The sequence below is a fragment of the Actinomadura sediminis genome, assembly GCF_042675525.1.
Taxonomy (GTDB): Bacteria; Actinomycetota; Actinomycetes; order Streptosporangiales; family Streptosporangiaceae; genus Spirillospora; species Spirillospora sediminis.
Window position 1 is genome coordinate 1 of record NZ_JBHTJA010000038.1, and the last position, 55446, is coordinate 55446.

At 74.4% G+C, this 55446-nt stretch carries 56 protein-coding genes (1 of these 56 only partly in view); 34 read left to right on the plus strand and 22 right to left on the minus strand.

Annotated elements, in window-relative coordinates; all coding sequences use genetic code 11:
- The 8 genes from ACFQ11_RS19360 to ACFQ11_RS19395 all read left to right on the plus strand — a co-directional run.
- On the plus strand, window positions 1–1327 hold a 1327-nt coding region (locus ACFQ11_RS19360; RefSeq protein ID WP_378300477.1), incomplete at its 5' end, for an amidohydrolase.
- A 204-nt stretch (window positions 1328–1531) separates the two neighbouring features.
- A complete protein-coding gene (locus ACFQ11_RS19365; protein WP_378300479.1) occupies window positions 1532–2584 on the plus strand; it encodes a BMP family lipoprotein in 1053 nt (350 codons plus the stop codon).
- Window positions 2585–2692: 108 nt separating this feature from the next.
- Window positions 2693–4219 (plus strand): ABC transporter ATP-binding protein, encoded by a 1527-nt coding sequence (locus tag ACFQ11_RS19370; RefSeq protein ID WP_378300481.1) that lies wholly within the window; start codon window positions 2693–2695, stop codon window positions 4217–4219.
- On the plus strand, window positions 4216–5490 hold the full coding sequence (locus ACFQ11_RS19375; protein ID WP_378300484.1) for an ABC transporter permease: 1275 nt from the start codon (window positions 4216–4218) through the stop codon (window positions 5488–5490). The genes ACFQ11_RS19370 and ACFQ11_RS19375 overlap by 4 nt, the downstream gene beginning before the upstream one ends.
- A complete protein-coding gene (locus ACFQ11_RS19380; RefSeq protein ID WP_378300486.1) occupies window positions 5487–6839 on the plus strand; it encodes an ABC transporter permease in 1353 nt (450 codons plus the stop codon). The genes ACFQ11_RS19375 and ACFQ11_RS19380 overlap by 4 nt, the downstream gene beginning before the upstream one ends.
- A gap of 5 nt (window positions 6840–6844) precedes the next feature.
- Window positions 6845–7246, plus strand: coding sequence for a cytidine deaminase (locus ACFQ11_RS19385; RefSeq protein WP_378300488.1), 402 nt, complete (start codon window positions 6845–6847; stop codon window positions 7244–7246).
- Between the two features lie 22 nt (window positions 7247–7268).
- Window positions 7269–8543 (plus strand): thymidine phosphorylase, encoded by a 1275-nt coding sequence (locus tag ACFQ11_RS19390; protein ID WP_378300490.1) that lies wholly within the window; start codon window positions 7269–7271, stop codon window positions 8541–8543.
- A 36-nt stretch (window positions 8544–8579) separates the two neighbouring features.
- A complete protein-coding gene (locus ACFQ11_RS19395; protein ID WP_378300492.1) occupies window positions 8580–9458 on the plus strand; it encodes a DMT family transporter in 879 nt (292 codons plus the stop codon).
- Here ACFQ11_RS19395 and ACFQ11_RS19400 read toward each other — a convergent pair.
- Entirely contained in the window at window positions 9431–10666 is a 1236-nt protein-coding gene (locus tag ACFQ11_RS19400; protein WP_378300494.1) for a glycosyltransferase, read from the minus strand. The two genes, ACFQ11_RS19395 and ACFQ11_RS19400, sit on opposite strands and share 28 nt — an antisense overlap.
- A complete protein-coding gene (locus tag ACFQ11_RS19405; RefSeq protein WP_378300496.1) occupies window positions 10663–11529 on the minus strand; it encodes a DMT family transporter in 867 nt (288 codons plus the stop codon). The genes ACFQ11_RS19400 and ACFQ11_RS19405 overlap by 4 nt, the downstream gene beginning before the upstream one ends.
- Window positions 11530–11619: 90 nt before the next feature.
- On the opposite strand from ACFQ11_RS19405, the gene ACFQ11_RS19410 reads away from it, so the two are divergent.
- On the plus strand, window positions 11620–12228 hold the full coding sequence (locus ACFQ11_RS19410) for a class I SAM-dependent methyltransferase (protein ID WP_378300498.1): 609 nt from the start codon (window positions 11620–11622) through the stop codon (window positions 12226–12228).
- Between the two features lie 172 nt (window positions 12229–12400).
- Here the strand turns inward: ACFQ11_RS19410 and ACFQ11_RS19415 are convergent, their stop codons facing one another.
- Window positions 12401–12523, minus strand: coding sequence for a hypothetical protein (locus tag ACFQ11_RS19415; protein WP_378300500.1), 123 nt, complete (start codon window positions 12521–12523; stop codon window positions 12401–12403).
- A gap of 237 nt (window positions 12524–12760) precedes the next feature.
- Between ACFQ11_RS19415 and ACFQ11_RS19420 the strand changes: the two genes are divergently transcribed.
- Complete coding sequence (locus ACFQ11_RS19420; RefSeq protein WP_378300502.1) at window positions 12761–13225, plus strand: carboxymuconolactone decarboxylase family protein; 465 nt, start codon at window positions 12761–12763, stop codon at window positions 13223–13225.
- Between the two features lie 152 nt (window positions 13226–13377).
- On the opposite strand, the gene ACFQ11_RS19425 is transcribed toward ACFQ11_RS19420, so the two are convergent.
- On the minus strand, window positions 13378–13812 hold the full coding sequence (locus tag ACFQ11_RS19425) for a nuclear transport factor 2 family protein (RefSeq protein ID WP_378300504.1): 435 nt from the start codon (window positions 13810–13812) through the stop codon (window positions 13378–13380).
- 159 nt (window positions 13813–13971) lie between these two features.
- Between ACFQ11_RS19425 and ACFQ11_RS19430 the strand changes: the two genes are divergently transcribed.
- From ACFQ11_RS19430 to ACFQ11_RS19455, 6 genes are all read left to right on the plus strand, one after another.
- On the plus strand, window positions 13972–14682 hold the full coding sequence (locus ACFQ11_RS19430) for a TetR/AcrR family transcriptional regulator (RefSeq protein WP_378300506.1): 711 nt from the start codon (window positions 13972–13974) through the stop codon (window positions 14680–14682).
- Between the two features lie 150 nt (window positions 14683–14832).
- On the plus strand, window positions 14833–15798 hold the full coding sequence (locus ACFQ11_RS19435; protein ID WP_378300508.1) for an ABC transporter ATP-binding protein: 966 nt from the start codon (window positions 14833–14835) through the stop codon (window positions 15796–15798).
- On the plus strand, window positions 15798–17450 hold the full coding sequence (locus ACFQ11_RS19440; protein WP_378300510.1) for an ABC transporter permease: 1653 nt from the start codon (window positions 15798–15800) through the stop codon (window positions 17448–17450). Before ACFQ11_RS19435 ends, ACFQ11_RS19440 begins: the two co-directional genes overlap by 1 nt.
- A gap of 107 nt (window positions 17451–17557) precedes the next feature.
- On the plus strand, window positions 17558–18355 hold the full coding sequence (locus ACFQ11_RS19445) for an SAM-dependent methyltransferase (RefSeq protein ID WP_378300512.1): 798 nt from the start codon (window positions 17558–17560) through the stop codon (window positions 18353–18355).
- A 53-nt stretch (window positions 18356–18408) separates the two neighbouring features.
- Window positions 18409–18945 (plus strand): carboxymuconolactone decarboxylase family protein, encoded by a 537-nt coding sequence (locus ACFQ11_RS19450; RefSeq protein WP_378300514.1) that lies wholly within the window; start codon window positions 18409–18411, stop codon window positions 18943–18945.
- A 61-nt stretch (window positions 18946–19006) separates the two neighbouring features.
- Window positions 19007–19684, plus strand: coding sequence for a response regulator transcription factor (locus ACFQ11_RS19455; protein WP_378300516.1), 678 nt, complete (start codon window positions 19007–19009; stop codon window positions 19682–19684).
- Window positions 19685–19689: 5 nt separating this feature from the next.
- On the opposite strand, the gene ACFQ11_RS19460 is transcribed toward ACFQ11_RS19455, so the two are convergent.
- A complete protein-coding gene (locus ACFQ11_RS19460) occupies window positions 19690–20193 on the minus strand; it encodes a hypothetical protein (protein WP_378300518.1) in 504 nt (167 codons plus the stop codon).
- A gap of 51 nt (window positions 20194–20244) precedes the next feature.
- Here ACFQ11_RS19460 and ACFQ11_RS19465 point away from each other — a divergent pair, with 51 nt between their 5' ends.
- Window positions 20245–21582: a HAMP domain-containing sensor histidine kinase gene (locus tag ACFQ11_RS19465; RefSeq protein WP_378300520.1), complete on the plus strand. Its 1338-nt coding sequence runs from the start codon at window positions 20245–20247 to the stop codon at window positions 21580–21582.
- A gap of 197 nt (window positions 21583–21779) precedes the next feature.
- The gene (locus tag ACFQ11_RS19470; protein WP_378300522.1) at window positions 21780–22430 is read left to right on the plus strand and encodes a hypothetical protein; all 651 of its coding nucleotides are present in this window, start codon (window positions 21780–21782) and stop codon (window positions 22428–22430) included.
- Between the two features lie 58 nt (window positions 22431–22488).
- Here the strand turns inward: ACFQ11_RS19470 and ACFQ11_RS19475 are convergent, their stop codons facing one another.
- The 3 genes from ACFQ11_RS19475 to ACFQ11_RS19485 all read right to left on the minus strand — a co-directional run bounded on the left by ACFQ11_RS19475 (window position 22489) and on the right by ACFQ11_RS19485 (window position 24545).
- On the minus strand, window positions 22489–23076 hold the full coding sequence (locus ACFQ11_RS19475) for a DUF305 domain-containing protein (RefSeq protein ID WP_378300524.1): 588 nt from the start codon (window positions 23074–23076) through the stop codon (window positions 22489–22491).
- Window positions 23073–23858 carry a lytic polysaccharide monooxygenase gene (locus tag ACFQ11_RS19480; protein ID WP_378300526.1) on the minus strand — a complete coding sequence of 262 codons (786 nt, stop codon included), beginning with the start codon at window positions 23856–23858 and terminating at the stop codon, window positions 23073–23075. Before ACFQ11_RS19480 ends, ACFQ11_RS19475 begins: the two co-directional genes overlap by 4 nt.
- A 171-nt stretch (window positions 23859–24029) precedes the next feature.
- A complete protein-coding gene (locus ACFQ11_RS19485) occupies window positions 24030–24545 on the minus strand; it encodes a nitroreductase family protein (protein ID WP_378300528.1) in 516 nt (171 codons plus the stop codon).
- 249 nt (window positions 24546–24794) lie between these two features.
- Between ACFQ11_RS19485 and ACFQ11_RS19490 the strand changes: the two genes are divergently transcribed.
- Window positions 24795–27530, plus strand: coding sequence for a helix-turn-helix transcriptional regulator (locus ACFQ11_RS19490; protein ID WP_378300530.1), 2736 nt, complete (start codon window positions 24795–24797; stop codon window positions 27528–27530).
- 12 nt (window positions 27531–27542) lie between these two features.
- Window positions 27543–27884, plus strand: a complete 342-nt coding sequence (locus tag ACFQ11_RS19495; protein WP_378300532.1) for a cupin domain-containing protein — start codon at window positions 27543–27545, stop codon at window positions 27882–27884.
- Here the strand turns inward: ACFQ11_RS19495 and ACFQ11_RS19500 are convergent.
- Together ACFQ11_RS19500 and ACFQ11_RS19505 are read right to left on the minus strand one after the other, a co-directional pair.
- Window positions 27866–28246 carry a DUF1330 domain-containing protein gene (locus tag ACFQ11_RS19500; RefSeq protein ID WP_378300534.1) on the minus strand — a complete coding sequence of 127 codons (381 nt, stop codon included), beginning with the start codon at window positions 28244–28246 and terminating at the stop codon, window positions 27866–27868. The genes ACFQ11_RS19495 and ACFQ11_RS19500 overlap by 19 nt on opposite strands.
- Before the next feature lie 61 nt (window positions 28247–28307).
- Window positions 28308–28676, minus strand: coding sequence for a nuclear transport factor 2 family protein (locus ACFQ11_RS19505; protein WP_378300536.1), 369 nt, complete (start codon window positions 28674–28676; stop codon window positions 28308–28310).
- Window positions 28677–29093: 417 nt separating this feature from the next.
- Here ACFQ11_RS19505 and ACFQ11_RS19510 point away from each other — a divergent pair, with 417 nt between their 5' ends.
- The 5 genes from ACFQ11_RS19510 (at window position 29094) to ACFQ11_RS19530 (ending at window position 32963) form a co-directional block, all read left to right on the plus strand.
- A complete protein-coding gene (locus ACFQ11_RS19510) occupies window positions 29094–29828 on the plus strand; it encodes a DUF6882 domain-containing protein (RefSeq protein ID WP_378300538.1) in 735 nt (244 codons plus the stop codon).
- Window positions 29829–29904: 76 nt separating this feature from the next.
- Window positions 29905–30672: a DUF4352 domain-containing protein gene (locus ACFQ11_RS19515; RefSeq protein ID WP_378300540.1), complete on the plus strand. Its 768-nt coding sequence runs from the start codon at window positions 29905–29907 to the stop codon at window positions 30670–30672.
- Between the two features lie 76 nt (window positions 30673–30748).
- A complete protein-coding gene (locus tag ACFQ11_RS19520) occupies window positions 30749–31111 on the plus strand; it encodes a cupin domain-containing protein (protein WP_378300542.1) in 363 nt (120 codons plus the stop codon).
- A 162-nt stretch (window positions 31112–31273) separates the two neighbouring features.
- Window positions 31274–32185, plus strand: a complete 912-nt coding sequence (locus ACFQ11_RS19525; protein ID WP_378300544.1) for an ABC transporter ATP-binding protein — start codon at window positions 31274–31276, stop codon at window positions 32183–32185.
- Between the two features lies 1 nt (window position 32186).
- On the plus strand, window positions 32187–32963 hold the full coding sequence (locus ACFQ11_RS19530) for an ABC transporter permease (RefSeq protein WP_378300547.1): 777 nt from the start codon (window positions 32187–32189) through the stop codon (window positions 32961–32963).
- Window positions 32964–32982: 19 nt separating this feature from the next.
- On the opposite strand, the gene ACFQ11_RS19535 is transcribed toward ACFQ11_RS19530, so the two are convergent.
- On the minus strand, window positions 32983–33558 hold the full coding sequence (locus tag ACFQ11_RS19535; RefSeq protein ID WP_378300549.1) for a TetR/AcrR family transcriptional regulator: 576 nt from the start codon (window positions 33556–33558) through the stop codon (window positions 32983–32985).
- A gap of 139 nt (window positions 33559–33697) precedes the next feature.
- Between ACFQ11_RS19535 and ACFQ11_RS19540 the strand changes: the two genes are divergently transcribed.
- Window positions 33698–34717: an aldo/keto reductase gene (locus tag ACFQ11_RS19540; protein ID WP_378300551.1), complete on the plus strand. Its 1020-nt coding sequence runs from the start codon at window positions 33698–33700 to the stop codon at window positions 34715–34717.
- A 24-nt stretch (window positions 34718–34741) separates the two neighbouring features.
- On the opposite strand, the gene ACFQ11_RS19545 is transcribed toward ACFQ11_RS19540, so the two are convergent.
- Both ACFQ11_RS19545 and ACFQ11_RS19550 read right to left on the minus strand, forming a co-directional pair.
- Window positions 34742–35719 carry an NAD(P)-dependent alcohol dehydrogenase gene (locus ACFQ11_RS19545; protein WP_378300553.1) on the minus strand — a complete coding sequence of 326 codons (978 nt, stop codon included), beginning with the start codon at window positions 35717–35719 and terminating at the stop codon, window positions 34742–34744.
- Between the two features lie 117 nt (window positions 35720–35836).
- The gene (locus ACFQ11_RS19550) at window positions 35837–36544 is read right to left on the minus strand and encodes a TetR/AcrR family transcriptional regulator C-terminal domain-containing protein (RefSeq protein WP_378300555.1); all 708 of its coding nucleotides are present in this window, start codon (window positions 36542–36544) and stop codon (window positions 35837–35839) included.
- Window positions 36545–36614: 70 nt separating this feature from the next.
- On the opposite strand from ACFQ11_RS19550, the gene ACFQ11_RS19555 reads away from it, so the two are divergent.
- The 4 genes from ACFQ11_RS19555 to ACFQ11_RS19570 all read left to right on the plus strand — a co-directional run bounded on the left by ACFQ11_RS19555 (window position 36615) and on the right by ACFQ11_RS19570 (window position 40247).
- Window positions 36615–37274 carry a class I SAM-dependent methyltransferase gene (locus tag ACFQ11_RS19555; RefSeq protein ID WP_378300557.1) on the plus strand — a complete coding sequence of 220 codons (660 nt, stop codon included), beginning with the start codon at window positions 36615–36617 and terminating at the stop codon, window positions 37272–37274.
- Between the two features lie 70 nt (window positions 37275–37344).
- Entirely contained in the window at window positions 37345–38442 is a 1098-nt protein-coding gene (locus tag ACFQ11_RS19560; protein ID WP_378300559.1) for a hypothetical protein, read from the plus strand.
- Window positions 38443–38512: 70 nt separating this feature from the next.
- On the plus strand, window positions 38513–39604 hold the full coding sequence (locus ACFQ11_RS19565; protein ID WP_378300561.1) for an adenosine deaminase: 1092 nt from the start codon (window positions 38513–38515) through the stop codon (window positions 39602–39604).
- Window positions 39605–39611: 7 nt separating this feature from the next.
- On the plus strand, window positions 39612–40247 hold the full coding sequence (locus tag ACFQ11_RS19570; RefSeq protein ID WP_378300563.1) for a PH domain-containing protein: 636 nt from the start codon (window positions 39612–39614) through the stop codon (window positions 40245–40247).
- Here ACFQ11_RS19570 and ACFQ11_RS19575 read toward each other — a convergent pair.
- Genes ACFQ11_RS19575 through ACFQ11_RS19585 form a run of 3 tightly spaced genes read right to left on the minus strand, consistent with a single transcriptional unit; the run spans window position 40240 to window position 43159 of the window.
- Window positions 40240–41865 (minus strand): phospho-sugar mutase, encoded by a 1626-nt coding sequence (locus ACFQ11_RS19575; protein ID WP_378300565.1) that lies wholly within the window; start codon window positions 41863–41865, stop codon window positions 40240–40242. The two genes, ACFQ11_RS19570 and ACFQ11_RS19575, sit on opposite strands and share 8 nt — an antisense overlap.
- A complete protein-coding gene (locus tag ACFQ11_RS19580; RefSeq protein ID WP_378300567.1) occupies window positions 41862–42662 on the minus strand; it encodes a purine-nucleoside phosphorylase in 801 nt (266 codons plus the stop codon). Before ACFQ11_RS19580 ends, ACFQ11_RS19575 begins: the two co-directional genes overlap by 4 nt.
- Window positions 42663–42706: 44 nt before the next feature.
- Window positions 42707–43159, minus strand: coding sequence for a gamma-glutamylcyclotransferase (locus ACFQ11_RS19585; protein WP_378300569.1), 453 nt, complete (start codon window positions 43157–43159; stop codon window positions 42707–42709).
- Between the two features lie 101 nt (window positions 43160–43260).
- Between ACFQ11_RS19585 and ACFQ11_RS19590 the strand changes: the two genes are divergently transcribed.
- Window positions 43261–44646 carry an NAD(P)H-quinone dehydrogenase gene (locus ACFQ11_RS19590; protein WP_378300571.1) on the plus strand — a complete coding sequence of 462 codons (1386 nt, stop codon included), beginning with the start codon at window positions 43261–43263 and terminating at the stop codon, window positions 44644–44646.
- 54 nt (window positions 44647–44700) lie between these two features.
- Here the strand turns inward: ACFQ11_RS19590 and ACFQ11_RS19595 are convergent, their stop codons facing one another.
- The 4 genes from ACFQ11_RS19595 to ACFQ11_RS19610 all read right to left on the minus strand — a co-directional run bounded on the left by ACFQ11_RS19595 (window position 44701) and on the right by ACFQ11_RS19610 (window position 48920).
- Window positions 44701–45024 carry a DUF5313 family protein gene (locus ACFQ11_RS19595; RefSeq protein WP_378300573.1) on the minus strand — a complete coding sequence of 108 codons (324 nt, stop codon included), beginning with the start codon at window positions 45022–45024 and terminating at the stop codon, window positions 44701–44703.
- Between the two features lie 11 nt (window positions 45025–45035).
- A complete protein-coding gene (locus tag ACFQ11_RS19600; protein WP_378300575.1) occupies window positions 45036–46442 on the minus strand; it encodes a hypothetical protein in 1407 nt (468 codons plus the stop codon).
- Window positions 46443–46642: 200 nt separating this feature from the next.
- Window positions 46643–48406 carry an acetyl/propionyl/methylcrotonyl-CoA carboxylase subunit alpha gene (locus ACFQ11_RS19605; RefSeq protein ID WP_378300577.1) on the minus strand — a complete coding sequence of 588 codons (1764 nt, stop codon included), beginning with the start codon at window positions 48404–48406 and terminating at the stop codon, window positions 46643–46645.
- A 271-nt stretch (window positions 48407–48677) separates the two neighbouring features.
- On the minus strand, window positions 48678–48920 hold the full coding sequence (locus tag ACFQ11_RS19610; RefSeq protein WP_378300579.1) for a type B 50S ribosomal protein L31: 243 nt from the start codon (window positions 48918–48920) through the stop codon (window positions 48678–48680).
- A gap of 167 nt (window positions 48921–49087) precedes the next feature.
- Between ACFQ11_RS19610 and ACFQ11_RS19615 the strand changes: the two genes are divergently transcribed.
- Both ACFQ11_RS19615 and ACFQ11_RS19620 read left to right on the plus strand, forming a co-directional pair.
- Entirely contained in the window at window positions 49088–49633 is a 546-nt protein-coding gene (locus ACFQ11_RS19615; RefSeq protein ID WP_378300581.1) for a hypothetical protein, read from the plus strand.
- A gap of 250 nt (window positions 49634–49883) precedes the next feature.
- Complete coding sequence (locus ACFQ11_RS19620; protein WP_026402572.1) at window positions 49884–50156, plus strand: WXG100 family type VII secretion target; 273 nt, start codon at window positions 49884–49886, stop codon at window positions 50154–50156.
- Between the two features lie 73 nt (window positions 50157–50229).
- Here ACFQ11_RS19620 and ACFQ11_RS19625 read toward each other — a convergent pair whose 3' ends face one another.
- Window positions 50230–51258: a saccharopine dehydrogenase family protein gene (locus ACFQ11_RS19625; protein WP_378300583.1), complete on the minus strand. Its 1029-nt coding sequence runs from the start codon at window positions 51256–51258 to the stop codon at window positions 50230–50232.
- 101 nt (window positions 51259–51359) lie between these two features.
- On the opposite strand from ACFQ11_RS19625, the gene ACFQ11_RS19630 reads away from it, so the two are divergent.
- Complete coding sequence (locus tag ACFQ11_RS19630) at window positions 51360–52343, plus strand: helix-turn-helix domain-containing protein (protein WP_378300585.1); 984 nt, start codon at window positions 51360–51362, stop codon at window positions 52341–52343.
- On the opposite strand, the gene ACFQ11_RS19635 is transcribed toward ACFQ11_RS19630, so the two are convergent.
- On the minus strand, window positions 52340–55446 hold the 3' portion of the coding sequence (locus ACFQ11_RS19635; RefSeq protein ID WP_378300587.1) for an FtsK/SpoIIIE domain-containing protein. It continues 1405 nt past the right edge of the window; 3107 of the gene's 4512 nt are visible here — the last part of the coding sequence; its start codon lies off the right edge, out of view; the stop codon is at window positions 52340–52342. The genes ACFQ11_RS19630 and ACFQ11_RS19635 overlap by 4 nt on opposite strands.

Sequence of the window (55446 nt, forward strand, 5' to 3'; positions counted from 1 at the left end):
CGGCGACCCCGCGGCGGCCTCGGCCGCGCCCTCCGCCTCCGGTCCCGCCCCCTCGGGCGCCGCCGGTGCGGGCGCCCCGGTCGTCCTCGGCGGCGCCGCCCTCCAGCCGCAGCTCGACGGGTTCCTCGCCCGGCACGAGGGCGAGCTCGTCGCGTTCCGCCGCGACCTGCACATGCACCCCGAGCTCGGCTACAGCGAGCACCGCACCACCCGCAAGATCGTCGACCGGCTGCGCGCGGCCGGGCTGAAGCCGCAGGTCCTCCCGCGCGGCACCGGCCTGTTCTGCGACATCGGCCCGGCCGACGGCGGGACGGTCGCGCTGCGCGCCGACATCGACGCGCTGCCGCTGCAGGACGAGAAGGAGGACGCCCCGTACCGGTCGACGGTCCCGGGCGTCGCGCACGCCTGCGGCCACGACGTCCACACCACGATGCTGCTCGGCGCCGGGCTGTTCCTCGCGCAGCAGGCCGAGGCGGGGCTCCTGCCGGGCCGCGTCCGGCTGCTGTTCCAGCCCGCCGAGGAGGTGCCGGGCGGCGCGCTGGACGTGATGGCGGCGGGCGGCCTCGTCGGCGTCGACCGCGCGTTCGCGCTGCACTGCGACCCGCGCATCGAGGTCGGCCAGCTCGGGCTGCGCACCGGGCCGATCACCGCGGCCTGCGACAAGGTGTACGTGAAGGTCACCGGGCCCGGCGGGCACACCGCGCGCCCGCACCTGACCGCCGACCTCGTCTACGCCCTCGCGAAGATCGTCACCGAGCTGCCGTCGGCGCTGTCGCGCCGCGTCGACCCGCGCTCCAGCCTGTCGCTGGTGTGGGGACGGGTGTCGGCCGGGTCGGTCGCGAACGCGATCCCCGACGACGGCATCGCGGAAGGGACCGTCCGCTGCCTGGACGACCAGGCATGGCACGCGGCGCCCGACATGATGAAGGCGCTGCTGCAGTCGGTCGCGTCCGCCTACGACGTCGAGGCGTCGCTGGAGTACGTCCGCGGCGTCCCCCCGACGGTGAACGAGGCGACCAGCGTGCAGATGTTCCGCGACGCCGCCGCGCAGGTGATGGACGAGGAGGGCGTCGTGCCCACCCCGCAGAGCCTCGGCGGCGAGGACTTCGGCTGGTACCTGGAGGCGGTGCCCGGCGCGCTCGCCCGGCTCGGCGTCCGCGCCCCCGGCTCGCCCGCCGAGTACGACCTGCACCGCGGCGACTTCGACGTGGACGAGCGCTGCGTCGCCGTCGGCGTCCGCGTGCTGAGCGCCACCGCGCTGACCGCGCTGTGGGAGGGCGGACGGCCCGGCGGCGGCGAGCCGATCGAGGGCGCCGCGCTGACCTGAGGGCGCCGGCCCGAGGGGCCGGCCGCGCCTTCCGATCGGGCACCGTGCCGCCGATGACCTGTGGCGACTTGTCTACGCATTGGTAACGGAGCTGTTGCGAAACCGCGCACTCTGGCGGTTTTGCACGATTTCCAAGGTAGCGTCCCATCGTTTTCGGCGGCCGGTCCGGTCGCCTCCGTGGTGGGGAACGGAAGGAGCGCTACCTTGCGCCGTGGATTCAGAAGGACGCTCGTCGCCGTGACGAGCGCGGCGCTGATGCTCAGCGCGTCCGCGTGCGGCGGCAAGACGGCGGAGGGCGGCGGCGGCGAGGGCGGCGACGACGCCCTCAAGGTCGGGCTGGCCTTCGACATCGGCGGGCGTGGCGACCAGTCGTTCAACGACTCGGCCGCCGCGGGACTCGACCGGGCCGCCAAGGAACTGAAGATCGAGACCGAGGAGATCTCCGCCAAGCCGGACGAGCCGGACTCCGACAAGGAGTCCCGCCTGCGGCTGCTCGCGAACCAGGGCTTCAACCCGATCATCGGTGTCGGGTTCGCCTACACCGCGTCGGTGAACAAGGTCGCGAAGGAGTTCCCCGACACCAAGTTCCTCGTCGTGGACGCCGACGGCTGCAAGGTCGAGGGCGCGAACGTCGGCGCGGCCTGCTTCGCCGAGGAGCAGGGCTCGTTCCTCGTCGGCGCCGCCGCCGCGCTCACCTCCGAGACCGGCAAGATCGGCTTCATCGGCGGTGTGAACGTCCCGCTGATCCAGCGCTTCGAGGCCGGGTACGAGGCCGGCGCCAAGGAAGTGAAGCCCGACACCGAGGTGCTGTCGAAGTACCTGACGCAGCCGCCGAACTTCAACGGCTTCAAGGACGTCAGCCTCGGCAACGAGGCCGCCAAGGGCATGCTCGACGACGACGCCGACGTCATCTACCACGCCGCGGGCGGCGCCGGGATCGGCGTCATCAAGACCGTCGGCGGAGCCGGGAAGTGGGCCGTCGGCGTGGACGCCGACCAGTACAACCAGCCCGCGCTGGCCGGGGTCAAGGACCGGATCCTCACCTCCATGGTGAAGAAGGTCGACGTCGCCGTCTACGACTTCGTGAAGAGCGTCTCGGACGGCTCCTTCAAGGCCGGCCCGAAGGAGTACGACCTCGCCAACGACGGCGTCGGCTACGCCACGTCCGGCGGTCACGTCGACGACATCAAGGCCAAGCTCGAGGAACTGAAGAAGGGCATCATCTCGGGCGAGATCAAGGTTCCGGCCGGAGCCTGACCCGACCCCCGGACACCGGACGCCGCCCCGTGCGGCGGCGTCCGGTGCGCCCGTCGCCCCGTCCGAGGGCGTCCTTCACCCAGCACGTTCGAGGCAGGAGAAGCGCCCGTGCCCGACCAGGTGCCGGCCGTGCGGCTGGCGTCGATCACCAAGCGGTTCCCCGGCGTGGTGGCCAACCGCGACGTCGACCTCACGATCGAGCGCGGCGAGGTGCACGCGCTGTGCGGCGAGAACGGCGCCGGCAAGTCGACCCTCATGAAGATCCTCTACGGCATGCAGCGGCCGGACGAGGGCACCATCGAGATCGACGGCGAGGCGGTGTCGCTGCGCGGCCCCGGCGACGCCATCGCCCGCGGCATCGGCATGGTCCACCAGCACTTCAAGCTGGCCGACAACCTCACCGTGCTGGAGAACGTCATCCTCGGCGCCGAACCGAAACGGTTCGGCCGGATCGACTTCGCCGCGGCCCGCGCGAAGATCACCGAGATGTCGCGGGCCTACGGCCTGCGCGTCGACCCGGACGTGCTGGTCGAGAAGCTCGGCGTCGGCGAGCGGCAGCGCGTCGAGATCCTCAAGGTGCTGTACCGGGGCGCCCGCGTGCTGATCCTGGACGAGCCGACCGCCGTGCTCGTCCCGCAGGAGGTCGACGAGCTGTTCGGCAACCTGCGGGAGCTGCGGGCCGAGGGCCTGACCGTGCTGTTCATCTCGCACAAGCTGGACGAGGTCCTGTCGGTGGCCGACACGATCTCGGTGATCCGGCGCGGCACCACGGTCGCCACCCGCCTGGACCCGCAGGAGGTCACGTCCCGCCGGCTCGCCGAGCTGATGGTGGGCTCGGAGCTGCCCACCCCGGAGCTCCGCGACTCCACCGCGACCGATCGGGTCCAGCTCGACGTCGGCGGGCTGACCGTGCTCACCCCCGAGGAACGCCCCCTCGTGGACGACGTCTCGCTGCGCATCCGCCGCGGCGAGATCGTCGGTCTCGCCGGGGTCGAGGGCAACGGCCAGACCGAGCTGATCGAGGCGATCATGGGCGTCCGCGCCGTGGACGCCGGCACGATCCGCTTCGGCGACGACGACATCACCCACTGGTCGACGCGCCGCCGCCGCGAGGCGGGCATCGCCTACATCCCCGAGGACCGGCACCGGCACGGGCTGATCCTCGAGGGCACCCTGTGGGAGAACCGGGTCCTCGGCCACCAGACCCGCCCCCCGAACGTCCGCGGACCGTGGATCGACCGGCGCGGCGCTCGCCGCGACACCACCCGCATCGTCCGCGACTACGACGTCCGCACCCCCGGCATCGAGGTGCCCGCGGCCGCGCTGTCCGGCGGCAACCAGCAGAAGCTCATCGTCGGCCGGGAGATGTCCGGCGACCCCCGCCTGCTGATCGCCGCCCACCCGACCCGCGGCATCGACGTCGGCGCCCAGGCCGCCATCTGGGACCACCTGCGGCGGGCCCGCGCCGCGGGCCTCGCCGTCCTGCTGATCAGCGCCGATCTAGAGGAACTCATCGGAATGTCCGACACCCTGCACGTGATCCTGCGGGGACGGCTGGTCGCGGAGGTCGACCCGCGCACCGTCACCCCGGAGGACCTCGGCTCCGCCATGACCGGCGCCGGAGCCTCCGCATGAGCGACCCGAAGGACCCCGAACACCCCGCCGCCCCCGGCCCGCCGGAACCGTCCGACCCGGACACCGCGGGGAAGCCGGACACGGCCGCCGAGCCGGACGGGCCGGAGCACGTTCCGGCCTGGAAGGCGATCCTGCAGGGGAAGGGCCCCCGGGGGATCGTCCTGAAGGTCGGCGCGCCGGTCGTGGCGCTGCTGATCTCGCTCGTCATCACGATGATCCTGCTGCGGGTCACCGGCGCGGACCCGTTCTCGGCCGTCCAGAGCATGATCGAGTACGGGACGACCGACAACTCGATCGTCGACATCCTGAACCGGGCGACGCGGTACTACCTGTCGGCGGTGGCGGTCGCGATCGGGTTCCGGATGGGCCTGCTGAACATCGGCGTGGACGGCCAGTACCGGCTCGCCGCGTTCCTCGCCGCCGTGCTCGGCGGCGCGCTCGCCCTCCCGGCGCCGCTCGGCCAGTTCTTCGTGATCGTCGCGGCGATGGTCGTCGGCGGCGTGTGGGCGGCGATCGCGGGCGTCCTGAAGGTGACGCGCGGCGTCAGCGAGGTGCTGTCGACGATCATGCTGAACGCGATCGCGACCGGCCTGATCGCGTACCTGCTGAACGAGGACCGGCTCGCCCAGGTCAGCCCGGGCAGCAACAACATCGCGACGCCGCCGATCCCCGAGGACGGGCGCGTCGGCCCGCTGAACGGGTTCCTGGCGGCGATCGGCGTCGACCTGCCGGGCCAGGTGTACGGGCTGCTGCCGCTCGCGATCGTCGTGGGCGTCGTGTTCTGGGTCGTCATCAACTTCACCCGGTTCGGGTTCGACCTGAAGGTGTCGGGGCTGTCGCCGTCGGCGGCGCAGGCGAGCGGCGTCAGCGCCCGCCGGATGATCGTCATCACGATGATCATGTCGGGCGCGGTCGCGGGCCTGATCGGGATGCCGGAGCTGCTCGGCGGGTCCCACGAGTACTCGCTGAACTTCCCGGCCGGGCTCGGCTTCACCGGCATCACGGTCGCGCTGCTCGGCCGCAACCATCCGTTCGGCATCGCGCTCGCGGCCCTGCTGTTCGCGTTCCTCGACCAGAGCTCGGACGTGCTGCAGGCGGTGGACGTGCCGAAGGAGATCGTCGGGGTGATGCAGGGCGTCGTCGTCCTGACCGTGGTGATCGTGTACGAGCTGATGCGGCGCTGGGAGATCCGGCTGCAGCAGCGGGCCGTGGCCGTCGAGCTGGCCACGGGCCACGACCTGGCCGGCGAGACCTCGGGGAGCGCGAAGTGACCGTCACGCAGGCCGATCGCGCCGCCGCCGCGAAGAACGGCGGCCGCCGTCTCCGCTGGCCGCACTACCTGCTGATCGCCGCCGGGCTGCTGATGCTGCTGTCGCTCGTCCGCACCCTGGACGGCGCGAACGACCTGACGTCCAGCGGGACGGTCGGGGCCGCGCTACGGCTGGCCGTGCCGATCTTCCTCGCGGGGCTCGGCGGGCTGTGGTCGGAGCGCTCCGGTGTGATCAACATCGGGCTCGAGGGCATGATGATCCTCGGGACGTGGGCGGGCGCGTGGGCCGGGTACCAGTGGGGCCCGTGGGTCGGCGTCGCGGTCGGCATCCTCGGCGGCGCCCTCGGCGGCCTGCTGCACGCGATCGCGACCGTGACGTTCGGCGTCGACCACATCGTGTCGGGCGTCGCGATCAACATCCTGGGGCTGGGGCTGACGCAGTTCCTGGCGGGCATGCTGTTCGCGACGGAGGAGGCGAAGGCGCTCGGCGGCGGGGAGCGGCAGTCGCCGCCGGTGGACTCGATCTCGACGCTGACGGTGCCGATCCTGTCCGGCGGCGAGGTGTTCGGGTGGAAGAGCCCGGACGTCCTCGGCTCCATCGAGAAGCACCACTGGTTCTTCGTGTCCGACCTCGCGGGCATCCTGCGCGGGGTGACCAGCGACGTGTCCGCGCTGACGGCGGTCGCGCTGCTGCTGATCCCGCTGTCGTTCTTCGTGCTGTGGCGGACGTCGTTCGGCCTGCGCGTCCGGTCCTGCGGCGAGGACCCGTACGCGGCGGAGTCGCTCGGCGTGTCGGTGTACCGGATGAAGTACGCGGCCGTCATCATTTCGGGCGGCCTGTCCGGGATGGCGGGGGCGTTCCTCGTCACCGTCGCCGCGAACTCCTACCAGGACGGCCAGACGAACGGGCGCGGCTTCATCGGCCTCGCCGCGATGATCTTCGGTAACTGGCGGCCGGGCGGGCTCACCGCGGGGTCCCTGCTGTTCGGGTACACCGACGCGATGAACCTGCGCGGCGGCGGCTCCTCGGTGCACGCGCTGCTGCTGTTCACCGCGATCCTGCTGATCGGCGCCGCGGTCTGGCAGGCGGTGCGGGCCGGGCGGCTGCGCCCGGACGCCGCGACGGACGCGGCGCGCCGCGCCGTCCGCCGCGCCTACATCGCGTCCGGTACGGCGCTCGTGTCGGCGCTGGCGCTGCTCACGTGGTTCCTGCTGAGCGAGACCGTCCCGGGCGAGCTGGTGTCGTTCACCCCGCACCTGATCACGCTGCTGGTGCTGGCGCTGTTCAGCCAGCGGCTCCGGATGCCGGCGGCGAACGGGGTCAGGTTCCGCAAGGGCGAGGCAAGATAGCCCCCATGGAGATCGACTGGCCCGCCCTGCGCGGTGCCGCGCGGGAAGCGATGGCGCGCGCCTACTGCCCGTACTCCGGGTTCCCCGTGGGCGCCGCCGCCCTGGTGGACGACGGACGCGTGATCACCGGCTGCAACGTGGAGAACGCGTCGTACGGGGTCGGCCTGTGCGCGGAGTGCTCGCTCGTCTCGGCCCTGTTCGGGCCGGGCGCGGCGGAGACGCCGCGGCTGGTCGCGGTCGCGGTCGTCGACCGCAACGGCGACCCGCTGATGCCGTGCGGGCGCTGCCGGCAGCTCCTGTGGGAGCACGGCGGCCCGCCGCTGCTGCTGGAGACGGCGCGCGGCGTCCTGCCCATGTCGGACGTCCTGCCGGACGCGTTCGGCCCCGACGACCTCACCACCCGCTGATCGTTCGAGCAGAGAGGACCACGTGGACGCCATCGATGTCATCCGCGTCAAGCGGGACGGCGGCGAGCTGGCCCCGGACCAGATCGACTGGACGGTCGACGCCTACACCCGCGGCGCGATCGCCGAGGAGCAGATGTCGGCCCTCGCGATGGCGATCCTGCTCAACGGCATGACGCGGGCCGAGGTGGCGCGCTGGACGGAGGCGATGATCGCCTCCGGGGAGCGGATGGACTGGTCGGCGCTGGACCGGCCCACCACCGACAAGCACTCCACCGGCGGCGTCGGCGACAAGATCACGCTGCCGCTGGCGCCGCTGGTCGCGGCGTGCGGCGCGGCCGTCCCGCAGCTTTCCGGGCGCGGGCTCGGGCACACCGGCGGGACGCTGGACAAGCTGGAGTCGATCCCCGGGTGGCGGGCGTCCCTGACGAACGCCGAGATGCTGGACGTCCTGCGCGCGTCGGGCGCGGTGATCTGCGCGGCGGGCACGGGCCTCGCCCCCGCCGACCGGAAGCTGTACGCGCTGCGCGACGTGACCGGCACCGTCGAGTCGATCCCGCTGATCGCGTCGTCGATCATGTCGAAGAAGATCGCCGAGGGGACGGGGGCGCTGGTCCTGGACGTCAAGGTCGGTTCGGGCGCGTTCATGAAGACGCCCGAGTCGGCGCGGGAGCTCGCGGAGACGATGGTCGCGATCGGCGCCGACCACGGCGTCCGCACGGTCGCGCTGCTCACCGCGATGGACCGTCCGCTCGGCCGCGCGGTCGGGAACGCCCTGGAGGTCGCCGAGTCGGTCGAGGTGCTCGCGGGCGGCGGGCCGTCCGACGTCGTCGAGCTGACCGTGGCGCTGGCCCGGGAGATGCTCGACGCCGCCGGGATCACCGGCAAGGACCCGGCGGACGCCCTCCGCGACGGCTCGGCGATGGACGTGTGGCGCCGCATGATCGCCGCGCAGGGCGGCGACCCGGACGCGCCGCTGCCCGCGGCGGCCGTCACGCACACGATCACCGCGCCCGCCTCGGGCGTCCTCACCCGCCTGGACGCCTACGGCGTGGGCGTCGCGGCCTGGCGGCTCGGCGCCGGGCGGGCCCGCAAGGAGGACCCGGTGTCGTTCGGCGCGGGGGTCACCTGCCACGCCAAGCCGGGGGAGACGGTCACCGCGGGGCGGCCGCTGCTCACCCTGCACACCGACGACGAGACGCGCGTCGCCCGCGCCCTCGAGGCGCTCGACGGCGCCTACGAGATCGTCCCCGGCGGTGCCGCCGACCTGCACCCCCTCGTTCTCGGCAAGATCGGCTGACGGGTTGGGAACGGGCCCGGTGGGAACCGTTCCCCCGTGCCCGTCGCGATCCTCGCCGCCGTCCTGGCCGGCGCCTGCTTCGCCCTCGCCGGCGTCCTGCAGCAGCGCGCCGCCAGCGCGCGCCCGTCCCGCGAGGCCATGTCGGTGCGGCTCCTCGGCCGCCTCGCCCGGGACCGGACGTGGCTGTTCGGCATCGCGTTCGCCGTCGCCGCGTACGGGTTCCAGATGCTCGCGCTGGCGTTCGGCCCGCTGGCCCTCGTCCAGCCGCTGATCGTCACCGAGCTGGTCTTCGCGATCCCGCTGTCGGTGTGGCTCTACCACCTGCGGATGGGCGCCCGCGAATGGTACGGGGCGCTCGCCGTCGCCGGGGGCCTCGCGCTCGCGCTCGTCGCCGCCGACCCGCGCGGCGGCGAGCACCCCGTCCCGCCGGGGGAGTGGCTGCTGACGATCGCCGCCGTCCTCGCCGCGACCGCCGTCGCGCTGACCGCCGCCCGGTACGCGGGCGAGCTGCCCCGCGCGTCCCTCATCGCGCTCGCCGCGGGCCTCGTCATGGGCACCCAGTCGGTGCTGCTCGCCGCCACCGTCGCCAAGATCGAGCAGGGCTTCGCCGCGCTGTTCACGTCCTGGCAGACGTACGTGCTGGTGATCGCGAGCATCGGCGGGCTGGTGCTGATCCAGAGCGCGTTCCAGGCCGGGCCGCTCGCCGCGACCATGCCGGTGATCGACTCCACCGAGCCGGCCGTCGCCGTCACCCTCGGCATCCTGCTGTTCGACGAGCGGATCCGCGTCGGCCTGCTGCCGTCCGGCCTGACCGTCCTCGGCCTCGCGATCCTGCTCACCGGCATCGCCGCCCTCGACACGTCCCCGCTGCTGCAGGCGCTGCACCGTCAGGAGATCGAGCGCCGCACCACCTGACGTCCCGCCGTCTCCTGCCACACCGGCAGCAGGTCCTCGGCGAGCACCCGGCTCCACGACCGGTGCCGCGCCCGGGACGTCGCGACGGCCGCACGCGCCAGCTCCGCGCGGCGCGCCGGGTCGCCGGCGAGCGCCGCGATCTCGCGGGCCCACCCGTCCGGGTCGTCGCGCCGCACCACGACGCCGTCCCGTCCGGGCGCCGCCAGCCACGTCGTCGTCAGCGCCACCTCGGGCAGCACCACCGGCAGCCCGCACGCCATCGCCTCCGCGACCACGTTGCCGATCGTCTCGCTGCGGGACGGGAACGCGAGCATGTCGCAGCCCGCGTACACCTCCGCGAGGTCGTCCTGCCCGAGCCGGCCGAGCAGCGTGACCCCCTCGCCGAGCAGTGCCGACAGCGGCCCGGCGGCCGCGCCCGACCCGGCGACGACGAGCCGCACGTCCCGTCCGTCCGCGCGCAGCCGCCGCACCGCCTCGCCCGCCACCATCACCCGCTTGGACGCGTCGACCCGCCCCGCGAACAGGACGAGCGTCTCGGCGTCCCCGAGCCCGTGCCGGGCCGCGAGCCGCGCCCGCGCCGCCGGGTCGGGCCGGAACCGGTCCACGTCGACCCCCCGGCCGAGCAGCGACACCCGGCCGGACCCCACGACCGCCTCGACCTCGCCCCGTTCCGGCGGCGTCGCGACCAGCACCCGGTCGCACGCCCGCAGCAGCCGGTCCCGGCGCCGGCGGGCCAGCGCGGCGGCGGCGTCCGCGACCGCCCCCGGCATCCGGAGCTGCCGCAGGTAGGCGGCCGTCAGCGCGGGCACGTCCGTGTGGAGCGAGCACACCATCCCCGGCCGTTCGGGCAGCCGCCCCGCCAGCCGGACGGCCGTGCCCGCGAACGCGAACGCGTGCGTCAGATGCCAGACGTCGTGCTTGCGCAGCCGCACCGCCAGGCCGGGGTGGTACGGCGCCAGGTCCGTCGCGTCGACCCCGCCGAGCAGCCGCGCCAGCGGCCCGTCCCCCAGCATGGGACGCAGCGTGACGAACCGGACGGTGTCCGACAGCGGCTCGACCCCGTCCCGCTGTCCCAGCACGTAGAGCGTGAGGTCGACGCCAGGGTCGTCCCGCGCCGCCGCCTCCGCGAACCGCTCCCAGCACTTCACGTGCCCGCCCGCGCCGGCGTCCCGCTGCAGCTCCACCAGGACCGCGACGGACGTCCTCATGTCCCGCGCTCCAGTTCCCGCTCGTAGGCGACCGCGGCCTTCGCCAGCACCCACACCCCGGCCGTCATGACCAGCAGCCCCACCGCCTCGATGCCCAGCCACATCGGCGACAGCCGGACCGTGCCGCCCAGCACCCCCAGCCCGATCGCGATCCCCGCCAGCGGCTCCACCGCCGCCAGCGGCGGATATGACGCCTCCAGCGGTTCCAGCTTGAACGCGCTCTGCAGCAGCAGCGTCCCCGTCACCGCCACCGCCGCGACCGCGTACGGCGACCAGTGCAGCAGCAGCGCGACCAGCCCGTGATCGAACAGCCGTCCCATCGCCGTGTCCGTCAGCGCCGACTGGAGCCCGAACAGCATCCCCGCGCCGACGCCGAGCACCGGCGCCTCCTTCTCCGGCGCCAGGTGCCGCGCCACCTTCACCAGCCCGCCCGTGATCAGCCCGACCAGCCCCGCGATCAGCAGCCAGATCCAGATCGGCGCGTCGGTGGCCTCGCCCTCCTCCGGACGGCCCGCGACCAGGAACGCCCCGAGCCCGCCGGAGATCGCGATCGCGCCGCCCCACTCCCGCCCGGTCAGCCGCCGCCGCTCCCACGTCGCGGCGATCGGCAGCGCGAACAGCAGCCGCGTCACCAGCAGCGGCTGCACCAGCGCCACCCCGCCCTTGCCGAGCGCCAGCGCGCTCAGGACGTTGCCGACCACGGCCGTCCCGACCCCCACCAGCCACAGCCGCTGCCGCGCCAGGTACCACAGCAGCCGCCAGTGCAGCACCAGGCCCTCGGGCGCGCGCGAGGCCGCCCGCTGCTGCACGGCCGAACCCAGCCCGAACAGCGCGGCCGCCCCGAGAGCGAGCACGTACACCACGCATCGCCGCTACCCCGCTCGACCGTCCGCACACCTGCGTCACCTGCGGCGATGCACGTCCGCCCGTGCCGTGCCGTAGGGTCGGCGCCCATGATCGACCAGACCCGGGACGCCTACGACGCCGTCGTCCCCCTGTACGCCGAACTCTTCGGCGACGTCCGCCGCCACCATCCCGTCGACCGGGCGCTGGTCGCCGCGTTCGCCGAGACCGTGGAGGGACCGGTGGCCGACGTCGGGTGCGGCCCCGGCCACTACACGGCGCACCTGCGCTCCCTCGGCGCGGACGCCTTCGGCATCGACCTGTCGCCCGAGATGATCGCCCACGCCCGCGCGGCCCACCCCGGCGTCCGCTTCGCCGAGGGCACGATGTCCGCCCTCGACGTCCCGTCCGAATCGGTGGGCGGCGTCCTGTCCTGGTACTCGATCATCCACGCGGTCCCGGACGACGTGCCGGGGATCCTCGCGGAGTTCCGCCGGGTGCTCGTCCCCGGCGGCCACCTCATGCTCGGCTTCTTCGCGGGCGGCGACGCCCCGGCGCCGTTCGACCACAAGGTCGTGCGGGCCTACCGCTGGCCCGCCGACCACATGGCCGCGCTGCTGCGCGACGCCGGCTTCGAGGAGACGGCCCGGACGTCGCGCCGTCCCGCGCCGGGCGAGCGGCCGTTCGACCAGACCGGCATCCTCGCCCGCAAGGTCTGATCCCCGGGGTCAGCGGCCCGCGCGGTGATCACCTCGGTGAGCCGGGGGCGCTCCGCCGCCGTGGTGGCCCGCGCGATCCGCTGGACCCGGCGCGGAACGGCGACTCCAGCCCGTCCGGCCGCGGGCTCCGGTCGCCGCGCACGAAAAAGCCGCGGCCGGGACCGTCCGGGGATCAGCCCCAGAACGGCGGGCCGCCCTGCGTCGACGACCACACCCACACGTACAGGAGGAACGCGAACCCGAGCAGCCCCACCAGCAGCGGCCAGCCGGGGCGGTGCACGCGGTGCCTGGCCATGCTCACCACCTCCTTCGAGGGGGATGTCACCGTCCCCAAAAGCGACAATCCCCAACAAAGGCAAACAATCAGCGCTTGAGCTCCTCGTGCAGGGCCGAGATGCCGCGACGGGCTCCGTGACGCCGTCCGCCCGCACCGCGCCCATCGAGTGTCGCACGTCACATTCGCCGTCCGGTCACATCTCGCCGGGCCGGTCCGTCATTGCGGTGTCACCATCGACACCACGAGGAGATCGCCATGGAAGCCCGGTTCGACTACTACGGCAACCCCGCCGCGACCAAGTTCATGAAGCACCTTCAGGCGGCGGCCACCGCGGGGAAATCCGCACTCCCGCCCGCGACGCAGGAGCTGGTGAAGATCCGCGCCAGCCAGATCAACGGCTGCGGCGTCTGCACCGACATGCACACCAAGGACGCCGCGCACGCCGGGGAGACGCCCGTGCGCCTCAACCTCGTCGCGGCCTGGCGGGACGCGACGGTGTTCACCGAGGCCGAGCGCGCCGCCCTCGCCCTCGCCGAGCAGGGCACCCGCCTCGCGGACGGCGGCGTCTCCGACGAGGTCTGGGCGAACGCCGCGAAGCACTACGACGAGGACCAGCTCACCGAGCTGGTGTCCCTCATCGCGGTCATCAACGCCTGGAACCGGATGAACGTCATCGTCCGCCAGCCCGCCGGCGACTACCAGCCCGGCCAGTGGACCTGACCGGGCCCCCGGCCCCACGCGGCTCATCGGCGCCCTGACCGCGCGGGGCCCGACCATGCCCGGGCGCCCGCCCGGCGCCGGGGCGGGCGCCGGATCGGGCGGGGCGCCCCCCCGGTCGTTCGCGGCCGGGGGCGCACGGACGGGCGTGCCCGCTATGCGGCGTCCGTCCGTGCGCAGGCCGCGGCGACGGCGGCGGGGTCCCAGTAGACGGGGCGGCATTCGAGCATGCGGCCGTCCCGGACGGTGATCCACTGCAGGACCTCCGTCTCGACCGCCCGTCCCGTCGCCCGCGCGCGGAACCGGACCCGGTTGCGCACCGCCACGGTGTCCCGGTCGCCCCGGTGCTCCTGGTCCAGGAACTCCATCGACTCCCAGACCTCGCTGAACCGCGCGAGGAACCGTTCCATGCCGTCGTGGCCGCGCCACGTTCCCGTGCCGGTGAACGGGAGGCCGGGCGCCTGGTACAGGACCACTTCGGGGTCCAGCCAGGCGGCGACCGCGCCGTAGTCGGCCGTGCCGTACCCGCCCGCGGCCACGTAGGCGGCCTCGGCGGCGTAGAAGTTCTGCATGACGCTCCAGGCGTCCATCGTCCGTTCCTCTCGCAGGTGTCGCTCCGGGAACACCGGGCACGCGGGCCGGGTTGCGGCGGAGCCGTCCCGACCTGGGGAACTCCTGTCACCGTCGCGTCACCATGCGTGCGGTACACGCGTATTGCAGATTGAACGCTTGTATTGCATACTGGAGGCATGGACGAGATGCGCGAGCGGGCCGCCGAGGAGCTGACGGCACGCGCGCGCATCCGCGACGCGGCGCTCCGGGAGTTCGCCGAGCACGGCGTGAACGGCGCGACGATCCGCGGGATCGCGCGGGCGGCCGGGGTCTCGCCGGGGCTCGTGCAGCACCACTTCGGCTCCAAGGAGGCGCTGCGCCGGGCCTGCGACGAGTACGCCCTGGAGACCCTCAAACGCACCAAGCTGGAGGGTCTACAAGGCGGGATCGCCAACCCCGGCTTCACCACGGCGGCGATGAACGAGGTGCTGCCGCTGCAGCGCTACCTCGCCCGCGCGCTGGTGGACGGCTCGCCCGGGGCGGCCGAGCTGTTCGACGACGCCGTCCGGGCCGGCAAGGAGATGCTCAAGGGCGACACTCCGGGGCTGTCCCGGCCGAACACCTCCGACCCGCACGCCTACGCGGTCGTCATCACGGGGCTGAACTTCGGCCTCACCGTGATCCACGAGCACATCTCGCGGGCGCTGGGCGCCGACATGCTCGGCCCCGAGGGGTACGCGCGCATGGCGCGCGCGATGCTCGACATCCTCACCGACGACCTGCTGGCCCCGGAGCTGGTCGTGCAGATGCGCGCGACCCTGGACCGGATGCTCGCCGAGTCGACCGGGCCGCGCATCCCCACGTCCGACGCGGCCGCCCGCAAGGCCGACTCCGACCCGCCCGCCTGACCCGCTCACGCACCCCCCGTCCGTCCGCGCGATTCCGGCCGGACGGCCCATGGTGCGCGCACACGGCCCACCCGGCCGTCCTCCACCACCGCCGCGGCGCCGCGCGCCCGCGTGAACCCCCGTCCTCCGCACCCGTCACGAGGTGTTGTCATGACCGCAAGTTCCGCATTCCCCATCGAGGTGTCCGGCCTGGTCAAGTCGTTCGGCCGGACCCGCGCCCTGGACGGTCTCGACCTGACCGTCCGCACCGGCGAAGTCCACGGTTTCCTCGGCCCCAACGGCGCCGGGAAGTCGACCACCATCCGGATCCTGCTGGGCCTGCTGCGCGCCGACGCCGGGACGGCCCGGCTGCTCGGCGGCGACCCCTGGCGCGACGCGGTGCCGCTGCACCGCCGCATCGCCTACGTCCCCGGTGACGTCGACCTGTGGCCCAACCTCACCGGCGGGCAGGCCATCGACCTGCTGGCCCGGCTGCGCGGCGGCCTCGACCGGGCCCGCCGCGACGAGCTGTGCGACCGCTTCGACCTCGACACCGCCAAGAAGGGACGCACGTACTCCAAGGGCAACCGGCAGAAGGTGGCGCTGGTCGCGGCCCTGGCCTCGCGGGCCGAGCTGCTCATCATGGACGAGCCGACCGCGGGGCTCGACCCGCTGATGGAGGCGGTGTTCCAGGAGTGCGTCGCCGAGGCGAGCGCGGAGGGCCGCACGGTGCTGCTGTCCAGCCACATCCTCGGCCAGGTCGAGAAGCTGTGCGACCGGGTGAGCATCATCCGGCTCGGCCGGATCGTGGAGAGCGGCGCCCTCCGCGACCTGCGGCACCTGACCCGCACCACCATCGAGGCCGAGACCGAACGCCGCGTCACCGGGCTCGACGGGCTGCCCGGCGTCCACGAGTTCACCGCCGAGGACGGGCGGGTGCGGTTCGACGTCGACGCCGAGCATCTGGGCGCGGTCGTCCGCCGGCTGAGCGAGTTCGTCCCGCGCACGCTGATCAGCCGGCCGCCGACGCTGGAGCAGCTGTTCCTGCGGCACTACGGCGACGAGCTCGCGGACAACGGCGTGCCCGTCGAGGGCGTCGCGGACGGTACGGCCGCGCGGGACGGGAAGGGGGCGTGATGGCCGTCGCGACCGAGACCGGCGCCGCGACCGGCAGCCGTCCGGCGGGCGACAGCACGCTCACCGGCACCGGGACGCTCGCGCGGTTCATGCTGCGCCGCGACCGGGTCCGGCTCCCGGTGTGGCTGCTCGCCCTGTCGCTCGGCACGGCGATGACCGCCTCGAACCTCGCCTCCACCTACCCCACGGCCGCGGACCGGCAGTCGCGCGCCGACCTGGTCGACAGCCCGGCGGGCGCCGCGTTCAGCGGTCCGGGGCACGGCCTCGGCGACTACACCTACGGGGCGATGCTCGCGAACGAGATGCTCGGCTTCGTCGCGATCTTCGCGGCGCTGATGAGCGTCCTGCTGCTCGTCCGGCACACCCGGGCCGAGGAGGAGGCCGGACGGGCCGAGCTCGTCCGCGCCGGGGTGGTGGGACGGCACGCGCCGCTCGCCGCCGCGGTGCTCGTGGTGGGCGGCGCGAACGTCGTGCTGGGCGCGCTGACGGCGCTCGCACTGGGCGGTTCGGGCATCGAGACCGTGACATGGCCGGGCTCCCTGCTGTTCGGCGCCGCGCTGACCGCGGTGGGGCTGGTCTTCACCGCCGTCGCGGCCGTCACCGTGCAGCTCACCGAGTACGGCCGGGCCGCGAGCGGCATCGCGGGCGCGCTGATCGCGGTCGCGTACACGCTGCGGGCGGTCGGCGACATGGGCGGCGGCGCGCTGTCGTGGCTGTCGCCGATCGGATGGGCGCAGGCCACGAAGGTGTACGTGGACGGCCGGTGGTGGCCGCTCGCGCTCGCGCTGCTGCTGGCGGGCGGCCTGCTCGCCGCGGCGTTCGCGCTGGCCGCGCGCCGCGACGTCGGCGCGGGCCTGCTGCCGCCGCGTCCAGGGCCGCGGACCGCGTCGGCGTCCCTCGGCACGCCGCTCGGGCTGGCGCTGCGGCTCCAGCGCTCCGGGCTGCTGTGGTGGGCGGTGTCGATGGCCGCGCTCGGCGCCGTGTACGGGGCGTTCGCGGGCGACGTGCGGGACGCGATCGCCGAGAACGCGGCGCTGCAGGACTGGGTGGGCTCCCTGCCCGGTTCGTCGCTCGCCGACCGGTTCGTCAGCGTGATCGCGTCCATGCTGGCGGCGGTCTGCGGCGTCCAGGTGATCCTGGCGATGCAGAAGCCGCGGAGCGAGGAGATCGCCGGGCGGGCCGAGCCGGTTCTGGCGACGGCCGTGTCGCGGACCCGGTGGCTCGCCGGCCACGTGGCCGTCGCGCTGGCGGGCGGCGTCGTGATGCTGCTGCTCACCGGGCTCGGCGCGGGGGCCGCGGCGGCGATGTCGGTCGGCGACGCGGGGCTGCTGCCGAGGACGGTCGGCGCCGCGCTCGCCTACACCCCGGCGGTGTGGATCACGGGCGGGGCGGCGCTCGCGCTGTTCGGCCTGGCACCGCGCGCGATCCCCGCCGCGTGGGCGATCGTGGTGTACGCCGTCTTCGTCACGACGTTCGGCGGGCTGCTGCAACTGCCGGGGTGGATGGACGACCTGTCCCCGTTCGGGCACGTGCCGATGCTCCCGAGCGCGGAGATGAGCTGGACGCCCCTGGTGGTCCTCACCCTGATCGCCGCGGCGCTCGTCGCGGCCGGGTTCGCCGCCTTCCGCCGCCGGGACCTCGACCTGCGCTGACCCGGTCCGGAACCGGTGCCCGCCGCCTCCGGGCGGGCACCGGTTCCGGACGTCCGCGCGTCCGCGTTGTACTGTCGTCCCCGACATTCCTTGACGAGGAGGCCGGTATGCCCCCCGACGAGCGTTTCCAGACCGATCGGCCGGTCTCCGCACGCGTCTGGGACTACTGGCTCGGCGGCAAGGACCACTACGAGGTCGATCGCGCCGCGGGCGAGCGCGTCGCCCGGGAGGTCCCGGGGATCGTGTCGGCCGCCCGCAGCGACCGGCTGTTCCTCGGCCGGTGCGTCCGGCACCTGGCGGGGACCGAGGGGGTGCGGCAGTTCCTCGACGTCGGGACGGGGCTGCCGACGGTCGACAACACGCACGAGATCGCGCAGCGGGTCGCGCCCGAGAGCCGGATCGTGTACGTCGACAACGACCCGCTCGTCCTCGCGCACGCGCGGGCGCTGCTCGCGGGCACCCCGGAGGGCGCGACCGACTACATCGACGCGGACGTCCGCGATCCCGCGCGCATCCTGGACGGGGCCGCGCGCACGCTCGACTTCGACCGTCCGGTCGGGCTGATGATGCTCGCGCTGCTGCACTTCGTGACCGACGACGGCGAGGCGCGGCGGATCCTGCGGGCGTTCACCGACGCGCTCGCCCCCGGCAGCTTCGTCGCGCTCTCGCACGCCTGCCTGGACGTGGACGTGACGCGCGCGGCGACGGACGCGTGGAACTCCAGCGGGACGCCGCAGCTCATCCGGGCGCGGACGGCGAAGGAGATCGAGGCGCTGTTCGACGGCCTGGAGCTGCTGGAACCCGGGGTGGTGTCGTGCCCGCACTGGCGTCCGGAGCCGAGCCCGTGGGGGGAGCCGAAGGAGACCATGACCTTTTGTGGAGTGGCGAGAAAACTACCCTCCTGATCACCGAACGGGCAGTATCGGGCGATACGGATAGGCCCGGCGGGAGGCAGGATTTGGCGCACATCGATCTGGACGACGGCATCCCGGGGCTGCCCTCGCTGCTGCGGTTCCGCCCGGAGACGGCCGGGCCGCTCTCGATGCTCGCCGAGACGCTGCTGCGCGGCCCCGGCCCGCTGGAGCGCGGCGAGCGCGAGCTGATCGGCGCGTACGTGTCGGAGCTGAACGGGTGCCGCTACTGCGCCTCCACCCACGGCGCGTGCGCCGCCGTGCAGCTTCCCGGCGGGGCGACGCTCGTCGAGCGGGTCCACGCGGACCCGTCCACGGCGCCCGTGTCCGACCGGCTGCGGGCGCTGCTGGCGATCGCGGCGGCCGTGCGGCGCGGCGGGCGCGAGGTCGGTGCGGAGCACGTGGCGGCCGCCCGCGCCGCCGGGGCGACCGACGTCGAGATCCACGACACGGTGCTCATCGCCGCCGCGTTCTGCATGTACAACCGGTACGTGGACGGCCTCGCGACGGCCGTCCCGTCCGACCAGTCCTTCTACGCGCGCGCCGCCGAACGGCTCACCGCCGAGGGGTACTTCCCGCGCTGACCTCGCCCCGAACAGCCCGAACGGGCGCCGCGAACACGAAGATTGTTCTATTTTGGCCGTCATGGCGACGGTGTTGTTGGTCGAGGACGACGAGATCGTCCGGCAGGCGCTGATCCACGAGCTGACCGATCTCGGGCACGCCGTGCACAGCGTCGTGCGCGCGCTGGACGCGCTGCGCGAGGCGACCGACGGCCACGGCTACGACATGATCGTCCTCGACCTCGGGCTGCCCGACCTCGACGGCGCCGAGGCGCTGAAGATGCTGCGCGCCGTCACCGACACCCCCGTGATCATCGCGACCGCGCGGGACGACGAGCGCGAGATCGTCCGGCTGCTGCGCACCGGCGCCGACGACTACGTGGTCAAGCCGTTCTCCGGCGACCAGCTCGACGCGCGCATCCACGCGGTGCTGCGCCGCGTCCGGACGAACGCGCCGCCGGACGTCCTGCAGGTGGGCGGCCTGCGCATCGACCGGGACGCGCGCCGCGCCAGCCTGGACGGGACGCCGCTGCGGCTCACCCGCCTGGAGTTCGACCTCCTCGCGTTCCTCGCGGCCCGGTCCGGCCGGGTGGTGCGCCGCCGGGAGGTCCTCGCCGAGGTGTGGCGGCAGGCGAACGGCGACGACCAGACCCTCGACGTCCACATGTCGTGGCTGCGCCGCAAGCTGGGGGAGACCGCCGCGCGCCCCCGCTACCTGCACACGGTCCGCGGCGTCGGCGTGATGCTGACGGCCCCGTGACCCGGTCAGTACTCGTGCACCTCGACGAGGGTCGGATGGCCGTTCCAGGTCGCGAACACGGCCGAGCCGTGCTCGCCGTCCGTCAGGTCCACCCGCAGCCACTCCTCGCGGCGCCACTCGCGGACCGTGAACCCCCGCTCGGGGGAGGCGGACACGAGCCGCGCACCGTACTCGTGCACCTCCAGCACCACCCGTCCCGACTTCAGCGTGAAGGTGCGCAGCCGCCCCTCGGACGACGCCCCCGGCGGCGCCGCGGACCGTCCGGCGGTCGGCGTGGCTGACGGGCTCGCGGGCGTCCGGCTCGGCGACGGCGCCAGCGTCTCCCGCTTCGCGGGCGACGACGCGGGCGGGCTCTGCGGCGCGGGCGGCCGTCCGGTGCGGGCCGGGACCGCCGCCGCGGGCGCGTCGCCGAGCGCCGTGCCGCCGACGGCGTGCTGCACGCCCCACCAGCTCACCGTGAGACCGGCCAGCGTCGCCGTGCACCACGCGGTCGCGAACCGTATACGCATGGCGGACATTATGACCGGACGGCCGCGATGAGGGGCCCGGGTCCGGGCGGCATGCGCGGCACCCTGGCCCTCGTCGCGTTCGCCGTGACCACCATGGTCGCGGTGTCGTTCCTGCTCCCGCTCGGCCTGGTGGTGAAGCAGATCGCCCGCGACCGGGCCCTGACGGGCGCCGAACGGCAGGCCGCGTCGCTGATCCCGGTGCTCGCGATCACCGCGGACCCGGACGTCCTCGCCGACGCCGTCGCGTCCACCGAGGCCGGGGCGGACGGGCGGCTCGCGCTGCACCTGCCGTCCGCCACCGTCGGGACGCCGCACGCCGCGCCCGGCGACGTCGCCGCGGCCCGCGACGGCGGCCGGGCGTTCGTGGCCGGGCTGCGCGGCGGGGAGGTGCTGCTGCGGCCGGTGGTGCGGGACGGCGCGCCCGCCGCGGTCGTCGAGGTGTTCGTCCCGGGCGCGGAACTGTCCCGGGGCGTGACCGAGGCGTGGCTGACGCTCGCCGGGGTGGCGCTCGCGCTCGGCGCGGTCGCCGTCGCGATGGGGGACCGGCTCGCCACCCGCGTCGTCCGCTCGTCCCGGCGGCTCGCCGACGCCGCCGGCCGGGTCGGCGCCGGCGACCTGGACGTGCGGGTCACGCCGGACGGCCCGCGCGAGCTGCGGGCCGCCGCGACCGCGTTCAACACGATGGCCGAGCAGGTCGCGGGCCTGCTGGCGACCGAACGGGAGACCGCCGCGGACCTGTCGCACCGGCTCCGCACCCCGCTGACCGCCCTCCGCCTGAGCATCGACGGGCTCGTCGCCAACCCGGGCGACCCCCGCCGCCTCGACCGCGGCCGGGAGGCCCTGGCCCGGCTGGAGGGCGAGATCGACGCGCTCATCGCCGCCGCCCGGCGGCCCCGCCCGCAGGCCGCCGGGTGCGACGCCGCCGACGTCGTCCGGGAACGGCTGGAGTTCTGGTCCGCGCTCGCCGAGGACCAGGGCCGCCCGCACCAGCTCATCGCGCCGGACGGCCCGGTCCCGGTGCCGGTCGCGCGCGCCGAGCTGGTCGCGGCGATCGACGCGCTGATGGGCAACGTGTTCCGGCACACCCCGCGCGGCGCCGGGTTCACCGTCACCGTGCACCGGGGGCGGCACGCCGTGGGCCTGCTGTTCGCCGACGCCGGGCCGGGCATCGCCGACGAGCGGGCCGCGCTGCGCCGCGGGACGTCCGGCGCCGGGTCCACGGGGCTCGGCCTCGACATCGCCCGGCGGCTCGCCGCCGCCACCGGCGGCAGCCTGCGCGTGGACCGGTCCCCGCAGCTCGGCGGCGCCCGCATCCAGATGTGGCTGCGCACCGAGCCGGACGCGCCGGGCCGCGCGAAACGGGGCCGCCGTACGGGGCCGCGGCGCTGAGCGCAACGCCTTTATGCGGCTCTTAAGGCCGAGGTCAGGCGGCACTAATCCGGCGCTCCCTAAGGTCCTGGATGCCGGACCCGCCACCGCCGCGTGGCCGTCCGGGAGGGGCGGCGGACGTCGCGGCGGGCGGGGGCCGCCGCGGCGCGCCCGCCACATCGACCGGCCGTGCCGGTTCCTTCGGGAGAAAGAGCGCCGTGGAGAAGTCAACGAACGGGGCCGCCATGGCGGTGTGGGTGACGTCGCATCTCATGTCCGTCCGCGGCGACGTGTGGCCCGCCGAGCAGGACGGCGGCGCCTACCGCTGGGAGGGGCGGGCCGCGGACGGGGCGTGGCTCGCCACCGCGCACGGCCGGTGGCTCCGGCTGGCCCCGCTCGTCCGGGGCGACGGGTTCCCGATCGTGGCCCGGCCGACCCTGCGCACGTTCCCGGCGGTCGCGCCCGGCACCGATCTGGTCGCGCGCGGCACCGCGACCGGGGTCCTGCTGTCGGCGGTGCTGCACCGCGACGAGGCGCCGCCCGAGCTGTGCTTCCGGGTGACGCTGCCCGCCGGGCTGGTGCTGGAGCCCATGCCGTCCGGCGCACTGGACGTCGTGGACGACTTCACCGGCGCGACCGTCGGCCGGTTCCCGCGGCCGTGGACGTGCGACGCGATGTACCGCCCGGTCGGCGCCCTCTACATGCTCGACGGCCCGGTCGTCACCCTGCGGCTCGACCTCGCGGACGTCGCGTTCCCGATGGTCGCGTTGCTGCGGTACACCGCGGTCACGGGCCGTCCGCTCCCCGTCGTCCCGCCCAAGATGGAGGCGCACCGGCACGAGCTCGAGTACGCGGGATCGCCGAACTGACCCGTGAACGCCGAAGGCGCCCCGGCACGTCCGTGCCGGGGCGCCGTCCGTCCGGGCGTCAGGTGCCGAGCATGCCGAGCATCTGCTGGATCTGGTCGGTCCGGGAGTCCCGGACCCGCTCGGCGAACGCCTTCGTGTCCGGGTTCGCGCCCTCCGCGAGCTCCGTCCGCGCCATCTCGACGGCGTTGTGCCGGTGGGCGATGAACAGGTTGAGGAACGCCGTCTCGAACGCCGCGCCCTTCGCCCGCTTCAGCGCCGCGATCTCCTTGGCGCCGGTGGCGGGCATCGCGCCGTGCGCCGAGTGGTGACCGTGCCCGTGCCCGTGCTGCGCCTTCAGGGGCTTCGACCACGCCTGGAGCCAGGCGATCATCCGTTTGGCCTCCTCGGTCTGCGTCGCCTCGACCGCCCCCGCGAAGACGCGCACGTCCGGGCTCGGCGCCCGCTCGGCCGCCAGTTCCGCCATCTCGAGCCCCTGCCGATGGTGCTCGATCATCATCTGCAGGAACATCACGTCGCCGTCGTTGTGCTTCGCCGCCGGGGTCGCGGCGCTCACCGGGCGTCCGTCCGCGTCCTCGCCGCCGCCGCACGCCGTCAGCAGCAGCGGTGCGAGGACGGCGGCCGCGGCCAGCGCGGCCCGGGCCTTCACAGCGGAAGCCAGAGGGCCAGGGTGAACTGCGAGGGCTCCCAGCTGCGGATCGACTGGTGCGCCTGCCGGCAGCGGTACTTCTTGCCCTGGTACGTCACGACGTCGCCCGCCCTGTACGTCTGCCATGCCTTCCACTCGGTCCCGGCCGCGGGCGGCCTCGGCTGCGCGGGCGCCCCCGTGGACGGTCCCGTGGACGGCCGGGTGGTCGGCTTCGTCGGCGGCTCGCCCGTGGGCTTCGGGCCGGCGGGCGGACGGGCCGTCCCGCCGGAACCGCCGCCGATGTTCACGTCGACGCAGTTGTAGAACGCGTTCGCGGTGTCGCCGATGTTCCACACCGCGAGCACCGTCTGCCGTCCCGAGAAGCGGCTGAGGTCGACCTTGTGCGCGACCACCGTGCCGGGCATCTGGTTGTTCCCGGCGAACGACGCGACGCGCGTCCCGCCGATGAAGTACTGCCAGTTCGCGGTGCGGTGCCGCGCGGTGATGACCCAGTTGAACGTCGCGGTCTTCCCGACGTTCGTCGCGGGCCAGTTCCGGTTCTTGTTCGACAGCTCCGCGAACTGCGCGTTCCCGCCGTGGCAGTTGCGCAGGCCCTTCGGCCCCTCGACGCTCTGCGGCTCCCACTGGATGGGCCCGCAGCCGGAGACGGTGCCCTTCGCGCACAGCGCCTGCCGGCTCGGCGGGGACGAGACGTACCCGTGCGCCGACGCGGGGCTCGCGACGAACAGGGTCGACCCGACGGCGGCCAGGGCGGTGAGGGGATATGCGACCGATCTGCGCATGGAGACCTTCCCAACGTGGTGTCCGGCGGCCGCCGGACCGGAGACGTCCGGCCTGCCGCTCTTGCCGTCGGGACGGTAACGACGCCCGCCCTAAAGCCGCCTTAACGACCTCGGAAACCCCCATGAAGCCGCGCAAGGGCCCTTGGCGCCCACTGGGCGGCGGTCCGCGCGTCACCAGCGATGGCGGTGGACGACGTCGTCGAAGGACCGGCGGTTCGGCCGCTCGACCGGCTTCAGCGGGCGCGCGGCGGGATAGCCGAGGGCCACCACGTAGGGGCAGACGCGGTCGCCGGGAAGCCCGAGGACGCGGCGGGCGGCGTCCTGGTCGAAGACGGCCGCGTGCCCGCTGGCGATGCCGAGGTCGACCGCGCCGAGCATGATGCTGATGCTCGCCTGCCCGAGATCGAAGAACGCGGTCTCGCGCTCGGACGCCTCCTCGAAGTCACGGACGACCAGGGCGATGGCCGCCGCGGCGCCGCCCAGGTAATCGGCGTACCGTCCGACGCCCGCCAAATCGGCCAACTGGTCACGGTCGGTGACGGCGACGAAATCCCAGGGTTGCCAGTTCTTGGAGGACGGCGCCCGCCGGGCCGCCTCGAGAATGCGATCGATATCGCCGTCCGGGATATGTTCGTCCGTGAACTTCCGAACATTCCGCCGAGAGGTGATGGCGTCCCATGTCTCCATTCCGGTGGACTACCCGCCGGGTTTTGGAGGAAACCGGCGTCGGCCTGGACACGCCCGCTTTGGAATCGGCGTCGAAACGTCGGTGAGAACGGAACTCTTTGTCAATTGTTGAGATCTTCTTTTGTCGATCAGAGGAGGGGAGCGTCCGGCGCGGGCCGTCCAGGGCCGCGCCGCCGTCCGGCTCGATGCCGGCCGGGACCGTGGCGGAGCCTGTATCTCTAGAGGGGGACAAAAGGGGCGAGGTGGGTCATGGTGGGGCCGGTCGAGCTGTGCGGGAGAGAGGCGGAGGTCGCGGCGGTCGCGGATCTGCTCGCCGCGGCGCGCCGCGGGGACAGTGCGGTGCTGGTGCTGCGCGGGGAGCCGGGCATCGGCAAGACGGCGCTCCTCGACCACGCCGCCGCGGCGGCCGGGGACATGCGGACGGTCCGCGGCACGGGCGTCGAGTTCGAAGCGGAACTCCCGTACTCGGGACTCCACCTGCTCCTGCGTCCGGCCCTGGGAGGTCTCCCCGCGCTGCCCGCTCCGCAGCGCGCTGCCCTGGAGGCGGCGTGCGGGCTCGGCGCGGGAGACGGCGCCGACCCGATGCTGGTGGGACTCGCCGTGCTGTCCCTGCTCACCGACTACGCGGGGACGGACGGCGCGCTCTGCCTGATCGACGACGCGCAGTGGCTCGACCGGGCGTCGCGGGACGCGCTGCTGTTCGCCGCCCGGCGCCTGCGGGCCGAGGGCGTGGTGATGCTGTTCGCCGTCCGGGACGGCGAGGGCGCCTTCCCCGCGGCGGGCCTGCCGGAGCTGCGGCTGGCCGGGCTGTCCCCGGAGGCGGCCGCCGCGCTGCTCGACCGGTCCCCGCTCGCTCCCGCCCTGCGCTACCGCCTGCTCGCCGAAGCGGGCGGGAACCCGCTGGCGCTGCTGGAACTGCCCGTCGCCCTGGCCGCCGAAGGCGGCGGGACGTTCGCGCCGCGCGCCCTCCCGCTGACCGACCGGCTGCGGCTGGCCTTCCACGGCCAGGTCAGCCGGATGCCGGAGGCGTGCCAGAGCGTGCTGCTGGCGGCGGCGGCCGAGGAGTCCGGCGAGGTGGGCGTGATCCTGCGCGCCGCCGCCGAGCTGGGCGCGACCGCCGACGCCCTGGCCCCCGCCGAACGGGCCGGCCTGGTGCTGCGCGGGAACGCCGAGGGCACGATCCGCTTCCGCCATCCGCTCGTCCGCGCCGCCGTCTACCAGCGGGCGCCGCTCGGGCGGCGGCTCGCCGTCCACCGCGCGCTCGCCGCCGTCCTCGACGCGCCCGAGCACGCCGATCGCCGGGCCTGGCACCTGGCGGCCGCCGCCACCGGAGCCGACGACGAGGTCGCCGCCGCGCTCGAACGCGCCGCCGTCCGCGCCCGGGAGCGCAGCGGGCACAAGGCGGCGGCGGCCGCGTACGAGCAGGCCGCCCGGCTGACCGCCGGGCCCGGCGCCCGGGCCCGCCGCGAGGCCCTGGCGGCGGAGGCGGCCCTGGAGGCGGGCGACCTGGAACGTGCCAGGGCCTTGGGGGCGAGCGCGTCCCGGCGGCTGGAGCCGGATCCGGCCGGGACCGCGCGGATCGCCGCCGTGCGGGCGCACGCGGACTTCTGGCAGGGGTCCTACGCCGCCGCCCGCCGGACGCTGCTCGACGGCGCCGCGCACGTCCGCGACACCGACCCGGACCGGGCCGCCGCGCTGCTGGTCCAGGCCGTCCACCCGTCCTGGTACCTGGGCGAGCGGGCGCTCGCGGAGACGCTGGACCGGCTGACCGCCCTCCCGCTGGACGGCACGAGCCCGTTCGCGCCCGTCGCCCCCTTCCTCGCCCACCTCGACCGGGACCGCGCCGGCCGGCCGCCGTCCCTCGACGGCACCGTCGAGGCGGTGCGGCGGCGGGGCGGCGTCCCCGACCAGGTCCTCATGATCCTGTGCGGTGCGGCGCTCGCGCTGGGGCAGGACGCCGGCGCGCACGCGCTGGCGACGGCGCTGGCCGCCGAGCAGCGCGCCCGGGGCGGCGCGGGACGGCTCCCGACAGTGCTGTTCTTCGTGGCCGAGGGCGAGGTGTTCACCGGACGGCATCTGGACGCGCTCGCCACGGCGTCCGAGGCCCTCGGGCTCGCCCGCGACACCGGGCAGCGGCAGTGGACGGGCCAGTTCGGCAGCGTGCTCGCCTACCTCGACGCGGCGCGGGGACGGGAGGCGGACTGCCGCCGCAACGCCGAGGACGGCCTCGCCGGCGCCGCCGTCGGCGGCGTCTCGCCCGGCGCGCCGTGGGCGCACTGGTCGCTCGGGCTGCTGGACCTCGGGCTCGGCCGCGCCGAGTCCGCGCTCGCCCGCTTCGAGCGGCTGACCCGCGAGCCGATGCGCCACCACATCTGCGCCACCCGCTCCACGCCCGACCTGGTGGAGTCGGCCGTCCGGGTCGGGGCGCCGGAGCGCGCCCACGAGCCGCTGGAGCGCTTCGAGCGGTGGGCGGGGTCGGTCCGGCTGCCGTGGGCGGACGCGCTCGTGCTGCGCTGCCGCGGGCTGCTGGCCGCCGACGACCGGGCCGAGGCGTTCTACACGGACGCCCTCCGACTGCACGACCGGGACGACCGCGCGCTCGAATACGCCAGGACCGCGCTGCTCTACGGCGAGTGGCTGCGCCGGGCCCGGCGCAAGGCCGAGGCGCGCGGGCGGCTGCAGGACGCCCTGGACGTCTTCGACCGGCTCGGCATGCGCCCGTGGGCCGAACGCGCCCGCGGCGAGCTCACCGCGACGGGCGTCCGGGACCGGGGCGCGCGGACCGGCGGCGCGGCCGCCGCCCTCACCCCGCAGGAACTCCAGATCGTCCGGCTCGCCGCGCGGGGCCTGTCCAACCGCGACATCGCGGCGCGGCTCTTCCTCAGCCACCGGACCGTCGGCTACCACCTCTACAAGGCCTATCCCAAGCTCGGCATCGCCTCCCGGGGCGAGCTGAAGGACGCCGCCGGCCGGCTCGGGCTGTGAGAGGCTGCCCCGGTGACGGCTTCCGAACAGGTACTTCCCGGACAGATCATCCCCGTGGACGTCGACGAGGTCCCGGCGGTCGAGCTCGGTCCCGGCGTCCACGTCCGGATGCTCCCGGGCATGCCGGGCATCCGGACGTGGGTGATCGACCTCGCCCCGGGCGCCGAATGGCCGGGCCTCGACGTGCACGAGACCTACGGCGAGGCGTACTTCGTCGTGCGCGGCGAGCTCATCGAGGGGGACCTCGCCCACGGACCGGGCACCTACGTGGCGTTCGGCCCCGGGACGAGCCACCGGCCCCGCACGGAGACCGGCGTCCGCGCCTTCGGGTTCAACTACGACACCCCCGCCTGACGAGCCGGCCCGGGCCGTCCGGCGGCGAGCGCGTCCCGCATGGCCCGCGCGGCGGGCGCCGGGTCGTAGCCGTCGGGGACGCCCTCGACCAGGATGATGTCGCCCTCGATGTGCCGCGAGCGCAGCGGTGCGATCTCCCGGTAGGCGGGCGAGTCCCACCAGGCCCGCGCCTCGGCGATACCCGGGAAGCCGACCATCACGACGGCTCCGGGCCAGCCGCCCTCCAGCACCTCGTGCGCGGTGAGGTGCACGAGGTAACGGCCGCCGTACGGCGCGAAGGTGCCGGGCAGGCGCTCGATGTAGTCCGCGATCTCCGGGTGCGGAGGGGCGTCCTGCAGGTGGGCGATGACGTAGGCGGTCACGGTTCCTCCTCGGTGTGCGTGGACGGGGCGGGCCGGTCGCGCGGCCCGCCCCGGAAAGCGGTCAGGCTCCGGCCGGCACCCTGTCGAGGAAGCCGAGCACCTGCCGGATCCGCCCGTCCGCACCGATCACCGCGACGTCGAAGCCGATGACGACGGGCTCGCCGCCCTCCGGGCCCAGGTGCCAGGTGAACCGGGCGATGTCGTGGTGGGCGTCCACCGCGCCGCCGAGGCTGAAGACCAGCCCGCCGAACTGCGCCTGCACGGCCGCGATGGTGGCGTCGAGCCCGTCCCGTCCCTGGACGGACGCCAGCGGGTCGGTGTAGACCGCGTCCTCGGCGAAGACGTCCGCCAGGACGGCCCGCCGCGCGTCGGCGTCGGTCTCGTTCCACGCGGTGAGGTAACGCTGGACCAGCTCGGTGACGTCGCTCATGTGCTTCTCCCTGGGGTGCGCTCTTTCCTGTGATCACCAAGCTAGGGACGCGGCAGAAGCAGGGAATCTGTCACGCTTAAGTACTTCCACCCCTCACCCCTCACCCCGCAACCCACGAGCTCGATGATCGCGGCGGTCCCCGCCCGCTCGTCGCGTCGTGCCTCTCCGGCCGGACGACCGGGAGTGCGGCCCCCTCGTCCCACACCTCCACGCGAACGGAGGTCTTGGCCTCGTCCGGGAAGACTCGCCCCCGGGCGTTCCTCGGCGCCGGTGGCGGTTCGCCGGTGGGCGCGCCGAGGGTGGGAGCGCCGAGGGTGGGAGCGCCGTCTTGCGGACTTGTGCGCCGCTCGGTCCGCCTCGGCGACCTTGAGTCGCGTTCGTCCACGTCAGGTGGGTTCGTGCCACTACCCTGCCCGCATGTCCGAAGTGATCACTCTCGCCAACGTTCTCGACGATGCGGCGATTTTCTCCCTTGAACATCAGGTGCGGCTGGAGGAGGTCGTCGGGGAGCACAACTGGCACGTCGACCTTGAGGAACAGCGGTTCGAGTTCGCCGGGAGCCGCGCACTGGTGTGCAGCCGCGTGCATCTGCTCGGCAGCGCGGCGCCCGGGCCGGGGTCGTGGCTGTGGGCGTGGGCGAACCCGTCCGGTTACGCCGAGCCGCTGATCGCGCACTCGGTGCGGGTGCGCGAGTTCGGCCGGCAGCACGGGATCGAGCAGCTCGCGGCGGCGGAGGTCCCGTTCGGCGCGCTGCCCGGCGGGCCCGCCGAACCGAGGTTCGAGCCGGCCCGGGTCGCCGGGGCGCTGCTGGACGCGGCGAAGGCCGTCACGGGCTGCTGGACGCACTACCACGCCGACGTCGGGTCGGGCACCCGCGCGGCGTTCCTCATCGAGCACCCCGAGTTCCGGCTCCCGCCGCCGGAGTTCCCGCGCGTCATGCGCGTCCTCCAGCAGGCCATCGCCGAACTGGGGCTGCGCGACCACCGCCGGGCGGTGCACGGCTACGCGCGGCTGCGCGGGCTCGGCGCGGCGTTCACCCCCGACCACGCGAAGCTGACCATCACCGGGCCCGACTTCACGATCGGCGTCGAATTCGACCAGTACAACCGCGTCGGCGAGATCACCGCCCGGTCGGGCGCCGAAACGCTCTGACCCATTCGGCGGATAAGGCCGCCCGGAACGGAAACGAATTCGATCTTCGTCGGTGGCGGATCGTACGCTGCGGCGGGTGTCGGATCCCCAGATCACGCGGCCGGACTTCGTCGGACCGGACGGACGGCCGTTCGGCGAGCCGGCGCCCGCCGCGGTCCCGCCGCCCGTCGGCGCCGTCCGCCGCGTCCTGCAGGCGTTCGGCGCCATCATCGGGGTGCAGTTCCTGGCCGCGGGCATCGCCCTGCTGGTGCTCACGAGCTACCGGCGGGCCGCCGCGGACTGGCTGCTGCCGCTCCTCGCGGTCGTCGATCTCCTCGTCACCCTGCAGATCTGCTGGCTCGCCGTACGCGATATCCGGCTTTCCGGCGGGCGGACGGCCGGCCCCCGGATCGTCCTCGCGGTCCTCGTCCTGGGCGCCCTCGCGGGCGCGGTGGTCGGCGGACGCGAGGTCCAGCGTTACGTGAACCGCCCGGTGGAGGCGGCGTTCGACGTGCCCGCGATGGACGGCGACATGAGGTTCACCGCGTCGGCCCCGGAATGCGGACGGAAAGTGAAGGCGATCGTCGTCCGGGGCGTGATGTGCCGGGTCCGGGTGACCGTGGCCAACACGGGCTCGGCGGAGTCGGTTCTCGAGGCGCGGACGCAGCGGCTGCACGGCGATGACGCGCACCGCACCGGAATGCTCCTCGCCAAGGGACGGCGCACGCACCCCGCGTGGACCCTGCGGCCCGGGGCGTCCGTCCGGGGGTACCTGGTGTTCGACGTTCCCCGCGGGTTCACGCCGCGTGCCCTCGACCTGCACGCGGCGGACGGCGGCAGGGGCCTCCGGTTCCCGGTCGGCTAGGGATCTACGCCCGCTTTCTTGCGCGCGCACCGTGTCCGGAGAAGGGTGGGAGGCGGTGATGGAAAAGGGGGCCATCATGATCGAAGCCAAGAACATCGAGAAGCCGGACCAGCGCCGGGACTTCCCGAAAGGGCACCTGGAAATCGTCGAGCTGCCGGGGCTCGTCTTCGGCAGGGCGACGTTCGAGCCCGGCTGGCGCTGGACCGAGTCGCTGAAGGACATCTCGGGCACCGACCTGTGCGAGGTCCACCACAACGGCTACGTCGTCAAGGGCAGGCTCCACGTGGTCATGGCCGACGGCACCGAGGCGGACGCCGAGCCCGGCGACGTCTTCGTGGTGTCGCCCGGGCACGACGCCTGGGTCGTCGGGGACGAACCGTGCGTGGTGTTCGACTTCGCCGGGGGCATCGGCGTGTACGCGCAGGCGTCCGGGGACTGACCCGCACGGCCGGAGACGGGCCGCGTTCCGCGAGGAACGCGGCCCGCCGCCGTACCGGGGCCGCTCGGCACCTGTCGAAAGTCGGGTGCGGCCGTCGCCGATCGGCGGATGTCCCGCGAGTGGCCGGCTCCGTAGCGTCGTCGGCGTGTTGGAAGGAGCCGAATGATCACGTTGGACCGGCTGACCAAGCGTTACGGCGACAAGACCGCCGTGTCGGACCTCTCGTTCGCGATCAGACCGGGGAAGGTCACGGGGTTCCTCGGCCCGAACGGCGCGGGGAAGTCGACCACCATGCGGATGATCGTCGGACTCGACGCGCCGACGTCGGGGCGGGCGCTGGTGGGGGGCAGGCGGTACGCGGAGCTGCGGCACCCGATGCGGGAGGTGGGGGCGCTGCTCGACGCCCGCGCCGGGCATCCCGGACGATCGGCGTACCAGCACCTGCTCGGCCTGGCCCGCAGCAACGGGATTCCGGCGTCCCGGGTCGCCGAGGTGCTGGACATCGTCGGGCTCGGCGAGGTGGCGAAGAAGCGCATCGGGTCGTTCTCCCTCGGCATGGGCCAGCGGCTGGGGATCGCCGGGGCGCTCCTCGGCGACCCGAAGGTGCTGCTGTTCGACGAGCCGGTCAACGGGCTCGACCCGGACGGCGTCCGCTGGGTGCGCGAGCTGATGCGCTCGCTCGCCGCGGAGGGGCGGACGGTGTTCGTGTCCAGCCATCTGATGAGCGAGATGCAGGAGACCGCCGACCATCTGCTGGTCATCGGCCGCGGCCGGATCATCGCCGACGCCCCGATCGAGGACGTCATCGCGGGCAGTTCGCTCACCGCCGTCCGGGTCCGGACGCCGGAGCCCGGCCTGCTCGGACGGGCGCTGGAGCGGGCCGGCATGAGCGTGGAGGCGGCGGGCGAGGAACTCATCGTCGTCGGCGGCACCATGGAGCAGATCGGTGACGCGGCGTTCGAGAACCGGGTCCGCGTCCATGAGCTGAGCATGCGCAAGGCCAGCCTGGAGCAGGCGTACATGGAGTTGACGGCGGCCAGCGTGGAGTACGGCTCCCCGAACCGGAAGGCGTGACATGACGACCACAACGGCCCCCCGCGGGGGCGGGTTCAAGGGCGCCGTCGCGTTCGAGTGGACGAAGCTGAAGAGCGTCCGCGCGACCTGGTGGAACCTCGCCATGGGACTGCTGCTCACGGTGGGGTTCGCGGCGATGGTGGGATCGTCGGCGGCCGCGAGCGCGGCGAAGGGGGTCGACGTCACCACGCCGGCCCCGCACCACGCGTCGCAGGCGTTCCTGATCTCGCAGCTGACCGTGGTGGTGCTCGCCACCCTCGCGCTCACCAGCGAGTACTCCAGCGGGTCCATCCGGACGACGCTCCAGAGCGTCCCGGTGCGCGGGCGGATGCTGCTGTCGAAGACGCTGGTCGTCGCGGCGGCCGTCGTCGTGGCGGGCTTCGTCTTCAGCGTGCTGGGCACGCTCGTCGCCGCCCCGCTGATGGGCGCCCCGGGCGACTACTCGGCCGGGCAGCTCCTCGCCCCCGCGCTCGGCGCGGGCCTGTACCTCGCCTTCCTCGCGGTGATGTGCGTCGGTCTCGGCGCCGTCCTGCGCAGCGCCGCGGGCACCATCACCACCCTCATCCTGGTGCTGCTGGCGGTGCCGCAGTTGCTGGGGGTCGTGGGTTCGTCGTGGCTGGAGTCCTTCGCCGACCTCATGCCGAGCGAGGCCGGGGCCGTGCTGATGACCGGTGCGGACGAGCCGTACGGTGCGGCGGTCGCCCTGCTCGTCCTCGCGCTGTGGGCGCTGGTCTCGTCGGCGGCCGGGCTGGTCGTGCTGCGCCGCCGCGACGCCTAGCGGACGGCCGCCGCCGGGGTCAGCCGGGGCGGCGGAGGCCCGCGACGAGGAGCCCGACCAGGCGTCGCGCGTCGTAGCGGGTGTCGGTGTCCGCGCCGATGCACAGGTTCCCGACGCCGCGCATGAGCTGGTAGGCGTCCAGGCCGGAGCGGATCTCGCCGGCGTCGGCCGCGGCTTGGAGGAGCCGCCCGCACACGGGGACGAGGCGGTCGAGGAAGTAGGCGTGCAGCGCCTCGAAGCCGGCCTCGTCGGACCGCAGGGCGGAGGCGAGCCCGTGCTTGGTGACCAGGAAGTCGACGAAGAGGTCGATCCACCGCGCCAGCGCGGCGTGCGGCGTCGCGCAGCTCTCCAGCAGGGCCGGGCCGGCCTCGGCGCACGCCTCGACCTGGTGCCGGTAGACGGCGATGATCAGGTCCGCCCGGGTCGGGAAGTGGCGGTAGATGGTGGCCGTCCCGACCCCGGCCCGGGCCGCGATGTCGCGCACCGGCACGTCCACGCCGGACTCGACGAACGCCGCGGCGGCCGCGTCGAGCAGGGTCTTCTCGTTGCGCCGGGCGTCCGCGCGCTTGGGGCGGGCGCCCCGGTCGTCCTGCACCGTTTCCTCCACTCTCCATGCCGGGCTTGCTAAGCGGGACAGCGTTCCGTATCGTCAAACGGGACACGGTTCCGCTTTCTCCATGATGGCAGAGCGGGAACCGGCGGTCGACCCCTGCCCCTTATTGGAGGACCACACCATGCAGTACCGCACTCTGGGCCGGACGGGCGTGCAGGTCAGCGCCCTCGCACTCGGCGCGATGAACTTCGGCGCCATCGGGCGCACCACCCAGGACGAGGCCACCGCCATCGTCGACGCCGCTCTGGAGAGCGGGATCAACCTCATCGACACCGCCGACATGTACGGGCGGGGCGAGTCGGAGGAGATGGTCGGCAAGGCCATCGCGGGCCGCCGCGACGACATCGTGCTGGCCACGAAGGCGACCATGCCGATGGGGGACGAGCGCAACCGGCAGGGCGGCTCCCGCCGCTGGCTGGTCACCGCGCTGGACGACAGCCTGCGCCGGCTCGGCGTCGACCACGTCGACCTCTACCAGATGCACCGCTGGGACCCGAGGACCGGCGACGAGGAGACCCTGTCGGCGCTCACCGACCTGCAGCGGGCCGGCAAGATCCGCTACTTCGGCTCCTCGACGTTCCCCGCGTACCGGATCGTCCAGGCGCAGTGGGCCGCCCGCGAGCACCGCCTGAGCCGCTACGTCACCGAGCAGCCCGCCTACTCGATCCTCCAGCGCGGCATCGAGGAGCACGTGCTGCCCGTCGCCGCGGAGTACGGGCTCGGCGTGCTGGCGTGGAGCCCGCTGGCGTCCGGCTGGCTGTCCGGCGCGGTCCGGAAGGGACGGGAGATCGCCACCAGCCGTGCGAAGTCCCTGCCGGACCGCTTCGACCTGTCGCTGCCGCACAACCGGGCCCGGCTCGACGCCGTCGAGCGGCTCGCCGTGGTCGCGGACGAGGCGGGCCTGACGATGGTCCAGCTCGCGCTCGGCTTCGTGACCGCGCACCCGGCCGTCACCAGCGCGCTCATCGGCCCCCGCACCCTGGAGCACCTGCACTCCCAGGTCGCCGCGGCCGACACCGTCCTGTCCGCGGACGTGCTGGACGCGATCGACGAGATCGTCGCCCCCGGCGTGGACCTCGCCCCGCACGAGAAGTTCGACACCCCGCCCGCGCTGCTCGACGCGTCGCTGCGGCGCCGCTGACGCCCGTCCGCCCGGGGGCCGGGTTCAGACGGTGACGGCGACCTTGCCCCGGGCGTGGCCGCCCTCGACGTGGCGCACCGCCTCCGGGAGGTCGGCGAACGGGTAGGTCCGGTCGATGACGGGCGTGACCTGCTCCTTCTCCATGAGGTCGGCCAGGAACCGCAGGTCCGCGGAGTTCGGTTTCCAGCTCACGTGGGCGATGCGCTGCCGGACGAACGGGGCGACCAGGGCCCCGCGGACGATCTGCCCCGCGGGCCCGAGCAGGCCGCGGCGCGGGGAGGCGATGCCGCCGACGATCACGAGGGTGCCGCGGCGGGTGAGCGGGCGCCGCAGCCTCGCCGTCGACCGGTCGCCCACGATGTCCATCAGCAGGTCGTAGCCGTCCCGTTCGGTGAAGTCGGCGCGGGTGTAGTCGACGACGTCGTCCGCGCCCAGGGAACGCACCAGCTCCACGTTGCGGGTGCTGCACACGCCGGTCACCTCGGCGCCGAACGTCCGGGCGAGCTGGACGGCGAACGTGCCGACGCCGCCTGACGCGCCGTTGATCAGCACCCGCTGCCCGGCGGCGATCCGGCCGGCGTCGCGCAGCCCCTGCAGCGCGGTGTGCGCGGCCATCGACACCGACGCGGCCTGCTCGAAGCTCAGGCGGGCGGGCTTGACGGCGAGCCGGTCGCGCGGGACGGCGACGGCCTCGGCGAACGCGCCCAGCGCGACCTCGCCGAAGACCTCGTCGCCGGGCCGCAGATCGGTCACGCCGTCGCCCACCCGCTCGACGACGCCGGCGAGGTCGGCGCCGAGGACCAGGCCCGGCCTCGGCCGCCGCAGGCCGGCGCTCAGCCGGACCAGGTTGGGGTGCGCTCGCAGGTGGCGCCAGTCGTAGGGGTTCACGGAGGCCGCCCGGACCCGCACGAGCACCTCACGCGGGGCGATGTCCGGCACGTCCACGTCCTTGAGGGCCAGCACGTCGGGCGGACCGTAACGGTCCCAAGTCCATGCCTTCACGGCGCCTTCTTTCCGTCCGGGCGTCCCCCGGCGGGCCGCCTTCATACGACGTAAGGCTGTCGTACGTCGTAAGGTATTCGTACGCCGTAAGGCGGTCAAGGGGGGCCCGCGAAAGAATCAGGAACCGGCCGTGCGGCGCCGCTCCAGCCCGTCGAGGATCAGGTCGAGCGCGAACTCGAACTCGAACTGGTCGTCGCAGAACCCCAGCGTCCCGTCCGGATCGTCGTGGACGGCGTCCGCCAGCATCCCGGCGATGTTCGGGAACCGCTCCGCCATCCCCGCCACCGCCTCCGCGTCCGGGGCCTCGGCGCCGTCGGGCCGGAACAGCTCCTGCGTGAACCCGAGCGCGCGGCTGCCCAGGACGTGCAGCGCCCGGTGCGCCAGGTCGAACGAGAACCCGCCCGCCCGCAGGATCCCGACGACGCCGTCGTAGTACGCGATGACGTCCGGGCTCGTCGTGGTGCGGCTCTCCAGGACCGCGGGGGCCCAGCGGTGGCGCAGGAGGACGTCCCGCGCGGCGAGGATCCGCGCGCGCAGCGCCCCCCGCCAGTCGTCCGCCGCCGCGGGCGCCGCGACGTCCTCCACCGCCGCCGCGATCTCCCCGAGCACCACCTCGACGACGCCGTCGAGGACGGCCTCCTTGTTCGCGACGTGGTGGTACAGCGACATCGCCTCGGCCCCGACCTCCTGCGCGAGCCGGCGCATGGTGAGCGCGTCGAGGCCGTCGCGGTCGGCGAGCTCCACGGCGGCGCGCAGCACCCGCCGCCGGCTCAGCGGCACGCGGGGCCGCTCGGTCAGCTCGTCGGCGTCGGTCCGTGGGGTCATCGCTCGTTCCTCCCGGCGAACTCTACCCGTACGCGGTAAGTCTCCATGGCGAGCGTGGGATCGTGGCTCCGTGACACCGAGCGAAGCCGGATTCCTGACGGACACGCGCGCGTCCTACGACGCCATGGCCGCCGACTACGCCGCCTGGATCCGGGACGAACTGGCCGCCAAACCCCTCGACCGGGCGGTGCTCGACGGCTTCGCCGAGCACGTCCGTCCCGGGCCCGTCGCCGACGTGGGGTGCGGCCCCGGCCGCGTCACCGCGTACCTGCACGAGCGCGGCGTCCGGACGTCCGGCGTCGACCTGTCCCCGCGGATGATCGAGATCGCCCGCGCGGCGCACCCGGATCTGCGGTTCGAGGTCGGCTCGATGCTCGCCCTCGACCTGCCGGACGGGTCCCTCGCCGGGCTCCTCGCCTGGTACTCGACCATCCACGTCCCGCCGGAGCGCCTCCCGGACGCGTTCGCCGAGTTCCACCGCGTCCTCGCGCCGGGCGGCCACCTGCTGGCCGCCTTCCAGGCCGGGGACGAGGTCGCCCGCCGAACGCGGGCCGGCGACCACGCGATCGCGCTCGACTTCCACTACCGCCGCCCCGACGACGTCGCGGCCCTGCTCGCCCGCGCCGGCCTGGACGTCCGGGCCCGGCTCGTCCGGGAACCCGACGACGACGGCCCGTACCCGGAGCAGCACGCCCAGGCGTTCCTCCTCGCCCGCAAACGCCCCGCCTGAACCGCCCGGCGCGGGGGAGGACGATCGTGATCTAACCTTCTGCTCCGGACCCGTGGGTGGGAGGACTGTCGTGGCCGTGGTGCTCGTCGTGCTCGTGGTCGTGCTCGTGATCGGGGTGCTGCTCGGGGCGGCGGCCGCGTCGCGATGGGGACGCGCGCGGCCCGAGGTCCCGGCGGCCGGGGCGGCGGTCGTGGAGCCGCCTCCGGAGGAACGCGCGGCGGACGCGGAGATCACCGCGTTCGGCGAGGAACTCGACCGGCACCCGTTCACGCCCGCCCCGGACTCCGGTGACGAACTGATCGCCGAATACGCCGGCGCGCTGGACGCCTACGAGGACGCGAAGCGGCACCTGGCGGACCGGCACCCGCGCCGGGCGGAGTGGGCGCGGGAGGCCGTCGCGGACGGGCGGGCCGCGCTGGCGCGGCTCGACGCGCTGCTGGACGGACGGCCGGTGCCCGGGCCGCCGTGCTTCTTCGACGCCCGGCACGGCGCCGCGACCACCGAGGTGCCGTGGACGCCGGAGGGCGGCGTCGCGCGGAAGGTGCCGGTGTGCGCGGCGGACGCCGTCCGCATCGCCGAGGGGCACGCGCCGATCCGGACGGGACGTGCGCGGCGTCCGGCGCCCGCCCCGCGCCCGGCGGCGCCGAACACGCCGTCGGACGCGACGATGCGGCATCGCGGGACGGGCGACGGCACGGTCTCCGTGCGGCGCCCGGCGGCGTCGCCGGTGATCCTGTCGGTGGAGAGCACGGACGGCATCCGGGTGGCGCGGGCGACCGGAGGACGGGCGCCCGCGCTGCGGTCGCCGCGCGCGGTGCGGGCGCGGCTGCCGTTCCCGGCCGAGGGCTCGGCGAAGTGCCGGTTCAAGGTCACCGCCGCCGGTCGCTGGACGATCACCGTCGAGCCGCCGGACACCGCGGTCGCGTTCGTCTCCACGGTGCGGGGCCGCGGTCCCGAGGTGCTCGACTACCAGGGGAGGGCGTCCCTGGTGGTGGTGCGGCACTGGGGCCGGGGCCCGGTCCGCGTGGTGCGCCTCGACCCCGCGTTGCGCGAGGCGGAGATCCTCTTCCAGGGCAAGGGCGACTGCCGCGGCGAGCTGGCCCTGGACGGCCCGTGCCTTCTCGCCGTCGACGGCGTGGGGGAATGGACGGTCGCGCCCACCCGGTGACCGGTCACGGGCGGCGTGCCCTCGAGGCCCGCCACGGCGAGACCGGGGCCGGTGGAGGTAGATTCCTGTGATGGACGATCGACCTACTCTTGAGGACATCCGGCGGGCGCCGAAGGTGCTGCTGCACGATCACCTGGACGGCGGGGTGCGGCCGGGGACGGTCGTGGAGCTGGCGGAGAAGAGCGGGTACGCGGGGCTGCCCGAGACGGACCCGCGGGAGCTGCGGGCGTGGTTCGAGGCGGCCTCGGACTCGGGGTCCCTGGAGCGGTACCTCGAGACGTTCTCGCACACCGTCGGGGTGATGCAGTCGGCTGACGCGCTGGCGCGGGTCGCGTACGAGTGCGCGGAGGACCTCGCCGCCGACGGGATCGTGTACGCGGAGGTGCGGTACGCGCCGGAGCTGCACACGCGGACGGGCATGCCGCTGGAGCAGGTCGTGGAGGCGGTGCTGGACGGCTTCGCGCGCGGCGGCCGGGACCACGGGATCCGGGTCGGGGCGCTGCTGACGGCGATGCGGCACCAGGCGCGGTCGAAGGAGATCGCGGAGCTGGCGGTGCGGTACCGGGACGCGGGCGTGGTGGGGTTCGACATCGCGGGGGCGGAGGCGGGGTACCCGCCGACCCGGCACCTGGACGCGTTCGAGTACCTGCAGCGGGAGAACGCGCACTTCACGATCCACGCGGGCGAGGGGTTCGGGCTGCCGTCGATCTGGCAGGCGATCCAGTGGTGCGGCGCCGACCGGCTGGGGCACGGCGTGCGGATCATCGACGACATCGAGGTCGAGGGGGACGAGCCGCGGCTGGGGCGGCTCGCGAACTACGTGCGGGACAAGCGGATCCCGCTGGAGATGTGCCCGACGTCGAACATCCAGACCGGCGCGGCGAAGTCGATCGAGGAGCACCCGATCGGGCTGCTGCGGAGGCTGCACTTCCGGGTGACGGTCAACACCGACAACCGGCTGATGAGCGGGACGACGCTGTCGGAGGAGTTCGCGAAGCTGGTGGACGCGTTCGGCTACGGGTGGGACGACCTGCAGTGGTTCACGGTGAACGCGATGAAGTCGGCGTTCGCGCCGTTCAACGACCGGCTGGAGCTCATCAACGGCGTGATCAAGCCGGGGTTCGCGCAGCGGAAGTGGAGCGGGTCGCGCCCCCTGGCATGATGCGGGCATGACGATTCGTTCCACCGGCGGGCGCGTGGCCGCGTTCGCGTGGCTGGCGTTCGCCGCGCTCAACATCGCGGACCTCGTCTTCGGCTTCACCGGTGACCCCGAGCACTCGCCGACGACGTACCTGATCGCCGCCCTGCTGCTGCTCGGCTGCGGCATCGCCTACACGGTCGGGCTGCGGCCGGCGATCGTCGGCGACGACGACGCGCTGACCGTCCGGAACCCGCTGCGGGACACGCGGGCGCCGTGGGGGGCCGTCCGGTCGATCGAGGGGCGGGAGGCGGTGGTCGTGCGGTTCACCGGACCGGACGGCGATCAGCTCCGGACCCGCGCGTGGGTGCACCAGACGTCGCCGCGCGCGCAGGCCAAGGCGGAGGCGCGCGCGCGGAAGCAGGACGCGAGGCTGGGCGCGCAGATCAAGGGCCGGACCCCGGCGAAGTTCGCGGCGGAGCGGCTCAACGAGATGCGGGACCGGCAGCGCCCGAAGACCCGGTCGGGCGCGCCGGACAAGGCCGCGGCGGCGCGGGACGCCGAGGACGTGCGGGGATCGGTGTCGTGGTCGATCCCGGCGATCGCGGCCCTGGCGGTCCCCGGCGTCGCCGTGGTGGTGTGCGCGATCCTGGCGTTCGTCAGCTGACGAGCTGCGCCACGTCCCGCCGGAGCGCCTCCAGGGCCGCCTCGGCGCGCCCGCGGGCGTCCGCGACGTCGCCCTCGACGGGCACCACCGCCTCCAGGTAGCACTTGAGCTTCGGTTCCGTGCCGGACGGCCGGATCACCACGCGCGCGCCGCCCGCCAGGCGGAACCGGAGCCCGTCGGTGGGCGGGAGCCCGCCGGACGGACGAGCGAGGTCGTCGAACGTCTCGACGGCCCGGCCGCCGAGGCGCGCGGGGGGTTCGGCGCGCAGCCGGGACATCGTCGCGGCGATCTTCGACAGGTCGTCCACGCGGACCGACACCTGCGCGGTCGCGTGCAGCCCGTACCGGCGGGCCTGGTCGTCGAGGAGGTCGAGCAGGGTGCGGCCGTCGCGCGCCGCCTCGGCGGCGAGCGCGGCGACGGCGAGCGCCGCGGAGACGCCGTCCTTGTCGTTGACGGGGACGCCCCGGTCGTCGCCGACGCTGTAGCCGAGGGCCTCCTCGTAGCCGAAGACGAGCCGGTCCGCGTCCGTCCCCGCCTTCATGATCCACTTGAAGCCGGTGAGCGACTCGGCGAACCGGACGCCGTGCGCGCGGGCGATCGACCCGAGCAGCGACGACGACACGATCGTGGTGACGACGAGCCGGTCGCCGCCCGACGTGTGCCGCAGGACGTGCTCGGCGAGGAGCCCGCCGACCTCGTCCCCCGTGAGGACCCGCCACCCGGACGGCGCCGGGACGGCGACCGCGCACCGGTCGGCGTCCGGGTCGTTCGCGATCACGAGGTCGGCGTCCCGCTCGGCGGCGAGGGCGAGCGCGAGGTCGAGGGCGCCCGGTTCCTCCGGGTTCGGGAACGCGACGGTGGGGAAGTCGGGGTCCGGGTCCGCCTGTTCGGGGACGACGGCGGGCGCGGGGAACCCCGCGGCGGCGAACGCCGCGCGGAGCACGCCGAGACCGACGCCGTGCATCGGCGTGTAGACGATCGAGACGTCGCGGGCGTCGCCGAGGCGGAGGCCCGACACGGCGTCCAGGTACGGGGTCAGGTCGTCGCGGACCCTCCAGGCCGTCCCGCGCGGAAGCTCGTCCACGCGGCCCACGGCGTCGATCGCGGCGGAGATCTCGGCGTCCAGCGGCGGCACGATCTGCGCGCCGTCGCCCCAGTACACCTTGTAGCCGTTGTCGCGGGGCGGATTGTGGCTCGCCGTCACCACGACGCCCGCGGCCGCCCGGGACGTCCGGACGGCGTGCGCGACGACGGGCGTCGGCACCGGTTCGGCGAACACCTCGACGGTGTGCCCGGCGCCGGTCAGGACGGCCGCGGTGTCGTCGGCGAACGCCGCGGACTTGTGCCGGGCGTCGAACCCGACGACCACGTGCGCGTTCGCGGGGAGCGTCGCGGCGAGCCCGGCGGCCGCCCGCATGACCGTGACCCGGTTCATCCGGTTCGGCCCCGCGCCCAGCTCGCCCCGCAGCCCGGCCGTCCCGAACTCCAGCCGGGACCCGAACCGGTCGGCGAGCGCCCGCCCGTCCCCGGCGTCCAGGACGGCCCGCAGCTCGGCGCGCGTGCCGGGGTCGGGGTCCTGCGCCAGCCACTCCTCGGCGGCCTTCCGGAAGTCGCTCACAGCTTCGACAGCACGGTCGCGAGCAGGGAGCCCATGCGGCCCGCGGCGGCGCGTCCGGCGGCCAGGACCTCCTCGTGGTCGAGGGGCTCGTCCGACAGGCCCGCCGCGATGTTCGTGACCAGCGAGATGCCGAGGACGTCCGCGCCGCCCTGCCGGGCCGCGATCGTCTCCAGCACCGTCGACATGCCGATCATGTCGGCGCCCATCGTGCGCAGCATCCGGATCTCGGCGGGCGTCTCGTAGGTCGGGCCGCGGAACGCCGCGTACACGCCCTCCGCGAGCGTCGGGTCGACCTCGCGGGCGAGGGCCCGCAGCCGCCCCGAGTACGCCTCGGTCAGGTCGAGGAAGTCCGCGCCGGTCAGCGGGTTCGCGCCCGTCAGGTTCAGGTGGTCGGAGATCAGGATCGGCTCCCCGACGTGCTGGGTCTCCGGCCGCAGCCCGCCCGCCGCGTTCGTGAGGACGATCGTGCCCGCGCCCGCGGCGACGGCCGTCCGGACGCCGTGCACGACCGGGTCCACGCCGCGTCCCTCGTACAGGTGCGTGCGGCCGAGGAACACCAGCGCGCGGCGCCCGGCGACCTCCACCACCCGGACGCGGCCCGCGTGCCCCTCGACGGCCGGCGGCGGGAACCCCGGCAGGTCCGTGACCGGCAGCTCGGCGATCGGGTCACCGAGCGCGTCGGCGGCCGGAACCCAGCCGGACCCCATCACGAGGGCCACGTCGAACGCGTCGATGGACGTGCGCGCCCGCAGCTCGTCCGCCGCGGAGCGCGCCAAGGTAAAAGCGTCGTTGCTCACAAAGCCGACACTACCGGGACGTCCGCCCGTCGCCCGAACGCCGATCAGTCGCCGATCGACGCGCACGGGCGGTTGCGCAGCTCCTTGACGTAGTCGTCCGGGGCGCCCGCGGCCTCGGCGGCGTCCGCGAGGATGCCGAGGTAGCGGGCCGACGGCAGGCCGCCCTCGTAGTCGTCGAGGACGTACATCCAGCAGAGCGCCTCCCCCTCGAGGGTCTGCACCCGGACGCGGATCTTCCGGTAGACGCCGAGGGCCGCGCCCTCCCAGCCGTCCAGTTCCTTCTCGTCCCAGCCGGGCACGTCGTAGATCACGACGAAGACCTGCTCGGCGGCGTCCTCGACGACGGTCGCGAGCGCCCCTTCCCAGCCCTTGTCCTGCCCGCCGAAGGTCAGCCGCCAGCCGGTGAGCCAGCCGGTGCCGCGCATCGGTGAATGCGGGGCCCGGGCCGCCATCTGGTCGGGGTCCATGTTGGAGGCGTACGCCGCGTACAGTGCCACGCCGCCCAAGGCTACGCGACGTGACGCCGCGGTTCGCCTTTGGCGCCGCCGATGGAAGCGATTGGACTTGTCACTGCCCTGAGTAGGAAAGAATCGGGGATATGACCCGCATCGTCATCATCGGAGGAGGACCGGGCGGTTACGAGGCCGCTCTCGTCGCGGCGCAGCTCGGCGCCGACGTGACCGTCGTGGAGCGCGACGGCCCCGGCGGGGCGTGCGTCCTGACCGACTGCGTGCCCTCGAAGACGCTCATCGCCACCTCGACCCGGATGGCGGTCATGTCGGAGTCGGCGGCCCTCGGGCTGCGGTTCAGCGGCGGACCGGACGGGATCGTCGGCGGCCTCGAGGCCGACATGGCCACCGTGAACAAGCGCGTCAAGGACCTCGCGCGGGCGCAGTCGTTCGACGTCGCCGAACGGCTCGCCTACGAGGAGGTGAAGATCGTCCGCGGGGAGGCGCGGCTGGTGGAGCCGCACGTCGTCGCGGTCGGCGAGCGCCGCATCCGGGCCGACATCGTGCTGATCGCGACCGGCGCCACGCCGCGCGTGCTGCCCGGCGCCGAACCCGACGGCGAGCGCATCCTGAACTGGCGGCAGCTCTACGACCTGCCGGAACTGCCGGAGGACCTGATCGTGGTCGGGTCCGGCGTCACCGGCGCGGAGCTGGCCGGGGCGTACCTGTCGCTGGGCTCGAAGGTCACGCTGGTGTCGTCGCGGGACCGCATCCTGCCGACCGAGGACGCCGACGCCGCGTCCGTCCTGCAGGAGGTGTTCCTGCGGCGCGGCATGAACGTCATGTCGCGGTCCCGTGCGGCGAGCGTGGAGCGGTCCGGGGACGGCGTGATCGTCACGCTGGAGGACGGCGCCAAGGTCGAGGGCTCGCACTGCCTGATGACCGTCGGGATGATCCCGAACACGACCGGGATGGGGCTGGAGGACGTCGGCGTCGAGTGCGACGAGCGCGGGTTCGTCAAGGTCGACAAGGTGTCGCGGACGTCCGTCCCGCACATCTACGCGTCGGGGGACTGCACGGGGATCCTGATGCTCGCGTCGGTCGCGGGGATGCAGGGCCGGATCGCGATGTGGCACGCGCTGGGCGAGGCCGTCCAGCCGCTGAAGCTCGGATGGGTCGCGTCGAACATCTTCACCGACCCCGAGGTCGCGTCGGTGGGCGTCACGCAGCACATGGTCGACTCGGGGGAGGTCAACGCCCGGACGGTCATGCTGCCGCTGTTCACGAACGCGCGCGCCAAGATGCAGGGGTTCGAGGACGGCTTCGTGAAGCTGTTCTGCCGGCCGTCCACGGGGATCGTCCTCGGCGGGGTCATCGTCGCGCCGCGCGCGAGCGAGCTCATCCTCGGGGTGTCGGTGGCGGTGCAGCAGCACCTGACCGTCGACCAGGTGGCGCACACGTTCGCGGTGTACCCGTCGCTGTCGGGCAGCATCACCGAGGCGGGCCGCCGCCTGATGACCGAGCACGCGTACTGAGCGGGTGCGCCGATCGGGCCCGCCGGACGGGACCCGATCGGCGGGGCGGGCGCGTCACCGCACGCGGGGCGGCTCGGCGAGGCCGTGCCGCCGCAGCCGGGCCCGGCGCAGCTCGTCCGCCGTGACCGCCACGGCGAGCAGGCTCGCGGCCAGCGCCATCAGCGGCACCGACACGTGCACCCACCAGGGGCCGGGCAGCAGCGCCAGCACCGCGCACACCGGGATCATCAGGCACACGTGCCGCCACAGCAGGCGGCCCCGCCAGCCCGCGTCGGTGAGGTCGTGCCGGACCCAGTCGTGATTTCCGGGCGGCAGCGGGAGCCCCAGCGTGTACCGGACCTGCCCCCACGGCCCCGGGTCGCCTGGGATGCGCGCCATCGGGCGGCCCCCTAGAAGCCCCCGAAGTCGCCGAACCCGCCGCCGCCGAAGTCGCCGCTGCCGAAGTCCCAGCCGCCGCCGACGTCGCCGCCCTCGCCGCCGAACCCGCCGGACATGTCGCCGCCGTAGCCGCCGAGCCCGCCCGCCATCATCGAGCCGAGCATGGTGCCGACCATCAGGCCGCCGAGCAGGTCGAACCCGCCGTAGCCGTAGTAGTACCCGCCCGCGTACGGCGCGTACGCCGGGCCCGCGTTGTAGTAGGGCCGCCGCCCGCCGTGGTACGGGACCATCCGGACGTCCGGGTCGGTGCCGTGCAGCACCGCCCGCGCGTCCGCCTCGCACGCCGGGACGGACCGGGCCGTGCCGCCCGGGGGAGCCCACACGACGTCCTTGACGGACGGGCCGTGGTTCGGGTTGAAGAAGCAGGGCGCGCGGCGTTCCGGCACCTCGTCGCCCGCGAGCCGGGCGCGGGTCGCGAGCATGAAGAACCGGCCGTCCTCCAGCGCCCGCGTGACGTTCTGCATGTCCTCGGGACGGGCGGCGCGGTCCGTCGCCCGCTTCGCCTCGTCGTAGGAGTTCATCGCGCGCTCGTAGTCGGCGCGGATCGCCGGGTCGAGCTTCCGGTCCATGACGTCGAGGTCGAGCCGGGCGATGTCCTCGCCGAGGAGCGTGACGTCCTCCTCCACGCCCTCCTTGAGCTCCGCCATCTCCTCGGCCTGCCGCTCCCGGCGGCGCTTGCGCGCCACGAGGAACACCGACATCGCCGCCGCGACCAGCGCGATCACCAGGCCCAGCATCACGTACCCGACGGTCGCCGCCGACGCGGCGTTCGCGTCCACGCGCCGCTCGGCCCGGTCGCCGAAGTCGATGATCCGGTCCTTGAGCGGCTGCCCGTTGGTGCGGGTGATGATCTGGTTGATCTCCCGCTCGTCGAGCTTCTGGGAGATGCCGGCCATCAGCCGCCCGTCCGCGGTGACGCCCACGTAGGTCTCGCCCTCGCCGACGCGGTTCGCGACGGAGACGAGCATCTGCCCCATCCGCTGCTGGGTGACGTCGTTGCCGACGACGACGGCGCGGACGTCCGCGTCGCCGAACCCGTCCAGCCTGGACTCGATCTGCCGCCGGTCCGCCGCGCTCAGCGCGTTCCCCGCTTCGCTCGTCACGTACAGCCGGGAGTCGACCAGCCCGTGGGCGATCTGCCCGACGGTGTCGTCGGCCCGCGCCGGCGCGGCCTGCGGCGCGGCGGGCGCGGCCGGGGCGGCCGCGACGTGCTGGACGGACGCGGCGGGGCGCGGGGTGTCGGGGGCCATGGCCGAGGCGGCCGCGGGGGAGGCGAGGCCGACCATGACGGCTCCCGCCACGAGCGCGGGAAGCGCCGCGCGACGAGCCGTCCGGGCCGTCCGGTTGTCGGAGCTCATGCTCCTAGTCTGCCTCGCCGGAGAGCCGGACAATCAGCTTGTCATGCCCCTTTTTCGGAAATCCCGAACCGGTGCGGAGGCGGGCCGCCACGCTGCGTGTCCGCGAGTCCGGTTCCGGACCCGGAGAGACGCCCGGGTGCCGTCCCCGGCGGGGAAGCGGCACCCGGACAGTGGAGCGGGACCGGACGGCGGTCCTTGATTCAGTCCTTGATGTCGCAGATGGACGCGCCCGCGGTGACCGTCTGGCCGACCTCGGCGGACAGGCCCGCGATCGTCCCGGCCTTGTGCGCGGTCAGCGGCTGCTCCATCTTCATCGCCTCGAGCACGACGACCGTGTCGCCCGCCGCCACCGTCGCGCCGTCCGCCGCGACGATCTTGACGATCGTGCCCTGCATCGGGCTGACCAGCGAGTCGCCGGACGCCTGCGCGGCGCCGCTCTTCTTGCCCCCGCGGCGCTTGGCGGGCGCCTGCCCGGCGGCGCCCGCGGCGGCCGACGCGCCGAGGCCCGCCGGGAGCACCACCTCGATGCGCTTGCCGCCGACCTCGACCGTGACCCGCTCCCGCTCGCCCGCGGCCTCCTCGTCGGCCGGGGCGGCGGTGAACGGCGGGATCCGGTTGTCGAACTCCGTCTCGATCCACCGGGTGTGGACGGCGAACGGCTCGGCGTCGTCCGCGGGGACGAACGCGGGGTCGTCCAGCACCGCCCGGTGGAACGGCAGGACGGTCGGCATCCCGTCGATCGCGAACTCGGCGAGGGCGCGGCGCGCGCGCTCCACGGCCTGGCGGCGGGACGCGCCGGTGACGATCAGCTTCGCGATCAGCGAGTCGAACGCCTGCGGGACCGTCTGCCCGGCCACGTACCCGGAGTCGAGCCGGACGCCCGGCCCGTTCGGCGGGTCGAACACGGTCAGGGTGCCGACGGCCGGGAGGAAGCCGCGCCCGGCGTCCTCGGCGTTCAGCCGGAACTCGATCGAGTGGCCGCGCAGCTCGGGGTCGCCGTAGCCGAGCTCCTCGCCGTCGGCGATGCGGAACATCTCGCGGACCAGGTCGACGCCCGCGACCTCCTCGGTCACCGGGTGCTCGACCTGCAGCCGCGTGTTGACCTCGAGGAACGAGATCGTCCCGTCCTGGCCGACGAGGAACTCGCAGGTGCCCGCGCCGACGTACCCGGCCTCCTTCAGGATGGCCTTCGAGGAGGTGTAGAGCAGTTCGAGCTGCTTCTCCGACAGGAACGGCGCCGGGGCCTCCTCGACGAGCTTCTGGTGGCGGCGCTGCAACGAGCAGTCGCGGGTCGACACGACGACCACGTTGCCGTGCTTGTCGGCGAGGCACTGCGTCTCGACGTGCCGCGGCTTGTCCAGGTACCGCTCGACGAAGCACTCGCCGCGGCCGAACGCGCCGACGGCCTCGCGGACGGCCGACTCGTACAGCTCGGGGACCTCCTCGAGCGTCCGGGCCACCTTCAGCCCGCGCCCGCCGCCGCCGTACGCCGCCTTGATCGCGATCGGCAGCCCGTGCTTCTTCGCGAACGCGACGACCTCGTCGGCGCCCGACACCGGGTCGGTGGTGCCCGCGACCAGCGGCGCGCCGACCTTCTGCGCGATGTGCCGCGCCTGCACCTTGTCGCCGAGCGCGGTGATCGCGGCGGGCGGCGGACCGATCCAGGTCAGCCCGGCGTTCTCCACCGCGGCCGCGAAGTCCGCGTTCTCGGACAGGAAGCCGTAACCGGGGTGGACGGCGTCCGCGCCGGCCTCGGCCGCGATCTTCAGCAGTTTCTCGATGTCCAGGTAGCTGTCGGCCGCCGTGGAGCCGCCGAGCGCGTACGCCTCGTCCGCGACCCGCACGTGCAGCGCGTCCAGGTCCGGCTCGGCGTACACGGCGACACTGGCCAGCCCCGCGTCGCTACAGGCACGGGCAATTCGGACCGCGATCTCGCCGCGGTTGGCGATCAGGACCTTGCGCACGTGGGTCTCCTCCCTCAACCTCGCACCGCGCAGTCTAGATAATCGCCGTTCCACGTTTTCGTAAGCCCCTCCTTATAGGGGCGGAACCTCCGTGTTCATAGGGGTAGGAGCGGGATCCGCGTGTCCCGGCCAGCGGGACCGCCGGACATGCCGAGGGCCCGCACCCGGGCGGATGCGGGCCCTCGGACGGCCGGGCGGCGCCGGGCCGGGGACCGCCGGGGCGCAGGTCCGCGGCCCCCGCCGGCGCCGCCCGGCCGGAGTGGCGCATGTCTCAGCGGTTGTAGCGGCGGTTGAACCTCTCGACCGCTCCGGTCGTGTCGAGCACGCGTCCCCGTCCGGTGTAGAACGGGTGGCTCGCCGACGAGACGTCCACGTCCACCACCGGGTAGGTGCGGCCGTCCTCCCACTCGACGGTCCGGTCGGCGGCGGCCGTGGACCGGGTCAGGAAGGCGTGGCCGGCGGCGCGGTCGCGGAAGACGACGGGGCGGTACTCCGGGTGGATGCTGTGCTTCATGTCCCCGTCAACAGGGTGGCAACGGTTTTCATTCCCCGGCCGGGCGGGAACGGTGCCGGGTGGCGGAACCCCGCGCGCGAAGAGGCGGTTCGTCCGGTTCTCCGCGGGCCCGGACGGGGCCCGGGGACGGCGTGTATCTTCGCCAATGATCAGTGGGAGGAGGAGGCATGGTCCGCCTGTGGCTGCGGGTCTTCCTGGCGGCCGCCCTCGTGGCCGCCTGCCTGCAGGTGCCCTCGTCGGCGACGCTGCGCGGCGCCCCGCGGGTGGACGGCGAGACGACCGAGCAGCTCGCCGCGGTCGCGCGGACGCTGCTGCAGCGCCGCTCGCAGGCCCTCGTGCAGACGCGGGACCGCGACCGGACCCGGCTGCCCGAGGAGATCCTCGGCGTCCGTATCTCCCCGCAGGTCGCGCGCGTGCACGCCGATGCCGTCCGGGAGCTGGAGAACCGCAACCGGGCGCCGGTCGAGGGCGGGCCCGCCTACACCGGCGCGCGGACGACGCTGGACACGGCCGAGGCGGTCCGCGTCGGCGACGTGGTGGCCCTCGAGGCCGTCGAGCACACGGTCGTCCGGTACGACAGCGGCAGGGTGCGGCAGGACGTGCGGCGCCGGTTCGAGTTCAAGGACGTCGACGGGCGGCTCACGCTGATCGGCGAACGCGTCCTCGACCCTGCCGTCCGGCCCGTGAACGACCCCGTCCGCGCGTCCCGCTGAATGCCGGGAAAGCGCGGCGCCGCCGCACTCTGAATTTTCCTTGACGCACGGTAATTGACCGGGTCACAAGCGTGCGGGGCGCCGCCTCCGGCGTGGCCGAAGGCGTGCGTGCCCGGGTGTTACGACCACATCCGGTCAGGACAGGGCGGCGGAAATGTCCGCCTATCTCCGGCAGATCGGCCGCGTGGCACTGGATTCCGATGATCCCCCGGGCGTAGGCTGGCGCCATTCTTTACGAAAGGCCACAGTGATGAGCGGTGACAAGCGCGGCGCCAACATCGGCGAGCTCGAGGAACTGTCCCGGATCTTCGCCAAGCACGGCCGGAACCTCGACGCCCTGATCAGAGACCTCAACGGCCGCACGGTCAGTTCCAGCGCCGTCTGGTGGGGGCCCGGCGCCGACCGGTTCCGCGCCGCGTGGGCCGAGGCCAAGACCGCCTTCGACAAGATGGCCATCGCCCTGGAGCAGGGCAGCCAGGACATCAAGCGCTCCCAGCAGAACATCGAGGCCGCGACGCGCTGACGCCTCGCCCGAGCCGCGGGTCCCGGCCCATCCCCCCGAGGCCGGGGCCCGCTCCTTTCCCGCCCGCCGCCCGCTACGGGCGGGTCTCCACGGAGACGTGCGGCGCCAGCGCGCGGAGGAAGCCGGGGGCGTCGAAGAGCGCGCCGGCGGACGCGACGCCGACCGTCCGGGTCCGTCCGGTGAGGATCCGGCCGACCGCCTCCACCGCGAGCGGCGCGGTGACGGCGTAGATGTCCTGGCCGCTCGCCACGGCGCGGCGTTCCTCATCGCCGTTGCGCACGAGGACGTCCACGAGGAAGGTCTGCGCGGAGCGCCCGTGCTCGTCGGCCGCGGCGGGCTCGGGCGTGTCCGGGGACGACACGTCCCTGGCCGCCTCGACCGCCATGTAGGTGCGCACCTCGGGGACGGCCAGATGGCTCGGAATCGTGATCACGTCGGCCATCGTGAACTCCCCGACGACCTCCCGCGGGCCCATCGGATCGGGGAAGGTCCACTTCACGGTGGGCGGCGCGTCCGTCCGGTACTCCAGCCGCCCGTTCGCGTAGCGGACGCGCCTGCCGTCCCGCCGTTCCCGGGAGACCCGGCCCGAGACGCGCGTCCCCTCCGTGGGGTGCCAGCCGTCCAGCCCGTACGCGACGTGCACCTCGTCGGCCGCCGTCCAGCCGCCCATCGCCGCCGTGGCCAGCAGGTCGCCCAGGCCGCCGAAGAAGGCCATCGCGGGGACGATCACCGTCTCCGCTGCGCGGGCGCGGTCGGCGAAGTGCGCGAACGTGTCGGCGTTGGCCTCGATCTCCGCCGCCACGTCCACGTACGGGATCCCGGCCCGCAGCGCCGCCTCGATCACGGGAGCGGCCGTCGCGGCGAACGGCCCGGCGCAGTTGATCACGGCCGCCGCGCCGGCCAGCGCGCGGTCGAGCGCGGCCGGGTCGTCGACCGGCGCGGGGCGGGCCTCCAGCCCGGACTCGGAGGCCGCCGCCCGGAGCCTGCCGGCGTCGCGGCCGGAGAGCACCGGGACGAACCCGCGCTCCCGCAGTTCCGCCACCACGAACCGTCCGGTGTGCCCGTAAGCGCCGTACACCGCCACCCGCTGACCCGACCCCATGTGACTCTCCCGTCCTCGGACCGATCGACTGCGGAAATCCTGGCAGCGGGGACTGTCCGGCCGTGAGTGTCCGGAACGCCATGATGCATACAATTCCGGACATGCGAACTGTCGCGCTGGCCGTCACGGACGGGATGCTGCACTTCGAACTGTCCCTGGCGTACGAGGTCTTCGGCTCCGCCCCGGCGAGCGTGACCGTCCCCTGGTACGACGTCACCGTCTGCGGACCGGCCGCCGTCCGGGTCGGCCGGTTCCTGCTGGAGCCCGACGCGGGGTTCGAGCGGCTCGGGGACGCGGGCACCGTGATCGTCCCCGGCTGGGCCGACGTCGACGCGCCCCCGCCCGCCGGGCTGGTCGACGCGGTGCGCGCGGCCCACGAGGCGGGCGCGCGCGTGGTGTCCCTCTGCACGGGCGCGTTCGTCCTCGCCGCGGCGGGCCTGCTGGACGGGCGGCGCGCCACCACGCACTGGGCGCACACCGCGGCCCTCGCCGCCCGCCACCCGCGGGTCGAGGTCGACCCGGACGTCCTCTACGTGGACAACGGCGGCGTGCTCACGTCGGCGGGCAAGGCCGCCGCCATGGACCTGTGCCTGCACCTCGTCCGCCTCGACCACGGCTCGTCGATCGCCAACGCCGTCGCCCGCCGCCTGGTCGTGCCGCCGCACCGGGACGGCGGCCAGGCGCAGTTCGTCACCGCCCCGGTGCCCGACCGGGACGACCACCCGCTCGCCGCCCTGCTCCCCTGGATCGTCGAGCGGCTCGACCGGCCCCTGACGGTGGAGGACCTGGCCCGCCGGGCGGGGATGAGCACCCGCCACCTGGGCCGCCATTTCCGGGCGGTGACCGGGACGACCCCGCTGCAATGGCTGCTCGTCCAGCGGATCCGCCGCGCCCAGGAACTGCTGGAACGGACCGACGACGGCGTCGACGCCATCGCGGCGGCCGTGGGCATGGGCACCGCCACGACGCTGCGCCGCCACTTCAACCGCACGGTCGGCGTGCCCCCCGACACCTACCGCCGCACCTTCCGCGCCCGGACCGGCCCCGGGCCGGACGACCCGGAGCCCGCCGCCGGCCGCGGCTAGTCGCCCGCGACCGGCGGCGGCAGGGCCACCTGGATCTGCGTGGCCGTGCCGGTGGCGACGAACAGGCCGCGGCCGCTCGGGCCGGCGAGGGGCGCGTTGCGGGGCAGCCGGAGGCCGAACAGGTCGCCGTCGTCCGGGGACTCGATCGACAGCAGGACGCCCGACCGCGAGCGCCGCGCGTCCGCCAGGAACCCCCGGTAGCCGCGCCCCAAATCGGTGGTCGTGCCGCCGATGACGACCGCGTGCTCGCCGTCCCGCGCCGTCCGCAGGACGTCGCACAGCGCGTCGTCGAGGTCCGTCTCGTCCAGCAGCTCGGCGTCGTCCACGACCACGACGTACCGGTGCTCGTCGCCGATCGCCGCCTCCAGGTCGCCCGCGTCCGCGCCGGACGCGAGGACGCCGAGCACGCCCGGACGTCCCGACAGCAGCCGCAGCGGCGACCGGCGCGGCGTCACCAGCACGACCGGGACGAGCCCGCCGCCGACCGCCGGGTCCAGCAGCGAATGGACGATCGTGCGGAGCGTCGTCGAGCGGCCGGAGCGCGGCGGCCCGGCGACCGCGAACCCGGGGCCCTCGTTCAGCAGGTCGATCCCGACGGGCGCGAGGGTGTCGCCGCCGACGCCGACGAGCGCCCACAGCGCGGACGGCGCGAGGAACTCGGCGTCCAGCGCCATCGCCTCCCGGTAGGTGACCCGCACCGGCAGCTCGTCCACGTGCAGCGGGCGGCGGCGGCGCGGCAGCCGCCCGTACCGGGCGACGCAGCCGCGCGCGATCTCCTGCAGGGCCGCGACCTGCGCGGTCCCGGACGGGTCGTCGCCGAGCAGCCCGATCTGCGACTCGCGCGGCGGCGCGCCGGGCACGGTGGCCTCCAGGGCGCGGCCGGGCGGCATGGCGGCGGGGACGTGCCGGTCCTGCAGGCCCGCGTAGCCGTAGTCGTTCGGGTCGGCCATCCGCAGGATCAGCCGCCGGTCGAACACGGTGGAGATCTGCCCGGACAGGCCGGTGCGGTCGCCGGTGAACACGGCGCGCAGGCCGACCGCGGCGCCCTCCCGCAGCAGCCGGAGGATCTGGTCCACGAGCCGGCCGTAGTCGTAGTGCTCGAACGCGCCGAGGAACCCCTCCCAGCGGTCGAGGAGCAGCACCATCCAGGGCAGCCGGTCGGTGGCGGCGACGGCGGCGCGCTGCTCGGGCAGCGACGCGAACCCGGCCTCGGCGAACATCTGCTGGCGCCGCGCGACCTCGGCCGACAGCGCGGTGATCAGCCGTTCGCAGCGGTCGAGCTGGTCGCGGGTGACGACGGCGCCGCAGTGCGGCAGCGCCACCAGGGGCAGGAGGGCGTTCGCGCCGCAGTCGACCGCGTACAGGTGCGCGTCGAACGGCGAGCACGCCCCCGCGAGGGATCCCGCGATCGTGCGGAGCGCCGTGGAGCGTCCCGACTGGGCCGCGCCCGCGAGGTACAGGTGGCCGCCGGACGCCAGGTCGAGCGCCAGTTCCTCCCGCGACTGGACGGCCGGCAGGTCGGTGATGCCGAACGCGATCGGCGGGACGTCCACGACCGACCCGCCCGCCGCCGTCCTGGGCGTCAGCCGGACCCGCTCGGGCAGCGGGTTCAGCCACGGCGACGGCTGCCGCGCGATCCCGGCGCGCCGCGCGGCCTCGTCCACGGCCTGCACCAGGACGGCCAGGTCGGTGACGGCGGCGGCGTCGTCGGGGGCCTCGCGGGGCGCGGGCGGCGGGTGCCCGAGGCCCTGCCAGGGGAGCGGCAGGACGGTCGTGCGGCGCGCGGCCGTGCCGGGCCGGCGCCCGCCGATCCGGGCGGACTGCACGGCGTGCGGCGCCGCCGCGCCCGACCGGACGTAGCAGCGGCCCGGCAGCGACTTCGGGATCTGCACGGCGTCGGCCGAGTCGAGCACGTCGGTGGAGTCGTCGGCGCCGGTCACCCGCAGCGCGATCCGCAGGTTCGTGTTCGCCCGCATGTCCGCGGTGACGACCCCGGCGGGCCGCTGCGTCGCGAGGATCAGGTGGACGCCGAGGGAGCGGCCCCGGCGGCCGATGTCGACGAGCCCGGCGACGAAGTCGGGCAGCTCCTCGACCATCGCGGCGAACTCGTCGATGACCAGGACGAGCCGCGGCATCGGCGGGGACGCGGGCGTGCGCCCGTCGATGTAGTCGTCGATGTCCTTCGCCCCGGCGGCGAGGAGGAGTTCCTCGCGGCGCCGCAGCTCGGCGGCGAGCGACTCCAGCGCGCGTTCCGTCGCGTGGCCGTCCAGGTCGGTGACCATCCCGACCGTGTGCGGCAGCTTCGCGCACTCGGCGAACGCCGAGCCGCCCTTGTAGTCGATCAGCACGAACGTCATCTCGTCCGGGCGGTTGGCGACGGCGAGCGACGCGATGAGCGTCTGCAGCAGCTCGGACTTCCCGGCGCCGGTCGTCCCCGCGATCAGCCCGTGCGGGCCGTCCGCGCGCAGGTCGATCTCGTACGGTTCGCGGCCCGCCCGTCCGGGCCCGGCCCCGCCGGAGCCGACGCCGATCGGGACGCGGGTCGTCCGCCCGCCGGTCCGCGTCCAGGCCCGCAGGACGGCTTCGGCGGTGGGGTCGGGCATGCCCAGCAGGTCGAGCAGCCGCACGTTCGCGGGGAGGGACTCCTCGGCGTCCTCCCTGGACACGTCCCGGACGGGCGCGAGGGCGCGCGCCACCCGGTCCGTCCAGGCCGGGGAGACCTGGTCGGCGAGCACGGGACCCACCGCGTCGAGGTTTTGCCCCTGGAGGTGGACGACGGCCGGGTACTGCGGGTCCCAGGACGCGACGGCGCCGCATTCCTCGGGGAGGAGCCGTTCCTCGTCGTCGATGCAGATCGCGTAAAGGCCGTACTCCGCACCGCGCGACAGCAGCATGGGCATGCCCGGGACCCGCCTCAGCGCGCGCGCCCCGTCCAGGACGATCAGGATGTTGTAGGGGACCGAGTCAGCGGGCTTCGCCTGCCCGCCCAGGAACTGGGACTCGGCCTGGGACGCGCGCCGCCGCTCGGTCACGCGCATGGCCAGCTCGGTGATGCGGTGCGCGATGGACGACTGGTCGGTGCCGACGAGCGCGGTGCAGTCCT

What these genes read in the sequence shown, in the direction of transcription:
- ACFQ11_RS19375 (WP_378300484.1), top strand. Translation starts at nt 4,216, where the DNA reads ATGAGCGACCCGAAGGACCCCGAACACCCCGCCGCCCCCGGCCCGCCG.
- ACFQ11_RS19385 (WP_378300488.1), top strand. Translation starts at nt 6,845, where the DNA reads ATGGAGATCGACTGGCCCGCCCTGCGCGGTGCCGCGCGGGAAGCGATG.
- ACFQ11_RS19400 (WP_378300494.1), bottom strand. Translation starts at nt 10,666, where the DNA reads ATGAGGACGTCCGTCGCGGTCCTGGTGGAGCTGCAGCGGGACGCCGGC.
- ACFQ11_RS19410 (WP_378300498.1), top strand. Translation starts at nt 11,620, where the DNA reads ATGATCGACCAGACCCGGGACGCCTACGACGCCGTCGTCCCCCTGTAC.
- ACFQ11_RS19415 (WP_378300500.1), bottom strand. Translation starts at nt 12,523, where the DNA reads ATGGCCAGGCACCGCGTGCACCGCCCCGGCTGGCCGCTGCTGGTGGGG.
- ACFQ11_RS19420 (WP_378300502.1), top strand. Translation starts at nt 12,761, where the DNA reads ATGGAAGCCCGGTTCGACTACTACGGCAACCCCGCCGCGACCAAGTTC.
- ACFQ11_RS19425 (WP_378300504.1), bottom strand. Translation starts at nt 13,812, where the DNA reads ATGGACGCCTGGAGCGTCATGCAGAACTTCTACGCCGCCGAGGCCGCC.
- ACFQ11_RS19430 (WP_378300506.1), top strand. Translation starts at nt 13,972, where the DNA reads ATGGACGAGATGCGCGAGCGGGCCGCCGAGGAGCTGACGGCACGCGCG.
- ACFQ11_RS19435 (WP_378300508.1), top strand. Translation starts at nt 14,833, where the DNA reads ATGACCGCAAGTTCCGCATTCCCCATCGAGGTGTCCGGCCTGGTCAAG.
- ACFQ11_RS19440 (WP_378300510.1), top strand. Translation starts at nt 15,798, where the DNA reads ATGGCCGTCGCGACCGAGACCGGCGCCGCGACCGGCAGCCGTCCGGCG.
- ACFQ11_RS19445 (WP_378300512.1), top strand. Translation starts at nt 17,558, where the DNA reads ATGCCCCCCGACGAGCGTTTCCAGACCGATCGGCCGGTCTCCGCACGC.
- ACFQ11_RS19455 (WP_378300516.1), top strand. Translation starts at nt 19,007, where the DNA reads ATGGCGACGGTGTTGTTGGTCGAGGACGACGAGATCGTCCGGCAGGCG.
- ACFQ11_RS19460 (WP_378300518.1), bottom strand. Translation starts at nt 20,193, where the DNA reads ATGCGTATACGGTTCGCGACCGCGTGGTGCACGGCGACGCTGGCCGGT.
- ACFQ11_RS19465 (WP_378300520.1), top strand. Translation starts at nt 20,245, where the DNA reads ATGCGCGGCACCCTGGCCCTCGTCGCGTTCGCCGTGACCACCATGGTC.
- ACFQ11_RS19480 (WP_378300526.1), bottom strand. Translation starts at nt 23,858, where the DNA reads ATGCGCAGATCGGTCGCATATCCCCTCACCGCCCTGGCCGCCGTCGGG.
- ACFQ11_RS19485 (WP_378300528.1), bottom strand. Translation starts at nt 24,545, where the DNA reads ATGGAGACATGGGACGCCATCACCTCTCGGCGGAATGTTCGGAAGTTC.
- ACFQ11_RS19490 (WP_378300530.1), top strand. Translation starts at nt 24,795, where the DNA reads ATGGTGGGGCCGGTCGAGCTGTGCGGGAGAGAGGCGGAGGTCGCGGCG.
- ACFQ11_RS19505 (WP_378300536.1), bottom strand. Translation starts at nt 28,676, where the DNA reads ATGAGCGACGTCACCGAGCTGGTCCAGCGTTACCTCACCGCGTGGAAC.
- ACFQ11_RS19510 (WP_378300538.1), top strand. Translation starts at nt 29,094, where the DNA reads ATGTCCGAAGTGATCACTCTCGCCAACGTTCTCGACGATGCGGCGATT.
- ACFQ11_RS19520 (WP_378300542.1), top strand. Translation starts at nt 30,749, where the DNA reads ATGATCGAAGCCAAGAACATCGAGAAGCCGGACCAGCGCCGGGACTTC.
- ACFQ11_RS19525 (WP_378300544.1), top strand. Translation starts at nt 31,274, where the DNA reads ATGATCACGTTGGACCGGCTGACCAAGCGTTACGGCGACAAGACCGCC.
- ACFQ11_RS19530 (WP_378300547.1), top strand. Translation starts at nt 32,187, where the DNA reads ATGACGACCACAACGGCCCCCCGCGGGGGCGGGTTCAAGGGCGCCGTC.
- ACFQ11_RS19540 (WP_378300551.1), top strand. Translation starts at nt 33,698, where the DNA reads ATGCAGTACCGCACTCTGGGCCGGACGGGCGTGCAGGTCAGCGCCCTC.
- ACFQ11_RS19550 (WP_378300555.1), bottom strand. Translation starts at nt 36,544, where the DNA reads ATGACCCCACGGACCGACGCCGACGAGCTGACCGAGCGGCCCCGCGTG.
- ACFQ11_RS19565 (WP_378300561.1), top strand. Translation starts at nt 38,513, where the DNA reads ATGGACGATCGACCTACTCTTGAGGACATCCGGCGGGCGCCGAAGGTG.
- ACFQ11_RS19570 (WP_378300563.1), top strand. Translation starts at nt 39,612, where the DNA reads ATGACGATTCGTTCCACCGGCGGGCGCGTGGCCGCGTTCGCGTGGCTG.
- ACFQ11_RS19590 (WP_378300571.1), top strand. Translation starts at nt 43,261, where the DNA reads ATGACCCGCATCGTCATCATCGGAGGAGGACCGGGCGGTTACGAGGCC.
- ACFQ11_RS19595 (WP_378300573.1), bottom strand. Translation starts at nt 45,024, where the DNA reads ATGGCGCGCATCCCAGGCGACCCGGGGCCGTGGGGGCAGGTCCGGTAC.
- ACFQ11_RS19600 (WP_378300575.1), bottom strand. Translation starts at nt 46,442, where the DNA reads ATGAGCTCCGACAACCGGACGGCCCGGACGGCTCGTCGCGCGGCGCTT.
- ACFQ11_RS19610 (WP_378300579.1), bottom strand. Translation starts at nt 48,920, where the DNA reads ATGAAGCACAGCATCCACCCGGAGTACCGCCCCGTCGTCTTCCGCGAC.
- ACFQ11_RS19615 (WP_378300581.1), top strand. Translation starts at nt 49,088, where the DNA reads ATGGTCCGCCTGTGGCTGCGGGTCTTCCTGGCGGCCGCCCTCGTGGCC.
- ACFQ11_RS19620 (WP_026402572.1), top strand. Translation starts at nt 49,884, where the DNA reads ATGAGCGGTGACAAGCGCGGCGCCAACATCGGCGAGCTCGAGGAACTG.
- ACFQ11_RS19625 (WP_378300583.1), bottom strand. Translation starts at nt 51,258, where the DNA reads ATGGGGTCGGGTCAGCGGGTGGCGGTGTACGGCGCTTACGGGCACACC.
- ACFQ11_RS19630 (WP_378300585.1), top strand. Translation starts at nt 51,360, where the DNA reads ATGCGAACTGTCGCGCTGGCCGTCACGGACGGGATGCTGCACTTCGAA.